This window comes from Zhongshania aliphaticivorans (genome assembly GCF_902705855.1).
GTDB lineage: Bacteria > Pseudomonadota > Gammaproteobacteria > Pseudomonadales > Spongiibacteraceae > Spongiibacter > Spongiibacter aliphaticivorans_B.
This window is the reverse complement of the sequence record NZ_CACSIJ010000011.1, coordinates 173,015-230,685: the sequence shown is the minus strand read 5'-3', so window position 1 is coordinate 230,685 and position 57,671 is coordinate 173,015. Positions and strand designations below refer to the sequence as shown.

The 57,671-nt window shown below is 49.9% G+C and carries 55 protein-coding genes (2 of these 55 running past the window's edge); 25 read left to right on the top strand and 30 right to left on the bottom strand.

Features of this window, described 5'->3' with window-relative positions:
* From lnt to holA, 4 genes are all read left to right on the top strand, one after another.
* Positions 1–77, top strand: partial view of an apolipoprotein N-acyltransferase gene (lnt, locus tag GVJ32_RS05505; RefSeq protein WP_235035054.1) — the end only. The gene continues 1,408 nt to the left of window position 1, outside the view; 77 of the gene's 1,485 nt are visible here — the last part of the coding sequence; its start codon lies beyond the left edge, outside the window; the stop codon is at positions 75–77.
* Positions 78–1,639: 1,562 nt separating this feature from the next.
* Positions 1,640–4,099 (top strand): leucine--tRNA ligase, encoded by a 2,460-nt coding sequence (leuS, locus tag GVJ32_RS05495; RefSeq protein ID WP_159239048.1) that lies wholly within the window; start codon positions 1,640–1,642, stop codon positions 4,097–4,099.
* Positions 4,089–4,607 (top strand): LPS assembly lipoprotein LptE, encoded by a 519-nt coding sequence (lptE, locus tag GVJ32_RS05490; RefSeq protein ID WP_159239047.1) that lies wholly within the window; start codon positions 4,089–4,091, stop codon positions 4,605–4,607. The genes leuS and lptE overlap by 11 nt, the downstream gene beginning before the upstream one ends.
* Positions 4,607–5,629: a DNA polymerase III subunit delta gene (gene holA, locus GVJ32_RS05485; protein ID WP_159239046.1), complete on the top strand. Its 1,023-nt coding sequence runs from the start codon at positions 4,607–4,609 to the stop codon at positions 5,627–5,629. The genes lptE and holA overlap by 1 nt, the downstream gene beginning before the upstream one ends.
* A gap of 68 nt (positions 5,630–5,697) precedes the next feature.
* On the opposite strand, the gene GVJ32_RS05480 is transcribed toward holA, so the two are convergent.
* Positions 5,698–7,836, bottom strand: coding sequence for a metallophosphoesterase (locus GVJ32_RS05480; RefSeq protein ID WP_159239045.1), 2,139 nt, complete (start codon positions 7,834–7,836; stop codon positions 5,698–5,700).
* Positions 7,837–7,905: 69 nt separating this feature from the next.
* A complete protein-coding gene (locus GVJ32_RS05475) occupies positions 7,906–9,540 on the bottom strand; it encodes an alkaline phosphatase D family protein (protein WP_235035053.1) in 1,635 nt (544 codons plus the stop codon).
* 114 nt (positions 9,541–9,654) lie between these two features.
* On the opposite strand from GVJ32_RS05475, the gene GVJ32_RS05470 reads away from it, so the two are divergent.
* Entirely contained in the window at positions 9,655–10,095 is a 441-nt protein-coding gene (locus GVJ32_RS05470; protein WP_159239044.1) for a hypothetical protein, read from the top strand.
* Between the two features lie 14 nt (positions 10,096–10,109).
* On the opposite strand, the gene GVJ32_RS05465 is transcribed toward GVJ32_RS05470, so the two are convergent.
* The 3 genes from GVJ32_RS05465 to cobU are packed head-to-tail and all read right to left on the bottom strand — an operon-like array spanning position 10,110 to position 12,309.
* A complete protein-coding gene (locus tag GVJ32_RS05465) occupies positions 10,110–10,721 on the bottom strand; it encodes a histidine phosphatase family protein (protein WP_159239043.1) in 612 nt (203 codons plus the stop codon).
* A gap of 15 nt (positions 10,722–10,736) precedes the next feature.
* Positions 10,737–11,783 (bottom strand): nicotinate-nucleotide--dimethylbenzimidazole phosphoribosyltransferase, encoded by a 1,047-nt coding sequence (gene cobT / locus GVJ32_RS05460; RefSeq protein ID WP_159239042.1) that lies wholly within the window; start codon positions 11,781–11,783, stop codon positions 10,737–10,739.
* A gap of 4 nt (positions 11,784–11,787) precedes the next feature.
* Complete coding sequence (gene cobU / locus GVJ32_RS05455; protein ID WP_200841343.1) at positions 11,788–12,309, bottom strand: bifunctional adenosylcobinamide kinase/adenosylcobinamide-phosphate guanylyltransferase; 522 nt, start codon at positions 12,307–12,309, stop codon at positions 11,788–11,790.
* A gap of 101 nt (positions 12,310–12,410) precedes the next feature.
* On the opposite strand from cobU, the gene GVJ32_RS05450 reads away from it, so the two are divergent.
* Entirely contained in the window at positions 12,411–12,965 is a 555-nt protein-coding gene (locus tag GVJ32_RS05450) for a cob(I)yrinic acid a,c-diamide adenosyltransferase (RefSeq protein ID WP_159239040.1), read from the top strand.
* 35 nt (positions 12,966–13,000) lie between these two features.
* Here GVJ32_RS05450 and GVJ32_RS05445 read toward each other — a convergent pair whose 3' ends face one another.
* The 4 genes from GVJ32_RS05445 to GVJ32_RS05430 all read right to left on the bottom strand — a co-directional run bounded on the left by GVJ32_RS05445 (position 13,001) and on the right by GVJ32_RS05430 (position 16,334).
* A complete protein-coding gene (locus tag GVJ32_RS05445; RefSeq protein WP_235035051.1) occupies positions 13,001–13,948 on the bottom strand; it encodes an ROK family protein in 948 nt (315 codons plus the stop codon).
* Positions 13,918–14,772 carry a regulatory signaling modulator protein AmpE gene (ampE, locus tag GVJ32_RS05440; RefSeq protein WP_159239039.1) on the bottom strand — a complete coding sequence of 285 codons (855 nt, stop codon included), beginning with the start codon at positions 14,770–14,772 and terminating at the stop codon, positions 13,918–13,920. The genes GVJ32_RS05445 and ampE overlap by 31 nt, the downstream gene beginning before the upstream one ends.
* 3 nt (positions 14,773–14,775) lie before the next feature.
* The gene (gene ampD, locus GVJ32_RS05435; RefSeq protein WP_159239038.1) at positions 14,776–15,324 is read right to left on the bottom strand and encodes a 1,6-anhydro-N-acetylmuramyl-L-alanine amidase AmpD; all 549 of its coding nucleotides are present in this window, start codon (positions 15,322–15,324) and stop codon (positions 14,776–14,778) included.
* A gap of 119 nt (positions 15,325–15,443) precedes the next feature.
* Positions 15,444–16,334, bottom strand: a complete 891-nt coding sequence (locus GVJ32_RS05430; RefSeq protein WP_159239037.1) for an acyl-CoA thioesterase — start codon at positions 16,332–16,334, stop codon at positions 15,444–15,446.
* A 166-nt stretch (positions 16,335–16,500) separates the two neighbouring features.
* Between GVJ32_RS05430 and GVJ32_RS05425 the strand changes: the two genes are divergently transcribed.
* The gene (locus GVJ32_RS05425) at positions 16,501–17,502 is read left to right on the top strand and encodes a zinc-dependent alcohol dehydrogenase family protein (protein WP_159239036.1); all 1,002 of its coding nucleotides are present in this window, start codon (positions 16,501–16,503) and stop codon (positions 17,500–17,502) included.
* Here the strand turns inward: GVJ32_RS05425 and GVJ32_RS05420 are convergent.
* The 4 genes from GVJ32_RS05420 to GVJ32_RS05405 form a co-directional block, all read right to left on the bottom strand.
* Positions 17,499–18,089, bottom strand: a complete 591-nt coding sequence (locus tag GVJ32_RS05420) for an HAD family hydrolase (RefSeq protein ID WP_159239035.1) — start codon at positions 18,087–18,089, stop codon at positions 17,499–17,501. The genes GVJ32_RS05425 and GVJ32_RS05420 overlap by 4 nt on opposite strands.
* Before the next feature lie 5 nt (positions 18,090–18,094).
* On the bottom strand, positions 18,095–18,856 hold the full coding sequence (locus GVJ32_RS05415; protein WP_159239034.1) for an ABC transporter permease: 762 nt from the start codon (positions 18,854–18,856) through the stop codon (positions 18,095–18,097).
* Entirely contained in the window at positions 18,853–19,803 is a 951-nt protein-coding gene (locus GVJ32_RS05410; protein ID WP_159239033.1) for an ABC transporter ATP-binding protein, read from the bottom strand. The genes GVJ32_RS05415 and GVJ32_RS05410 overlap by 4 nt, the downstream gene beginning before the upstream one ends.
* Positions 19,804–19,948: 145 nt before the next feature.
* Positions 19,949–20,587: a TetR/AcrR family transcriptional regulator gene (locus GVJ32_RS05405; protein WP_159239032.1), complete on the bottom strand. Its 639-nt coding sequence runs from the start codon at positions 20,585–20,587 to the stop codon at positions 19,949–19,951.
* 148 nt (positions 20,588–20,735) lie between these two features.
* On the opposite strand from GVJ32_RS05405, the gene GVJ32_RS05400 reads away from it, so the two are divergent.
* Together GVJ32_RS05400 and GVJ32_RS05395 are read left to right on the top strand one after the other, a co-directional pair.
* On the top strand, positions 20,736–22,751 hold the full coding sequence (locus GVJ32_RS05400; protein WP_159239031.1) for an FAD-dependent oxidoreductase: 2,016 nt from the start codon (positions 20,736–20,738) through the stop codon (positions 22,749–22,751).
* A gap of 336 nt (positions 22,752–23,087) precedes the next feature.
* Positions 23,088–24,023, top strand: a complete 936-nt coding sequence (locus GVJ32_RS05395) for a hypothetical protein (protein ID WP_159239030.1) — start codon at positions 23,088–23,090, stop codon at positions 24,021–24,023.
* A gap of 36 nt (positions 24,024–24,059) precedes the next feature.
* Here GVJ32_RS05395 and GVJ32_RS05390 read toward each other — a convergent pair whose 3' ends face one another.
* Positions 24,060–24,455 carry an MAPEG family protein gene (locus GVJ32_RS05390; protein ID WP_159239029.1) on the bottom strand — a complete coding sequence of 132 codons (396 nt, stop codon included), beginning with the start codon at positions 24,453–24,455 and terminating at the stop codon, positions 24,060–24,062.
* A gap of 140 nt (positions 24,456–24,595) precedes the next feature.
* On the bottom strand, positions 24,596–25,318 hold the full coding sequence (locus GVJ32_RS05385) for an acyltransferase (RefSeq protein ID WP_159239028.1): 723 nt from the start codon (positions 25,316–25,318) through the stop codon (positions 24,596–24,598).
* A gap of 78 nt (positions 25,319–25,396) precedes the next feature.
* Here GVJ32_RS05385 and trmB point away from each other — a divergent pair, with 78 nt between their 5' ends.
* Positions 25,397–26,083 carry a tRNA (guanine(46)-N(7))-methyltransferase TrmB gene (trmB, locus tag GVJ32_RS05380; protein ID WP_159239027.1) on the top strand — a complete coding sequence of 229 codons (687 nt, stop codon included), beginning with the start codon at positions 25,397–25,399 and terminating at the stop codon, positions 26,081–26,083.
* 79 nt (positions 26,084–26,162) lie between these two features.
* Positions 26,163–26,975 carry a serine O-acetyltransferase gene (gene cysE, locus GVJ32_RS05375; protein WP_159239026.1) on the top strand — a complete coding sequence of 271 codons (813 nt, stop codon included), beginning with the start codon at positions 26,163–26,165 and terminating at the stop codon, positions 26,973–26,975.
* 29 nt (positions 26,976–27,004) lie between these two features.
* Here the strand turns inward: cysE and GVJ32_RS05370 are convergent, their stop codons facing one another.
* On the bottom strand, positions 27,005–27,799 hold the full coding sequence (locus GVJ32_RS05370) for a M48 family metallopeptidase (protein ID WP_235035050.1): 795 nt from the start codon (positions 27,797–27,799) through the stop codon (positions 27,005–27,007).
* A 101-nt stretch (positions 27,800–27,900) separates the two neighbouring features.
* Between GVJ32_RS05370 and GVJ32_RS05365 the strand changes: the two genes are divergently transcribed.
* Together GVJ32_RS05365 and GVJ32_RS05360 are read left to right on the top strand one after the other, a co-directional pair.
* On the top strand, positions 27,901–28,497 hold the full coding sequence (locus GVJ32_RS05365) for a DNA-3-methyladenine glycosylase I (protein WP_159239025.1): 597 nt from the start codon (positions 27,901–27,903) through the stop codon (positions 28,495–28,497).
* Positions 28,498–28,517: 20 nt separating this feature from the next.
* Positions 28,518–29,066, top strand: coding sequence for a DUF4136 domain-containing protein (locus GVJ32_RS05360; protein ID WP_159239024.1), 549 nt, complete (start codon positions 28,518–28,520; stop codon positions 29,064–29,066).
* Positions 29,067–29,090: 24 nt separating this feature from the next.
* Here GVJ32_RS05360 and GVJ32_RS05355 read toward each other — a convergent pair whose 3' ends face one another.
* Positions 29,091–29,645, bottom strand: a complete 555-nt coding sequence (locus tag GVJ32_RS05355; RefSeq protein WP_159239023.1) for a DUF1415 domain-containing protein — start codon at positions 29,643–29,645, stop codon at positions 29,091–29,093.
* A 233-nt stretch (positions 29,646–29,878) separates the two neighbouring features.
* On the opposite strand from GVJ32_RS05355, the gene GVJ32_RS05350 reads away from it, so the two are divergent.
* Positions 29,879–30,433, top strand: coding sequence for an NAD/FAD-utilizing enzyme (locus GVJ32_RS05350; RefSeq protein WP_159239022.1), 555 nt, complete (start codon positions 29,879–29,881; stop codon positions 30,431–30,433).
* Between the two features lie 106 nt (positions 30,434–30,539).
* On the opposite strand, the gene hemE is transcribed toward GVJ32_RS05350, so the two are convergent.
* From hemE to GVJ32_RS05300, 10 genes are all read right to left on the bottom strand, one after another.
* The gene (hemE, locus tag GVJ32_RS05345) at positions 30,540–31,607 is read right to left on the bottom strand and encodes a uroporphyrinogen decarboxylase (RefSeq protein WP_159239021.1); all 1,068 of its coding nucleotides are present in this window, start codon (positions 31,605–31,607) and stop codon (positions 30,540–30,542) included.
* A gap of 64 nt (positions 31,608–31,671) precedes the next feature.
* Entirely contained in the window at positions 31,672–33,090 is a 1,419-nt protein-coding gene (locus GVJ32_RS05340) for an FAD-dependent oxidoreductase (protein WP_159239020.1), read from the bottom strand.
* A 31-nt stretch (positions 33,091–33,121) separates the two neighbouring features.
* Complete coding sequence (gene gltB / locus GVJ32_RS05335; RefSeq protein ID WP_159239019.1) at positions 33,122–37,570, bottom strand: glutamate synthase large subunit; 4,449 nt, start codon at positions 37,568–37,570, stop codon at positions 33,122–33,124.
* A gap of 163 nt (positions 37,571–37,733) precedes the next feature.
* Positions 37,734–38,819, bottom strand: a complete 1,086-nt coding sequence (gene aroB / locus GVJ32_RS05330; protein WP_159239018.1) for a 3-dehydroquinate synthase — start codon at positions 38,817–38,819, stop codon at positions 37,734–37,736.
* A gap of 51 nt (positions 38,820–38,870) precedes the next feature.
* On the bottom strand, positions 38,871–39,404 hold the full coding sequence (aroK, locus tag GVJ32_RS05325) for a shikimate kinase AroK (protein ID WP_159239333.1): 534 nt from the start codon (positions 39,402–39,404) through the stop codon (positions 38,871–38,873).
* 10 nt (positions 39,405–39,414) lie between these two features.
* Positions 39,415–41,577: a type IV pilus secretin PilQ family protein gene (gene pilQ, locus GVJ32_RS05320; protein ID WP_159239017.1), complete on the bottom strand. Its 2,163-nt coding sequence runs from the start codon at positions 41,575–41,577 to the stop codon at positions 39,415–39,417.
* A gap of 23 nt (positions 41,578–41,600) precedes the next feature.
* Positions 41,601–42,131: a pilus assembly protein PilP gene (locus tag GVJ32_RS05315; RefSeq protein WP_159239016.1), complete on the bottom strand. Its 531-nt coding sequence runs from the start codon at positions 42,129–42,131 to the stop codon at positions 41,601–41,603.
* On the bottom strand, positions 42,128–42,754 hold the full coding sequence (locus tag GVJ32_RS05310; protein WP_159239015.1) for a type 4a pilus biogenesis protein PilO: 627 nt from the start codon (positions 42,752–42,754) through the stop codon (positions 42,128–42,130). Before GVJ32_RS05310 ends, GVJ32_RS05315 begins: the two co-directional genes overlap by 4 nt.
* A gap of 6 nt (positions 42,755–42,760) precedes the next feature.
* Entirely contained in the window at positions 42,761–43,321 is a 561-nt protein-coding gene (locus GVJ32_RS05305) for a PilN domain-containing protein (RefSeq protein ID WP_159239014.1), read from the bottom strand.
* Positions 43,321–44,388 (bottom strand): pilus assembly protein PilM, encoded by a 1,068-nt coding sequence (locus GVJ32_RS05300; protein WP_200841342.1) that lies wholly within the window; start codon positions 44,386–44,388, stop codon positions 43,321–43,323. The genes GVJ32_RS05305 and GVJ32_RS05300 overlap by 1 nt, the downstream gene beginning before the upstream one ends.
* Before the next feature lie 171 nt (positions 44,389–44,559).
* Here GVJ32_RS05300 and GVJ32_RS05295 point away from each other — a divergent pair, with 171 nt between their 5' ends.
* Positions 44,560–47,016, top strand: coding sequence for a penicillin-binding protein 1A (locus tag GVJ32_RS05295; protein WP_159239013.1), 2,457 nt, complete (start codon positions 44,560–44,562; stop codon positions 47,014–47,016).
* A gap of 43 nt (positions 47,017–47,059) precedes the next feature.
* Here the strand turns inward: GVJ32_RS05295 and radA are convergent, their stop codons facing one another.
* Positions 47,060–48,424, bottom strand: coding sequence for a DNA repair protein RadA (radA, locus tag GVJ32_RS05290; RefSeq protein ID WP_159239012.1), 1,365 nt, complete (start codon positions 48,422–48,424; stop codon positions 47,060–47,062).
* Between the two features lie 308 nt (positions 48,425–48,732).
* Between radA and GVJ32_RS05285 the strand changes: the two genes are divergently transcribed.
* The 10 genes from GVJ32_RS05285 to tatC all read left to right on the top strand — a co-directional run bounded on the left by GVJ32_RS05285 (position 48,733) and on the right by tatC (position 55,840).
* On the top strand, positions 48,733–49,914 hold the full coding sequence (locus GVJ32_RS05285) for a DnaT-like ssDNA-binding domain-containing protein (RefSeq protein ID WP_159239011.1): 1,182 nt from the start codon (positions 48,733–48,735) through the stop codon (positions 49,912–49,914).
* Positions 49,823–50,491 carry a replication protein P gene (locus GVJ32_RS05280; protein WP_235035048.1) on the top strand — a complete coding sequence of 223 codons (669 nt, stop codon included), beginning with the start codon at positions 49,823–49,825 and terminating at the stop codon, positions 50,489–50,491. Before GVJ32_RS05285 ends, GVJ32_RS05280 begins: the two co-directional genes overlap by 92 nt.
* Positions 50,492–50,613: 122 nt before the next feature.
* Positions 50,614–51,363, top strand: a complete 750-nt coding sequence (gene ubiE, locus GVJ32_RS05275; RefSeq protein ID WP_159239010.1) for a bifunctional demethylmenaquinone methyltransferase/2-methoxy-6-polyprenyl-1,4-benzoquinol methylase UbiE — start codon at positions 50,614–50,616, stop codon at positions 51,361–51,363.
* Complete coding sequence (locus GVJ32_RS05270) at positions 51,360–51,998, top strand: ubiquinone biosynthesis accessory factor UbiJ (RefSeq protein ID WP_159239009.1); 639 nt, start codon at positions 51,360–51,362, stop codon at positions 51,996–51,998. Before ubiE ends, GVJ32_RS05270 begins: the two co-directional genes overlap by 4 nt.
* Before the next feature lie 10 nt (positions 51,999–52,008).
* The gene (ubiB, locus tag GVJ32_RS05265; RefSeq protein WP_159239008.1) at positions 52,009–53,640 is read left to right on the top strand and encodes a ubiquinone biosynthesis regulatory protein kinase UbiB; all 1,632 of its coding nucleotides are present in this window, start codon (positions 52,009–52,011) and stop codon (positions 53,638–53,640) included.
* Between the two features lie 43 nt (positions 53,641–53,683).
* Positions 53,684–54,085 carry a phosphoribosyl-AMP cyclohydrolase gene (hisI, locus tag GVJ32_RS05260; protein ID WP_159239007.1) on the top strand — a complete coding sequence of 134 codons (402 nt, stop codon included), beginning with the start codon at positions 53,684–53,686 and terminating at the stop codon, positions 54,083–54,085.
* Complete coding sequence (locus GVJ32_RS05255) at positions 54,082–54,420, top strand: phosphoribosyl-ATP diphosphatase (RefSeq protein ID WP_159239006.1); 339 nt, start codon at positions 54,082–54,084, stop codon at positions 54,418–54,420. Before hisI ends, GVJ32_RS05255 begins: the two co-directional genes overlap by 4 nt.
* A 41-nt stretch (positions 54,421–54,461) precedes the next feature.
* The gene (gene tatA / locus GVJ32_RS05250; RefSeq protein WP_159239005.1) at positions 54,462–54,692 is read left to right on the top strand and encodes a Sec-independent protein translocase subunit TatA; all 231 of its coding nucleotides are present in this window, start codon (positions 54,462–54,464) and stop codon (positions 54,690–54,692) included.
* Positions 54,693–55,082 carry a Sec-independent protein translocase protein TatB gene (tatB, locus tag GVJ32_RS18435; protein ID WP_159239004.1) on the top strand — a complete coding sequence of 130 codons (390 nt, stop codon included), beginning with the start codon at positions 54,693–54,695 and terminating at the stop codon, positions 55,080–55,082.
* Entirely contained in the window at positions 55,079–55,840 is a 762-nt protein-coding gene (gene tatC / locus GVJ32_RS05240; protein WP_159239003.1) for a twin-arginine translocase subunit TatC, read from the top strand. The genes tatB and tatC overlap by 4 nt, the downstream gene beginning before the upstream one ends.
* Positions 55,841–55,855: 15 nt before the next feature.
* Here tatC and dnaB read toward each other — a convergent pair whose 3' ends face one another.
* On the bottom strand, positions 55,856–57,286 hold the full coding sequence (dnaB, locus tag GVJ32_RS05235) for a replicative DNA helicase (RefSeq protein ID WP_235035047.1): 1,431 nt from the start codon (positions 57,284–57,286) through the stop codon (positions 55,856–55,858).
* Between the two features lie 147 nt (positions 57,287–57,433).
* Positions 57,434–57,671 carry the 3' portion of a 50S ribosomal protein L9 gene (rplI, locus tag GVJ32_RS05230; RefSeq protein WP_159239001.1) on the bottom strand. Its footprint extends 209 nt past the window's final position, so only the last 238 of its 447 coding nucleotides appear in the window; its start codon lies off the right edge, out of view; the stop codon is at positions 57,434–57,436.

Sequence of the window (57,671 nt, the reverse complement as noted above, 5' to 3'; positions counted from 1 at the left end):
GCTCTATGCCGATTATTGTTTTGTGTGTGGGGCTGGCGCTATGCGCTAGATTTGGGCGGCCGTCTAAAGCTGTGTGATCAAAGTGAATAGTTAAATCCTTCAGAAAGCCTGATAAGAATAATAGACTTGTTAGTACATTCGAAAAAATTTTCCGCAAGCGTCAACCAGTACATATTGAGTTGCGCAATCGGACCAAAGTGCTGGCATTAGGTACTCAATAATGCATTACAAAGAAATTGACTTTCGATCCACTCCACTGAGGACGCTGTGTACAGCATCAACAAATGCAGTTTCCGAACTTATTCTGCTTTCTAAAAATGGTGTAATGGGNGGTATTACTGCAATGGAATATGCAGAATATTTTCATGGTGCAGTTTTGGTTGCTTGTCAGGCGTACGCTGTGGGCACGGTTAGTGATATAAACGAAATAGAAACTGCTAACCACAAGAAAATTAATTTATACAAATACAAGGAGAGCAACTACCACGAGTATACCTACGTTGAACTAATCAATGCTCTTGCTAACTTCTTTAAGCATAACGAAGAGTGGTCCATTTGGCCCGTCAACGAAACAACCAAAACTCTTCGCTACTACCGCATAGACGAAAACACTGAATTTCCGCTATATCAGGGAATTAAAATGATTATTGGTGAATCATCTGATCTTCGTGGATTATGTGAAATATTAGAAGATTGGCGATTTTCTTTGTTAAACACGCGACACAAAAATACCTAATAGAAGATTGATTTCGTGTGTCATTTTTATAGTATTTAACTAGATCTTATTTCGCCCCCGCTGGGCGACTTACTTCTTTTGCGAAAAAAGAAGTAAGCAAGAAATTCGCCCGCTATCACTCACCCTTTGGGTACCCTGCGCTCGCAAAAATCCAATGGGATCGCTGCGGAACTCGCCTTCGGCTCAGACAGTCCTCGCTGAAAACATCCCATTGAATTTCTGCGATGCTCGGTGAGTTCAAAAGCGGGATCAAGGGCGGTGCAGTATTCTGGCATTAGACAAGCAGTGCCGCTTTAACAACGTTACTCGCAGCTTACGCCAATTTCCCTTCAGCACCGCTAAGCACTGGAGCAAGTAACAAACTAAGCAAAAAACTGTTTGAGCCGCAGGCGAGTTTTTCCCGCGCCGTTACTTGTGAAGCGCGCAAGGCATCGATGGCGTTTTTTGCCATCGACGGTGATGTAGGGAGCCCTTTTTCTTTGCTTACTTTCTTTTTGGGCCAAGCAAAAAGAAAGTAAGTCGTCCAGGAGGACGAAAAAGTTGCTATCAGTTAAACGCCAAAATTGAGCAATGCCTGTGGCATTCGGGGTCAGACAGTCCTCGCTGAAAGCATCCCATTGAATTTCTGCGATGCTCGGTGAGTTCAAAAGCGGGATCAAATACCATGCCGGACGTCTGACGACAGATGCTTAAAAGCATTCGCTACCCGCTCACCTGGATACCCGATCGGAGTCGGGTATGACGAGATACTAAAGAGCCCTGCCCCACGCGAAGGTTGGCTCTTACCATCCCCCCACACCTCGCACTGAAAGCGCGAAAATAGACCCTTATTCACAGGCCGCTTAGCTGCTAGAATAGGCGCCCTTAAATTATTCGCCGCTGTACAGAGACCTGACACCGCCAATGGACCAACAATACACTCCCCGCGACATCGAAACCTGCGCCCAACAATTTTGGCAGGATCAAAACAGTTTCGCCGCCGTCGAAGACGCCAACCGCGAAAAATACTATTGCTTGGCGATGTTCCCCTACCCCAGCGGTAAATTACATATGGGGCATGTTCGCAACTACAGCATCGCCGATGTGATCTCGCGCTATCAGCGCATGTTAGGTAAAAACGTCTTACAGCCTATGGGGTGGGATGCGTTTGGTTTACCTGCAGAAAATGCCGCCGTTAAAAACAAAACGGCACCGGCAAAGTGGACGGTTGAAAATATCGCCTATATGCGCGATCAGCTTAAGCAATTAGGTTTTGCCTACGACTGGAATCGCGAATTCGCTACCTGCAAGCCAGATTATTATCGCTGGGAGCAATGGTTCTTCACCCGTTTATACGAAAAAGGCATGGTCTATAAAAAAACCTCGGCGGTGAACTGGTGCCCCGTCGATGAAACCGTACTCGCCAATGAACAGGTTATCGATGGCTGCTGCTGGCGCTGCGACACCCAAGTTCAGCGCAAAGAAATTCCCCAGTGGTTTATTAAGATCACTAGCTATGCCGATCAACTGCTCAACGATTTAGACCAGCTAGACGGCTGGCCTGAGCAAGTTAAGACCATGCAGCGCAACTGGATTGGTCGCTCACAGGGCGTACAAATGCGCTTTGATTTAGACACCCCCATTGCTGGCATGAACAATTTTGAGGTTTACACCACCCGTCCCGACACGCTCATGGGCGTCACTTATGTCAGCTTGGCGGCAGAACACCCTATCAGCCTGGAGTTAGCAAAAACTCATGCAGAACTCGCTGAGTTTATCGACGGATGCCGCAACAGCTCCGTGGCCGAAGCCGATATGGCGACTATGGAAAAGAAAGGCATGGCCACCGGCATTAATGCCCGTCACCCCATTACTGGCGAACCAGTGCAAGTGTGGATCGCCAATTACGTATTAATGGATTACGGCACCGGCGCCGTAATGGCTGTGCCCGCCCACGACCAACGCGACTACGAGTTTGCTAAAAAATATGATCTAGCGATCAATCAAGTTATCGCCCCTGAAAATGGCGACACTGTAAATTTAGACGACGGTGCCTTCATCGACAAAGGCGTATTGATAAATTCCGCCGCATTTGACGGTTTAAACTTTGACGCGGCTTTCAAAGCTATATCCGACGAGTTAGTCGCCCAAGGTAAAGGCAAGGTCACCACCAACTATCGTCTTCGTGACTGGGGTGTTTCTCGCCAGCGTTACTGGGGCGCGCCGATCCCTATTTTCAATCTACCTGATGGCGGCGAGATTGCCGTTCCTGCCCACAAACTTCCAATCCTACTGCCGGAAGATGTAGAAATGGATGGCGTGCAGTCACCCATTAAAGCGGATACTGAATGGCGTAAAGACGAGCTCGACGGCGTGGCTGTGGAGCGTGAAACCGACACCTTCGATACCTTTATGGAATCGAGCTGGTACTACGCGCGTTTTACCTGCCCAGACTTTGAAGACGGCATGCTCGACCCTGACCGCGCCAATTACTGGTTGCCGGTAGACCAATATGTGGGCGGTATTGAGCACGCGATTCTTCATCTTTTATACGCGCGCTTCTTTCACAAATTAATGCGTGATGAAGGCCTGCTGGATTCTGACGAACCGTTTCAGCAGTTGCTCTGCCAAGGCATGGTATTAAAAGACGGCAGCAAGATGTCCAAGTCCAAGGGCAATACCGTCGACCCGCAGTCATTAATTGAACAATATGGCGCAGACACTGTGCGATTGTTCATTATGTTTGCTGCGCCGCCAGAACAAAGTTTAGAGTGGTCTGACAGCGCCGTAGAAGGCTCGCACCGCTTTTTAAAGCGGCTGTGGAAATTAGCAGCAACGCATCTTGAAGCCGGAGCAGCACCAGCGCTAACGCCAGAGAACTTAACTGGCCCGCAACAAGATTTGCGTCGCAAAACCCACGAAACCATCGCCAAAGTCAGCGACGATTATGGCCGCCGGCTCACATTCAACACCGCCATCGCGGCGGTGATGGAATTGGTTAACGATATTAGCCGCTTCCAACGCCAGAGTGAGCAGTGCCTAGCCGTTGAGCGTGAAGCCATAGAAGCTAGCGTGCGCTTACTGGCGCCCATCGTGCCGCATATTAGCCACCAGCTTTGGATCAACCTTGGCCACAGCGACGCCGTCATTGACGCACCGTGGCCACAAACCGATGAAAGCGCCTTGGTTCGCAGCACCATTGAAATGGCTGTACAGGTCAATGGTAAACTGCGAGCAACCATTCAAGTGGCCGCCGACGCCGACGCAGAAAGCATTAAGCAGATGGCACGGGACAACGAAAACGTGCAACGCTTTCTTGCCGACGTCACGATACGCAAAGAAATTTTAGTTCCTAAAAAACTGGTGAATATCGTTGCTAACTAAACTAGCTGCTAACACACTCATCGCAACAGCCTGCTTGATACTTGCAGGCTGTGGTTTCGCCCTGCGCGGCGACACCAGTATTGACGCGTCCTTGCAGCCAATTTATGTTGTTAGTGACCGTGCCAGCCAAGAGCTGAGCCTCTCCTTAAAACGCCAATTTGCGATTAACGATGTTATCGTTAGCAAGAGTCGCAAAAATGCCAAACTCATTGTTATCGTAAAATTACTGGATGAAGACAAACGCAGTGTCGCCTTGGATCGTGAAGCTCGCGATGCCGAATATGCGCTATTTGAATCTGCCAGCATCGAGCTGCAAAGCCCCGACGGCAAAAACCTGCGCGGACCGCATACCATTCAGCAACGTCGCCTAATCGTAAACGACCCTGACAATCCCGTTGGTGAAGAAACCGAATCGACCATTGTTCGCGCTGAAATGCGTGAACAACTGAGTATTCGTCTCGCCCGCCAAGTCGAATTCTGGTCACATCAAATTCAAGAAGCGCCCTAATGCGGGTGCGCTCAGAGCAACTCGCCGGTCATTTAAGCAAGCAATTGTTACCAGCATATTTGGTCTGTGGCGAAGAGCTGCTCATTACCCAAGAATGCTGCGACAACATCCGCCAGCATTGCCGGACACAAGGTATTAGTGAACGCGAAGTGCTCAATGTTGACCGTAGCTTTGACTGGGGCCAGCTGCTAGATGCAGGCCAGTCCATGTCATTATTCGGCGAGCGCAAGCTCATTGAATTACGACTTGGCGACAGCAAGATGGATCAAAAAAGCTCCGCCGCATTACAGGAATATCTGCAACATGCTGACGGCAGTAATATTCTCTTAGTGAGCTGCGGCAAACTCGACAGCCGCAGCATGAACAGCAAGTGGGTAAAAGCGATAGACGGCGCAGGCGCTGTTATTCAAGTGTGGCCAATAGACCGTCAACATCTAAACAATTGGATTATGCAGCGCATGCGCAATATTGGCTTAAGCGCCGACAGCGACGCCGTGCAATTACTTGCCGATCGCGTTGAAGGGAACCTACTTGCCGCCGACCAAGAAATTTCTAAACTTAAAATTCTCGCGGGCGATCAAACTATTACCGCCGATGTGGTAGCCAATGCCGTTGCCAGCAGCGCGCGTTATGATGTGTTCAAACTAATTGACACCGCATTAACCGGCAACGCAGGCAATGCCCTGCAAATGTTAAACAGCTTACTGGCAGAGGGCGGCGAAGACATCGCCATGCTTGGCGCAGTTACCCGAGAAATTCGCAACCTATACCAATGCGCCCAGCAATTAGAGCAAGGCGGCGGTATAGATCGCGTATTAGATAACGCCCGCGTGTGGGATAAACGCAAAGCACTTTATAAAAGTACTTTACGGCGTTTAAAAAGTGCGCAGCTCGGTAAACTTCTGTTGTTAGCAAGCCGCGTTGACGCTGCACAAAAAGGTCAGAGCAAAGAAAACAGCACGATACTGTTTGCTAATTTAGTCTCGCTACTGGCCGGTCAAAAACTGAACGAATTAATCTAAGTACAAAATGCTCTACTAAATTCTTTCATCACCGAAGCCTTACAAGTAAGACTTCGGCTAGCTAAGAATTACCCACCAAGTCCAGACAAGCCATCAAACAACCCACCTAAGCCAGGCAGTGGCAGCCCACCCAAGCCCTGTAGCAATGATTGCAACACCGTAGTATCAAGGGTGTAGGTCACTTCGCGCACCACAAGAAGCAGGCCACTGCTTATAAAGTCTGGGCCAAGCCCGATCGCACTGCTGACTTCTGCCGGTGCGAACTCCTCGATAGGTACAACTTTCAACAATAAATTAGAAAGCAAATCATCAGTCGTCGATACCAGCACCTGCCCTAATTCGCTACTACTAACATTACCCACCGCATCGATAACGCGGGTCACATCAAACAGCAGTTCAGACAGTAAACTCAGAGCGCCGCCAGCCACCGGCACGCTGCCACCTTCTTCCTCAATACTGTCGACAATGCCCTGAATATTGGCTGCTAAATTATTGAGCGGATCGGTAAGGCTACGAAGATCAGCACTCGTAACATCATCTCCGTTACCCGCCTCACCAGTAAATTGCTCCATTGCCGCCGCAAGTTGATCGAAGGGCGCAGGCAGACCCTCTGCACTAGGTGCTGGTATTGCGCTCTGCAAATTCTGCAACGCGTATAACAAGGCCTGACTGGCGCGCTCGCCACCGGCCAGCACCAATTCGGGGTTTTGTTCGGTGGCTGCGCCTTGCAATCCGCTTAACAGTGAATCCACGACTTCCAATAGGGCATTGCCAGACTCACCCACTGCAGCGACCACACCGGCCAAATTCTCTTCTGGAATGGCGCCTGCCAAAGTCGCAAAACCGGCTGCGAATTGGGTTTGTACCGGATCGAGGTTTCCCTCTTGATCGGTCACATCGAAATTCGACTCACCCTCTAAAGGGTTTGTGAAGCCATCCGACTCGGGTAAACCAACAGCAGCCATCTGCGTTTGTTCTCGACGAAATGCCGGTTGTGGCGCACTAAATGAACCCAGGCCTAGCGCAGCATCATCGGGGTCGACTTGGTAGACTTCGCCAAGCATTTTGTCGCCCTTGATCTCTACCCAAACAAAGCCGTAGCTATCGCCTTTTTCGTAGTACACCGCATTGTCGTCACGATTTTCCAAACTGCGGGTTTTACTCGCTGCACCAGAAACCACAAATCCCGTTTTACCACATGACGCTACCGGCATTAGCCATTGCAGATCATGGTCATGGCCGGCAAAAAAGAAATCAGCTTTATCACAAATCGTTTCTTCCAAAAATGCTTTATAGCGACTGCCCGCCAACACCGGCGCCACAAAGCCCGGCACGCCATCGTAATTACCGGCATTACCGTGGGAGCCATTTGAAACATAAGGATGATGGGCGAAGGCGATTTTCCATTTCGCTTTGCTATTTGCCATGGCATCTTTCAGCCATTGAGCCTGCGCCAAGCCATAAGAGTTATAAGAAAAATTTTCGTCACTGTCCGGGAATCCACCAGCGACTTGATTGGAATCCACCGCAAATAGTTCGATCAAAGGTGCCGCCGCGTCGCCGCCCTTGGCTACGCGATAGTAACGGGCTGGCATATTCCAACGCTGGGTTTGACGAGGCTGATCTGGGTGCAAGGCATCGCGGTAATGGTAGTCAACCTGATAGTCGCCATTCGAGTTGTTTGCACCGTCACCGCCGAAGAAACCACTATTGTCGTGGTTACCTAAAACCATATAGAAGGGCAGGTCGATAGGCGCAAATGGTAATTCAAACTTTTCTTCAAATTGCGGATCAAGTTCAGAGCTAACGCCAGACTCATAAATATTGTCGCCAAGCCCTAAGACTAGATCACACCCTTTTGCGGCACAGACTTTAGCAACGGCCTCACCCACTGCATACGCACCAGCGCTACCGCTGCCGCCGTCGCCGATCAAGATCATTCTTACCGCAACCGGCTCAGTGACTTCGTCTGGAGTCTCACCGCCTGGGGTTTCCCCTACTGGAGTTCCGCCGTCAGGCGTTTCACCCGTGGGAGTTTCACCGTCTGGAGTTTCATCTGTGGGCGTCCCACCTGAGGGGGTTTCATCGACAATATCGCCACCCACTGGCCCAGCATTATTTGAAGAAGAGCCTTTAGAAGACGAACCACCGCAGGCCGCCAAGCTCATCATGACAACAAGGAGAATTGAGCTATTAATATATTTCATCACATTTCTCTCACATTCTTTCGCAACACGAAAATACCGTTAGAATGACTCTAAAATCTACAGAGACGATCACACTTTAGGATAAGACACCGGAGTATCTTCAATAATCCTGCTACTTCCGCTATTTACAGCCAGTGTTTTTACCTTGGTGGATTCCACCCCCGACTGCTCTGCCGAATCAATACTCGCGGCGTAGTAAAATTCAGCTTGGACGCGTTGATGATTGACATCTATAAGTATAAACCCGTGATTTTTTAAATCTGTGTACTTCATATGCGGATTCACCACCGGCAATACCGCAGACACTAACTCAGCCGCACCATCTGGAAAGCCCGGTGACGTCACGCTAGGGGCAACAAATTCAACACCCAGCGGCTCTTCAAATACACCACCGGTGACTACTGCGCTGCTTTTATATAATTCGCTGGCCCAACTAGTGTGAATATCACCAGTTAGTACAACCATATTCTTAATGCTGTTTTCGTCGACAAAATCGAGTATTTCTTCACGCTCGACTGGATAACCATCCCACTGATCCATATTAATCGCCACTAGCGGGCTAAACTCATTGGTCGGCACACCCGGTAACAAACGTTGAATCTCTAGCAATTGCAATTGGGCAAACATCACCTGCTGACCAACAAACTTCCACTGACCTTGGGCCGTTGCCAGCTTATTTTTAAACCACTCCTTTTGAGTTTGGCCGAGCAAGTCGCGGGCATCACCACGAGCGGGATCTACCGGATTATCCAACTGTTTAGCCCGCCCCTCTAAGCGCGTATCCAGCATCATAAAATCAGCTAAATCACCATAGCGAAAGGCGCGGTAAATACTGTCTTCACTCTCAGTCGGCGGGCGAATTGGCATCCACTCGAAGTAAGCTTGTATCGCTTGCGCTTTGCGCTCACTCCACTCTCCCTCGCCCTCATTATGATTTTCTGCACCGTCTTTGTAGGAGTCGTTAGCAGACTCATGGTCATCCCACACGGTTATAAAAGGATGGATTTGATGTACCGCCTGCAGATCGAGATCTTTACGATAATGTGCATAACGGCGGCGATAATCGTCTAGTACTAAAATTTCGTGCGGCGGATCGAGCAAGCGCTGGGCATTGTCGCCATATTGGCTATCGCCATACTCATAAATGTAGTCACCCAAATGCAGCACAAAGTCTAGATCTGTGCGGTTGGCGATCATTCGGTAAACCGAGAAATAGCCGTGTGGGTAGCTACTGCAAGAACATACTGCATAACGCAAGCGTTCGGCATACTGACCCGGCATAGGTAGCGTCTGCGCACGGCCCACCGGCGACAGCTGTTCACCCACAGAGAAGCGATACCAGTAATGCTGCTCTGACAATAAACCAGCCGCATCAAATTTAACCGTGTAATCTCGCTCGACGTTAGTGGTAAAGACTTCGGCCAATACAATGCTATTAAACTCTGGATCTTCTGCTACCTCGCATAAGACATTAATTGCTCTGACTGTCTCGTCCTCGGGTGTCACCCGTGTCCACAAGATGATGCGGTCATCCAACGGATCACCACTAGCGACACCATGAACAAATGAAATTTTAAGGTCTGAAACCGGCGGATTCGGCGGAGACGACCTCGAACCGGAATTGCTGTTACCGCCACAGGCTGTCAATATTGGCACCGCAATAGACGCCGTGGTCATTGCGCGGAGGAAATGTCGTCGCTTCACGGAAAACTCACTCGTGCTGTCATCAAAAAGTAACAGAATGATAACTTCACGGTGTTACAAATAGATTTCAGTGTTAGTTTTGTCACTAAAAAGTCACGGAGACACCGTCGTCATATGAAAAAGTTAGTAATTTTTGCGGCCTGTATTTTTCTCATATCCTGTAGCAGCAAACCAATTCCGTTCACCGACTATCTGGTTAAAAATTTGCTGCGTGACAATCTTGAAAGCTTAGCCTCGCCACCGATTTTCACCGTAGAAGACATAACGGTGAGAACCATCGAGAGTGGCGAAACCACCGGTATGGCAACCGTCGACGTCAGAATGCGCTTTCCAGAAGATTTCGATACAGTAGTCAGTCTGCGCAGGCTAGAGCCGTTCAACGTCGCGTATCTGCAATATAAAAGCAGCTTCGGGAAATTCTCGGCGGGTGAAAGTCAGGTTCACCACGCGGAATATCAATTCGAACGCCGTGACGGCAAGTGGTTTATTGTTGGCAGCCGCGCAATTTCAGCGCCCGAAATCTTCCATGCTTCGGGTAGCCTAGAGAACCAGTAACCAATTTTTTTAAACTAGTAATGGCTTGCTAACTGCACCCACGGCGCCTTGCCATCTTGGTGATATACCGTAAAGCGCGTGAGCCCTGCATAGGGCACGCCCAAGCGGGTCATCGCTCCCATTGGCATGCCCAGCCAATGACAGATCATCACGCGGATCACCGCGCCGTGCACTACCAGTAATACCGACTGGCCTTTATGCTCGTCAGCAACCGTGTCTAATTCAGTGGTGATGCGCTGGCAGAAATCCGGCATCGCTTCGCCGTTTGGCGGACTAGCTTCAGCGGGGGATTCCCAAAAATCCGCCCACTCCTGAGGAAAGCGTTGACGCGCAACATCGTGGGCTAAACCTTCCCACTCACCAAAGTGCATCTCTCGTAGATCTTCACGCACTGCTAGGGGCGTTTTGCGCTCCGCTGCCAGCATTTCTGCAAAACGCTGACAGCGCTGCAGCGGTGAGCTGACAATATTGTCCCAGCCACCGTCACCCATAGTCGCGACCTTGTCGCGCATTTGCTGCCAACCAAGCTCACTAAGCGCCACATCGGTACTGCCACGAAAGATCTCACCACCCTCGCAGGCGCCGTGGCGCAATAAATCGATATGAGTTGTGGTCACTTTAGCCATAGCGAAAGCCCTGCTTTAATTACTTCCACGACTTACGCCAGCTTGTTCAAAGCTCGCCATTTCTTTTTGCAATCGGCAGGCCGCCTGCATAATCGGCAGTGCCAGTGCGGCACCACTGCCCTCGCCCAAGCGCATATCCAATTGCAATAATGGCTCTGCTTCCATTTTATTAAGCAAACGGCTGTGACCAGGCTCTGCCGAGCAGTGGGAGAAAAATAACCACGGCCGAATTGAGGGGTTTATTCTTACCGCTGACATGGCTGCCGCCGTGCAAATATAACCGTCTACCAATACCGCTACGCCCTTCTGTGCCGCGCGAATATAGGCGCCCACCAAGGCATTAATTTCGTACCCACCAATGCGACGTATGACTTCCATACCATTTTTCATATGGGGCAGATGCCGCGACATAGCGCGGGTAACTACCGCTGATTTTTTCGCCAGCATCTGGTCACTAATACCCGTGCCCCGCCCGACCATCGCCGTTGCAGATAGGCGTGTATGTGCCACAGCCAATGCCGCTGCCGAGGTGCTATTACCTATACCCATCTCACCACCGATAAACACGTCAATGTCACCGGCTTGGTCAATAATATCTCTTCCTACGGCCATGGCTTCTTCGCACTGCTCCATGGTCATGGCTTCGGTCACGCACATATTCTGAGTGCCAGCACTCACGCGCATATCAAAAACATTGGGCAAGTCTTCCAGTGCGTACACAGTGCCTACATTAATCACTTTAAAATCGACACCCATCGCCTTGGCCAAAACGCTAATCGCCGCGCCGCCATTGGCGAAGTTGCGCACCATTTCAGATGTCACCGACTGCGGGTAGGCAGATACATCCTCGGTAGTCACACCGTGGTCGCCCGCAAACACCGCAATTAATGCTTTATCGACGTGGGGCTCTAAGGTGCGCTGCACCGCAGACAATTGAATAGCAACATCTTCTAACCTACCCAAAGCACCCAGCGGCTTAGTCAAACTAGCCTGTCGCGCCTGCGCAGCCGCGCGGAATTCTTCGTCAGCTTCTGGCGCCGACTCCTCATACCAATGTGACATACCGTTACCCTTTCAGAACTTGCTCTAAACCCGCCGTTACCAGCACGACCCGATCTGCCATGGCAGCGAGGTCCTGATGCAAGCGTCCCGATTCGTCAACAAACTGCCGACTTAATGTTCCCAGTGGCACAATTCCCTGCCCCACCTCATTACTTACTAAAACAATATGACCTTCGGCGCGCTGTAAAACTTGGTAAAACTCAGCACGCACCGTGTGCCAACATGGCAAATCGTCTTTCATCAGCCAATTACTTAACCACAGTGTTAGGCAATCTACCAAAATTGCGGTATTCGCGGTCGCGCTATTGCGAATTGCCGCTGCGAGTTCTTCCGGCGCTTCCACGGTTTGCCAGCCATCATCGCGGCGCTGGTGTTGATGATGGGCAATCCGCGCCGTCATTTCTTCGTCACCGGCAGTGGCCGTCGCGATGTATATGCGTTGAACGTCGCTTGCAGCAGTGCAAATACGCTGCTCCGCTAGGCGACTTTTACCTGACCGCGCACCACCAAGATACAGTTCCAGCACCGCAATACTCCCCATACATAGCCGCCAATACTGCCACCCTGAAGTGATCTGACGTATAGTAAACCGCTTATTCTACTAGACCGGCTGCAACTGAGGGAAATATGGGACATCGATTATCGAAGATTTATACTCGCACCGGCGATGACGGCACCACGGGACTCGGCGATGGCTCGCGTATCGATAAGGATCACCATCGCATGGAGAGCATTGGCAACGTCGATGAACTCAATTCCGTTGTCGGTTTACTCATGGCCGAACTGCCTTCTGACGACGCCTATACGCCGCTGCTCGCGCGCATTCAACATGATTTATTTGATCTTGGCGGCGAACTCGCAGTGCCGGGTTATATCATGATCAGTGCCGAACGCATTGGCGAATTAGAAAATAGCTTAGATGAACTAAACGAAGACCTACCGCCACTTAAAAACTTTATTCTTCCCGGTGGTAGCAAACCCGCCGCTTTATGCCATATGGCCAGATCAGTATGTCGCCGCGCTGAACGCAGCTTAGTTGCACTCAACAAAACCGATGAAGTAAATGCGACCGGCCGCCAATATTTAAACCGCTTATCAGACTTTTTGTTTGTAATGGCAAGGTTGCTAGCACGCCGCAATGGCGGTCAAGAAGTACTGTGGGTGCAGGCTGATAAACGATAAAACCGATGGCCCTGTTTCCACTCAAACAGGGCCGCTCACCACAACCACGCCGCACCGCGAACACCACTGCTGTCGCCATACTTAGCTTTCACTAAGGCTGTTACGCAGCTGTCGCTAAACACATAGTCCGCCCAATACTGGGGGACTATTTCATAAATAATATCGATATTAGACACACCGCCGCCCAGCACAATCGCAGCCGGGTCTAGTAGATTAATAACCCCTGCCAATGCCCGCGCCAACTGCCGGCAATAGGTATCTAATACGGTTTCAGCCAAAGCTTCTCCCGCCGCAGCTCGCGCCGCTATCTCTGGCGCCTTGATCGCTTCGCCACCCGCCTCAAGGTATGTCGTCGCCAAGCCAGCGCCGCACAAATAAGTTTCAATGCAGTTTATTCGTCCACAGTAACAAGTCCGTTCTTCAGTCGCGCCAGGCATGGGGTTGTGGCCCCACTCGCCGCCAATACCGTTTACACCGGTGAGCACTTTTTTATCAATAACGACACCACCACCGGTGCCGGTGCCGATAATCACGCCAAACACCGTCGGGTAATCTGCACCGGCACCGTCTACCGCCTCCGATAAGGCAAAACAATTGGCGTCGTTGCTAAAACGAACTTGGCAGCCCAGCCGCTTAGCCAAATCCTCGGGAAGCGCACGACCACTAATAGCCAAGGTATTACTATTTTTAATTAAACCCGTCACCGCCGACACCGCGCCGGGGCCACCTAAGCCCACCGTGGCGCCACCACCGGCTTTAGCCTGCAAACCCTCTACCAAACCAGCGATGGCCTCAACCACCGCCTCGTAGCTATGAGCAGGTGTGGCAATACGCTCACGCGCGATTTGCTCGCCGCTCTCGGCCAGCAAAATTCCTTCAATTTTTGTGCCGCCAAGATCAACACCAATTCGCAAAGCAGGCCCCTTCAAATATTCTTTAAAAAATGACGCACTTATATCAATTGCAGCACTGCCACCGCGCACACCCACACCAATAAACTACGGGACAATAAATGCTGCACTGCCAGTAACTCCTCGGCCGCCAATTTTACAAATTGTTCACCGTCTACCTGCCCATCAGGTAAATAGACGGGCAAGGCCTTCATGCCGACGTCGTCTAATATATCGGCAGATGGCAATTCGCTATTAAAATGTTCGCGCCATGCTTTGATGCAGGTATCGAAATTACCGACTATGGCAAACGCGAAGCCCAACATGCGCACCGGCAGCCATTCTAGATAAAACAGGGCGATGGCTGAACGATCGCGATCCTCCTGCTTTAACTGATCGTCATTGGCCAATAAAAACAATAAGCGATACGCCAAGGCCGCTGCTGGGCCGGCCACCACAAACCAAAACACCACCGCAAACCAGCGCTCAAAGCCTTGGTAAAACACCGCCTTACGAACACTTAAATGCAGCTGAAGTGCATTTCCGGCGCCGGTTTCGCACAGCTCTGCGCTAAAACCGAGACCGTGCTGGTAGGCACCCTCTAAATCTGCACGCTGCCAACTGTTAAGATAAAGCTTAAGCAAGATTTGAAAGTCGCCGCGACCCAAACTGTAAAGCAATAAAGCGACACTGAGTAAAAACACCGGCAGGCCAAACAATATCGGCGCTAACAGCCACAACACGGCAAATACACCGAGTACGGGCAGGGCAACCAGCAATAACAAACGCAGGGTAGTACTGCCAATTCCTGCGGTCATTTCCCGGTAGCGCACAAACCAATTATCTTCTTGGATAACGCCGCCGCTACCCCAAAATTGCACCGCTGCCCAAGCGATTAGAATGGCAAAAAATTCCATGATCTATCCCAATGCGTTTTTATAATAGGTCCAGTCAAAGGCCAAGCCGGGATCAGTTTTACGTCCAGGCGCTATGTCACAGTGGCCAACTATACGTGCTGCGCTGATGGCCGGGTAGTAGCTCTGCAGGCTTTCTGTTACGGCGATTAACTCTCGGTACTGGGCGTCGGTGTAACTAACATCATCAGCCCCCTCAAGCTCAATGCCAATACTAAAATCATTGCAGTTGTCGCGTCCGTCAAACTGCGACACACCGGCATGCCATGCGCGGTCGTTAAACGAGACAAATTGATGAAGTACGCCCTCGCGATCGATAAATAAATGCGCAGAGACATTCAGCCCTCGCAAATCATCAAAACTGCTATGCGACTCGCAGTCTAAGCAATTGGTAAATAACTGATGAACATACGGCCCGCCAAACTGACCCGCAGGTAGGCTGATATTGTGAATAACGAGCAAGCTAATATCGGCGGCGTTTGGACGCTGATTATAATTGGGCGAGGGCTGCTTATTCGCATTGGCCATCCAGCCAGATAGCTCGATCAGGTACATACGCCCTCGCTGTAGATAGTGGTGTTGCTCATGTCTCTGCGCCAACTCGATGTTAATAGTACTGAGAGTACATCGACGACCTTCAATCTGTAAAACCTCGCCGATAAATATGGCAAATATCAGGCGTTTTCACTGAACGAGGCAAGCTCTCCATCGTCAAGCAAACGCAGCATGCCCTCCTGCACCATGGTGGCGACTAACTCCCCAGTTTGGGCGTACATATGGCCTATCACCAAGGCGCGATCGCCAAAGGCATTTGCGCTATGTACATCGTATAAATGCCAGTTATTGAGATCTACTGGCCGATGAATCCACATTGAGTGGTTCAACGTTGCCATTTGCGACGGCCGCGACGAGACCTGATCACGGTAAGGCAATGATGCAGTGCGAATAAAGTTATGATCGCTAATGAATCCTAATATTGCCCGCTGCAAGGCAGGATCATTAGGCACGGCATGCTTAGCCCTTAGCCACATTCTTTGCACAGCGGGGCGATTATTCGTTTCTAAATACGAAGGCAATTCTAAACAACGAAAATCAATCACGCTCTGGGTCACTAAAAAATCGTAGAGTCTAAGCAAGCCAAGCTCTTCGAAATTATCTCGATAGGATTCCATAGCGCGGAAGGACTCCGGCCCCATCACCGCTGGCATGGTCGGCTGCTGATCATAGCCTTGCGCCTCTATATGGAATGAAGCGTCTAAGGTTAACAGCTCTCGGCCAGCCTGTTCTGCGGATACTCGCCGAACACTGAAATTGCGACCATCACGGAGATTAGCAACTTTAAAATGAATCGGCCCAGCCAAGTTTCCCGCTCGCAAGAATTGCGCACTTAGGGAGTGGCATAGCCGCCCCTCAACCGTCTGATTTGCCGCCGATAAAGCTTGGCCCAACACCTGCCCACCATAAACATGATTTTCCGCCGCTGAGTATCGGCTGTAACCGACAAATTCACTCTCGGTCATGCGCTCTAAATTTAAATGCGCGATAAAGTCTTCCACTAAACTCATAAACACCTCTAGATCTCCTGGCGCTAGGATACAGCAGCGCGGGCGGAAATTTACGTATTGCTGGCCACTAAGAAGATTTTAATACGCATACGTACAGCAGTGACGCAAATTTGTTATGATCTTCGCCGTACTCGCTAATAGACAAAATTTAACCGTGGAGACCATCATGCGCGCTATAACCGTTAACAAACCTGCAACTCTCGACAAGCTCGCCGTGACTGACATGGCCGCCCCCACACCGGGCGCTGGCGAAATACTGGTGCAATGGCGTGCAAGCTCATTGAACTACCATGATTACTTAGTCGCCGTTGGTGGTATTCGTGTTGAAGATGGCCGCATTCCACTTTCAGACGGTGCGGGGGATGTTATTGCCATTGGCGAAGGTGTTACGCAATGGCAAGTTGGCGACAAAGTCATGTCCGCCTTTTTCCCCAACTGGGTTGAAGGCAAGGTCAACAAAGCGAAAACGGCTGCCCTACTTGGCGACACGGTAAACGGCTGCGCCGCAGAGCAAACCTGCCTACCTGAAAATTCCGTTACCGCCATGCCCGACGGCTATAGCTACGCCGAAGCAGCCACTCTGCCCTGCGCCGCATTAACCGCTTGGCGCGCGCTTATCGTCGAAGGCAATCTGCAAGCTGGTGATACGGTATTGGTAGAAGGTACTGGTGGAATGTCAGTATTTGCACTACAAATTGCCAAAGCAGCTGGCGCTTACGTTTATGCCACCACCTCATCGGACGACAAAATTGATCAGCTCAAAAAGCTCGGTGCAGACACCGTTATCAATTACAAAACCGATCCCAAGTGGGGGCCAACAATTAACAAGCTCTCTGGCGGCGGTGTAGATCACGTATTAGATATAGGCGGCAGCGCCACTCTAGCCAACTCTATTGATGCAGCCCGTGTCGGCGGCCACATTTCACTCATCGGTATTCTTGGCGGTTTCACCGCAGAACTGATGCTGCCAAAAATGTTCGGCAAGCAATTGCGCATGACCGGACTTTCGGTGGGCAGTGTTGAAATGCAAAATGCCATGGTGAAAGCGATTAACACCTCAGGTCTACGCCCTGTCATTGACCGCAGCTTTAGCCTAGAAGAACTTGGCGCCGCATTCAGCTACCAAGAAACCGGCAAGCACTTTGGCAAAATTGTTATTGAGTATTAATAACTAGGTTTCAGCGCCTTAGCTAGCTCTTCAAAATGGCGGATAGTCATATCCGCCTGATCTGCAAAGCTCGCAGTGCCACTCGGGTCGTATAAGCAGCTTTGCATGCCCGCCGCGGTCGCGGCCTGCAAATCATAAATATAATCCCCCACGTAAATCGCATTCTCAGGCAACACCGAAAATTTTGCAGCTAAGTTCAGCAAGCCAGTTGGGTCTGGCTTGGCAGGCGCATCTTCACGGGTGATAACATCAATGGGTGGAATAGATAAACGCTGGCGACACACATCAAAGGCCGCACGGGTGTTTCTTGTCACAATGCCAGTGGCAATTCCCGCCTCAGCTAGTGCTTCGAGTAATGCCTGAGCGCCGGGCATCCATGTAGATGATGCGGCGCCGGCCATTTCAAAGTCATGGATGGCCCGCTCAGCTTCGGCGCGCTGCTTCGCGCTGGGTAATTCAGCTAAATACGCCAATAAATCGACGCCGGCTGGCCACCCCAATTTACTACGAAGTATTTGAAAATTAAGCCCAGAATCAATCAAGGTGCCGTCTAAATCAAACAGCACCGCAGTGACATTAGTTAACACGACACTCAACTTTTTAAACGATAACCGGTGCGGAATATCCATGCGATGCCGAGTAAGCACAACCCCATAAACAATAAAATCATCGCCACACTCACCCCCACATTCACGTCGGCTACACCGTAAAAACTCCAGCGGAAGGCGCTAATCAAATACACCACTGGGTTCGCCAAGGTGATGGTCTGCCACAGTGGCGGCAACATACTAATGGAATAAAAACTGCCGCCCAAAAACGTGAGCGGCGTCACGATGAGCATGGGCACCACCTGTAGTTTCTCAAATCCGTCAGCCCAAATACCGATAATAAAACCGAACAAACTAAACGTCGCCGCAGTTAACACTAAGAACGCCACCATCCAGAAAGGGTGGGCAACGTGATAATCCACAAATAAATTCGCGGTCAGTAAAATAATACTGCCGACAATAACCGACTTGGTGGTTGCCGCGCCGACATAGCCCAGTAAGATTTCTCGCATAGAAATAGGCGCCGACAAAATCTCATAAATGGTGCCATTGTATTTAGGGAAATAAATACCGAAGGAGGCATTGGAAATACTCTCTGTCAGTAGCGCCAACATCACCAAACCGGGAATAATAAATGCTGCATAGCTCACACCATCAATCTCGACCATACGCGAACCAATAGCCGAGCCAAATACCACAAAATACAAAGACGTTGATATTACTGGCGACGCAATACTCTGCATAATCGTGCGCCACGTACGGTGTAATTCAAATTTATAAATGGCCTTAATCGCATGAAAATTCATTCTGCGGCCTCCGTCTCGGTGGTCGCTCTTTCTGTCACTAAACTCACAAAAATTTCCTCTAGGGAGCGCTGCTTAGAATGGATATCCTTATAGTCGATACCGTGTTCATCCAGCCGTCGGAATAAATTGGCAATACCGGTTTGATCGCCCTGCGTGTCAAAGTGGTAAATTAATTCTAGGCCGTCTTCGGTAAGCGACAGTGGGTAGCTTTGCAACTCTAGCGGTAACTCAAGCAATGGTTTTTGCAATTGGAGGCGCAGCTGTTTCTGCCCTAGCTTTTCCATCAGCACGTCTTTTTCTTCTACTAGAATAAGCTCGCCCCGACTAATCACCCCAATGCGGTCGGCCATTTCTTCGGCTTCTTCAATGTAGTGGGTGGTTAAAATAATGGTCACGCCGCGTTCGCGAAGACCGCGCACCATTTCCCACATATCGCGGCGCAGCTCAACGTCGACTCCCGCGGTGGGTTCATCAAGAAATAAAATTTCTGGCTCATGGGATAAAGCCTTGGCGATCATCACCCGCCGTTTCATACCGCCAGATAATTCCATAATACGAGAATCGCGTTTATCCCACAGTGATAACTGCCGCAAGATTTGCTCGATATACGCCTTATTTGGCGGACGCCCGAATAAACCGCGACTAAAATTTACTGTTGAAATCACGCTTTCAAAACCATCGGTACACAGCTCCTGCGGCACCAAACCGATCTTGCTGCGCGCTGCGCGAAAATCCCGAATGATGTCGTGACCATCCGCCGTAATCACCCCCGAACTCGGATTCACAATGCCGCAGATAATGCTAATCATGGTGGTTTTGCCAGCGCCGTTGGGGCCTAGCAGAGCAAAGATTTCACCGCGCCGAATATCCAAAGAAACGTCGCGTAGCGCCTGAAATCCGGAATCGTAAACTTTGCTTAAATTTTGAACGCTGATAATAGCTGACACGAACACCTCTCACTGACAGCGGTAAGATGGAAAACCGCAATTGAAATAAATCGCCAAAGAGTGTCGGCGATGTACGTAGGCTTGGCAAGTGCCAGCACGGTAAAACTAAGAGGACAAATAAAACGAGGGGCAAACGCGTTACTTGCTACGCTGGCAGATACAACTGCTGCCAAAACATCTTCGCTGCGGTATCACTCATGACATTAATCGCGCTTACGTCAAGGTAAATACCATCAATCAATAAGCGGCTCATGCCATGTAGGGTAGACCAGCTCACCTGCGCAAAACGCAGCGCGTCGATATTGCTATTGCTAATAGATTGCTGCCACGCTCGAATCTGTTCGATATAGACTTTAAAAGCATCGTGAGCCTCAGTTTTAAGCGAATCGCTTAGCTGCTGAGACTTCCACAGACGCGCGCCAAACATCAACTCATAATATTCTGCATTGTCGATTGAGAATTGCACATAACGGCGCACAAACACTCGCACTGACGCTTCGCTAATTTCCGCCCCTTTCACATAGGGCGGCGTGCGCACAACCTCACGTAAACGGCGAAAGCCCTCCTCCGCAACACCGCACAACAATGCCTGCTTGTCCGTGAAATGATGATAAGGCGCGGTGCGAGATACACCCAGATTTTGCGCTAACTTGCGCATCGACAGCCCCGCCTCCCCCTCTTCTTTTAATAAGCGAGCAGCCTCGTCCAAAATTTGACGGCGTAAATCGCCGTGATGATAAGGCTTATCACTCGATTGGCAGGGTTCGGGGGAAGTATTTGTCATGATGACAATTTACCAAGCAATCTTGACACTGTCTATATTGATCGGTAATCTCAGCAAACTTGACACCGTCTAGTTACTATTTTGACCATCGACAACGGCGCTGCCCGCAGGGCAATCAAAACCAAAAAACACACCGGAGAGCATACCCATGAGCCAATACCCCACTATGTTAAAGCCGCTGGATCTTGGCTTCACCGTGTTAAAGAACCGCGTCATTATGGGTTCTATGCACACGGGTTTAGAAGAAGCCGAAAATGGCTTTGAACGCATGGCGGCTTTTTTTGCAGAGCGTGCCCGCGGCGGTGTATCGCTCATTGTTACCGGTGGCTTTGGCCCCAATAAGCGCGCAGCAACCCATGAGCACACCAAAATGCTACGCAGCGAAGAGGACTGTGTAGGCCACCGTATTGTTACCGATGCCGTGCACGCAGAAGATGGCAAAATCTGCATGCAAATTCTGCACACCGGCCGCTATGCCTTTAATGAAAATCCTATCGCACCCTCTGCGATACGCGCACCGATAAACGCCTTCACGCCAGAAGCCGCCACCGTCGATCAAATTGAAGAACAAATTCAAGATTTTGTCCGCACCGCAGTGCTTGCCCAAAAAGCGGGTTATGACGGCGTGGAAATCATGGGCTCAGAAGGCTATTTCATAAATCAGTTTTTGGCCAAGCGTACCAATCACCGCGATGACGAATGGGGTGGCGATTATGAAAATCGTATGCGCCTGCCAGTAGACATTGTTCGTCGAGTACGCGAAGCCACCGGCGAAAACTTCATTATTATTTACCGTCTGTCCATGCTCGATCTCGTTGAAGGCGGCAGTAGCTTCGACGAAATTCTAACCTTAGGACAAGCCGTTGAAAAAGCCGGTGCGACCTTAATCAATACCGGTATTGGCTGGCATGAAGCGCGTGTTCCTACCATTGCCACCAAAGTCCCCCGCGCTGCGTTCACCTGGGTAACCGCAAAATTCCGCGCTGGCCTGAGCGTGCCGGTTATCACCTCAAACCGTATTAACACCCCAGAAGTAGCTGAGGAAGTCTTGGCCCGGGGCGATGCCGACATGGTGTCTATGGCGAGACCATTCCTCGCGGACTCTGATTTCATTGTTAAAGCAGCGGCTGGACGCAGCGATGAAATCAACACCTGTATCGGCTGTAACCAAGCGTGCTTGGATCATGTATTCAGCGGCCAATTAACCAGCTGCCTTGTAAACCCCCGCGCCTGCCACGAAACTGAATTGAACATTAGCGCAACACGCGATCGCAAAAATATCGCCGTTGTCGGTGCTGGCCCCGCCGGATTAGCGTTTGCCACCACCGCAGCAGAACGCGGTCACACCGTCACTTTATTCGACGGTGCCACGGCCATTGGCGGCCAGTTCAATATCGCCAAAAAAGTGCCCGGCAAAGAAGAATTTAATGAAACTATTCGCTATTTTGCTCGCCGCTTAGAGGTCACTGGCGTACAAACCAAACTCGGCACTACTGTTAATCAGCAAGCATTGAATGACGGCGGCTTCGACGAAGTGGTATTGGCAACAGGTATAAAACCGCGCACACCACCGATTGAGGGCATCGATCACCCCAAAGTAATGAGCTATCTAGATGTTATTCGCGACGGCAAAGCCGTGGGTAAAAAGGTCGCTATTATTGGCGCGGGCGGGATTGGCTTTGACGTTGCCGAATTCCTTACTCATAACAGTGACGCTAGCACTAGCATCCCTACCTTTATGCGCGAATGGGGTGTAGACATGAACCTGCAAGCGCGCGGCGGCATCGAAGGTATAAAGGCAGAGCTGCCAGAATCGCCACGCGCAGTATATTTATTGCAGCGCAAGGCATCTAAAGTCGGCAACGGCTTAGGCAAAACCACGGGCTGGATTCACCGCACAGGCTTGCAGAAGAAAGGCGTGAATATGGTCCCGGGCTGCGAGTATGTAAAAATCGATGATGCCGGTCTGCACATTCGTATTGGCAATGAAGAGCGTATTCTCGACGTCGATAATGTCATTATTTGCGCCGGTCAAGAGTCGCTCACCGAGCTTAGCGAAGGATTGAACGCACCCGTTCACCTAATTGGCGGCGCTCATTTAGCCACCGAGCTGGACGCTAAAAGAGCGATTGACCAAGGTACACGTTTGGCCGCCAAAATTTAACAAGCAGTAAACGGCGCGGGGGAAATACCAGACTAATCCCCGCGCCCAATCTTCACATTTACCACGCCCCGCTTTCGATAAAGCCCTCACCCGACAAACTCCGCTGGGTAATCAATGACTGAACGCTATAATTTCTTGCGCTTAGCTATTGGTCTGCAACTCCAATTCCCATAGTATTTGGCACATTCAACAGCTCATAATGATCAATAGGGATAAACCCCAACGGGCTACTTGGAACCAAAGTACTAAGCTAGACATCCAAGCACTATCTACTCTTTACCAGCAGCGCTCTGACTTTTGGTCGCTAACACCTGTGACGCAAACACAAGGATCTTAATGCCCTCATCACAGCTCCTACTACGCACCGTCGCACTACTCCTATTGCCATTTTTATTTGCAACGACCGCTGCGACCGCAGACTCTAACCCACAGCAACGTCAACGCATTGAGGTGCACAACACATGGCTGACGGAAATGAGTGGCATCGCCACTAGCCACGTTAATGCAGATCATTATTGGGCACATAATGACAGCGGTGATCGTGGCCGTTTATTTTCCTTCGACAACAAAGGCAAAATGCAAACCGAGTTACGCATAGACGGTAGCAGCGCCTTTGACTGGGAGGATATGACAAGTTTTAAAGACAGCAGCGGAGCCTACTTACTGATTGGTGATATCGGCGACAATATGATGTTGCGCCCCTTCGCTGATGTTTATCTTATAAAAGAACCAGAAGATGTAAGTAAACCAATAAGCCACGCCAAAGTACGCCGTCATTATTCACTAATTTATGAAGATGGCCCCCATGACGCAGAAGCCATTGCTATTGATGTCGCCGAGCGCTTCGTTTATATCCTCACAAAACGCGACAGCCATCCTCGGCTATACCGCTTTTCACTCGATGCAATTGAAGGTAAGGCTATCCCGCTGAACTACCTCGGCGAAATTCGCAGTATTCCTAGTGTCGAAAAACACAAGGCCCAGCGCCAAGGTAGCATCAGTGGCGGTTCGCCAACCGCAATGGAATTTAATGAAAACGGCGATATGGCGATGGTTGTTACGCTGCGAAACACCTATTATTTTAAACGCGAAAAAAATCAAAGCTGGCTACAGGCACTAAATAAAACCCCCTTTGCACGCACAGCTAACCGTCTGCGCCAAGTTGAGTCAGGCACATTTACAAAAGACGGCAAACAAGTATTAATTGGATCGGAAGGACGACCTGCGGTACTAGAATTTATGGATATTCCAGCGCAAGCTAAAGAAAAATAATACTGCCGACACAAGATCTGTGCCGGCAAATTCAGCTTAAACTGCGATAGCCGGCGTGATACACAACAGCGTTAAAATCACGCCAACACCAGCAAACCACACCAAGCTGCGCAAGGTCGCCCAATTTTGCAAATAGCAGACCGTAAAAAGAACGCGAACCCCAATATACGACATCGCCAGCAGATTCACGCAAGCCTGCTCTGCGCCACCAAACTGCGCAATAATCACCGCCGCTGCAAACAGCGGAAAACCTTCAAACCCGTTTTGCATTGCCGCCACTGCGCGAGCACGTCGACCATCTAATCGCGCCATCCACTCCCGCGGATGATTATTATCAAAACGTCCAATCTCCGGATTACCCAACTTCGCAATTAATGCGGTAAAACCCGGCATAAGACCCGCAACAAATACACACCAAAACGCGATACTCATATTACTTCCCCTAAATACTCGTTATTAAGATTATTTTTCTTTTTACCACTTACAACGGCATTCACTATTGCTTAGCCGCCTACAAAGCCCCTCAGTTTCTGCTAACTGAAGCGCAATATTCTTTTGTAAATCTATAGCAATTAATCTAATCGACTTGGCTTAATTAAGGTTCGCAGCCAATTTAAAAATCCATTTTCCTGCAACACCATTTTATCGACACCATCAAAAAACGTCGCCAGCTGTTCAGGCTTAGCAAAATAATCTGCCCGAGTTTTCATTTCTATATTTGGGTCAAGTGTTTTAACCACGACGGCTGGATTTCCCGCCACAATCACATTTTCTGGCACGTCTTTGGTGACGACCGCACAGGCGGCAACGACACTATTTTCACCAATCGACACGCCCTTTAAAATCGTGCAGCGATCACCTAACCACACGTTGTTTGCGATATGCACCGGCGTAAGTGATTCACTGCGCCGACTGCGATCATAAAGATCATGCCAATCACTATCGGTAATATAAACACCGTTCGCCATCATCACGCTGTCACCAATAATAATTTCATGAGCGGCAGAAATACGCGTGCCAGGACTAATCAGCACGTAATCGCCTATTTTAATGCGGCCGCTTTTTTCATCCGCACCCCATACGCCTATCTTTACGCGATTATCAGGCTCACCAATTATCGTGGCACACGCCCCAATCTCTATATTTGGTCCAGAGATGGAGATATACCACGGCTTCATAAAAGTGGGATAATCACCGAGATAGTCGCAAGCAGGCTTCAGAAAATGCTGCGTGTACCAAGCACGAAAGCGCAAATAATTTTTTTTAACCCAGTAAGGTCTTCTGTCCTGCCGCATTAGCTATCCATCGTTATTATGACGGGCTAGTGTCGCAAGGGAGGCCGCGCAGGGCAATCGATTCAACGTTACCAATTCATGAAAAAACGCAGCGACAATACGCCCCCAAGACCAGTGACGAGCAATCAAACTGGCATTCACCCCAACTTAGTAACAACGGTGACCAAGCATCTGCGCCACCGTTTTCAAAAGCCCTATGCGGATCACAATATCGACGCATTTAAAAAAGCGTGCACGTGGATCGCTGAGCGGCCAAACCCAATCATCCTTGATTCCTTTTGCGGCACCGGTGAAAGCAGCCGCCAGCTCGCTCGACAATTCCCCAATGCGGTGGTCATCGGTGTCGACAAATCTGCAGCACGCTTACAGCGTCACCAAGTGGCGCATGACGAAATCATCGATAATTACTTACTCGTTCGCGCCGACGTCGACGACTTCTGGCGTTTAGCCGCAGAAGCCAGCTGGCAATTACAACAACACTATTTGCTCTACCCCAACCCCTGGCCCAAAAGCGCGCAATTGCAATATCGCGTGCATGGCTCTGCGGTCTTCCCTGCATTACTTCAACTGGGCGGCACGGTGACTCTGCGCAGCAACTGGAAGTTGTATGTTGATGAATTTACCGCGGCACTCAATCTTGCTGGGCACAGCGCACATACCGCTGCGTATTTACCTACAATCACCATCACTGCATTTGAGCGCAAATATCACCTCGCAGAACAAGCACTGTGGGAGTGTCGCTACTCAATAAGATCATCCACTTAAAGCCTAACGTTTAGCCCTCTGTTATCTAGCCCACCGGCAGCGTTATACTAGGGGCACATTTACCGATATTGCATGAACAATGAATACTCCCGCAAAACACAGCGCTATTAGTCAGGACCCCGTTTGGCAGACCATTCGCAAGGAAACCGCTTGCGAGGTTGAGCGCGAGCCTGTACTCGCCAGTTTCTTACACGCAACTATCCTGAATCACGACAGCCTTGAAACTGCCTTAAGTTTTCACCTAGCGCATATTCTAAACAGCCCCGCTGCTTCGGCTCTATTAGTGCGTGAAGTGATTGAAAAGGCCTTTGCCGCCGACGCCAGCATTGGCCGCGCAATACGTGCGGATATCTGCGCTGTATTTGAGCGCGACTCGGCCTGCTCTAGCCTCTCGGTGCCTTTTTTGTACTTTAAAGGCTTTCACGCCCTGCAGTCCTACCGCATCGCCCACTGGCTGTGGGAACAGGGTAGAACCTCGCTGGCTTTGTTTTTTCAGAACCGTATTTCCTGCGAATTCGGTGTTGATATTCACCCCGCCGCGAAAATTGGCCGTGGTATTTTGATGGATCACGCAACGGGTATTGTGATTGGTGAAACCGCCGTGGTCGGCAACAATGTGTCGATAATGCAATCCGTCACCTTGGGCGGAACCGGCAAAGAAGAAGGCGACCGCCATCCCAAAGTCGCCGACGGCGTATTACTCAGCGCTGGCGCAAAAATACTCGGCAATATACATATTGGGGAAGGTGCACAGGTTGTAGCGGGGAGTGTTGTACTACGAGACGTTCCCGCCCATACCGTCGTCGCTGGCGTTCCAGCAAAAGTAATCGGCAAGCCAGATTGCGCTGCGCCGGCACTATCTATGAACCACCGCGCCTGCTGCGACGAGTGAACTCGTCGCGCGGACAAATCATCTAAAAACTAACGTTTACAAGACGGCCGAATACCGCTTGCCTTAGCCTTTTCATATAGTGGTTTCGCCGTCACCATTTGCTTTTGCAAATCTTTAATACGCGATGCGTGAGATGGGTGAGTAGACATAAACTCAGGCGGTTGCCCTTCGCTCAAGGCGCTCATATTCTGCCAAAGCGCCACGCTAGCCTCTGGATTAAAGCCTGATTTAGCCATTAGGTCTAAACCGACAATATCGGCCTCAGACTCTTGCGCGCGACCATAAGGCAGGACTAAGCCATACTGAGTACCTAAACCTAGCAAGCCCATTACTGATTCTTTTCCAGCACCCTCGCCCAACAGTACGCCAATAAGCTGAGTGCCAGTACCAGCAACACTCTGCATAGACATACGTTCAGCACTGTGATGCGCCAAGACGTGACCAACCTCATGGCCCAATACGGTAGCTAGCTGATCGGCGTTTTTAGCTACTTGGAATATGCCCGTGTGTACGCCAATTTTTTTACCTGGCAATGCAAAAGCATTAGCCGATTTTTCTTCAAATACCACCACTTCCCAACTACCACGCCATTCAGCAGACAAAGAGGCCGTTATCGCATCAGCAATACAACTCACATAACGATTAGTTGCGCTGTCTTTGTTGATGGTCATTTTCTTTTTCATTTCATCAAACGCTGTGCCGCCCATTTGCGACATTTCACCATCTGAAAATAAGAGCACCTGACGCCGCCCCGTTGGCGACTCTGCGCAAGAGGCGAGCAAACCCGCTAAAACTATTGCCAAAACCGGCTTTAACATTGTCATAAAATTCCCCGCGTGGATCTGCTATTTTGCGGCTATTATGGCATAGCCGTTGAATTGATGAACGGTGTAGTCTGCCAGATAACGATAATGGAGTGTATAGCGTGAAAGAACCCTGTCCGTGGTGTAAGGCCACACCGGATTACATTAAATATCACGATGAAGAATGGGGCGTACCCTCTGACGACGATCGCTTGCACTTTGAGTTTCTAGTTTTAGAGTCTGCGCAAGCGGGTCTTAGCTGGCTAACCGTACTGAATAAGCGCGACGGCTACCGCAAAGCCTTTGCAAATTTTGACCCTCGCAAAGTTGCCAAGTTTGACGAGGCTATGGTCGAAACCCTTAAAGCAGACGCCAGTATTGTCCGCAATCGTCTAAAAATCGAAAGCACGATCAGCAATGCTCGGCACTTTTTAACAATTCAGCAAGAATACGGGAGTTTTGCCCGCTATATGTGGTCGTACTTTGACGACAAGCCCATCCAAAACAAATGGAAAACAATGGCAGATGTACCTGCCACCAGTAAAGAATCAGACGCCATTAGCAAGGATCTTAAAAAGCGCGGTTTTAAATTTTTTGGCAGTACTATTTGCTACGCGAATTTACAAGCGCTGGGCTTTGTTAACGATCATTTGCTAAGCTGCCCACGCCACAAGATTTGTGCAGAACTCGGTAAAAACTTTCGGCCACACTGGTTATAACGACAAAAAAGGTGACCACAATGAAATTATTCGCTTTATTCGCCCCACTATTAGTCATTGCGCTATCGGGCTGCAGTAGCACAGATGTTGTGACGGACTATAATCCCCGCGCTGATTTTAGCCGCTACGAGCGCTATACCATTGCCGACGGCAGTGGCGCAGATAAAGCCGTGTCGCCGTTTATCGTGGATAATGTAAAAGAATCATTGCAACGCCAGCTAAAAGCCGGACTTTATAAGCAGGCCGACACTCCGACCAACGCTGATTTTCTTGTCCGCTACTACATTGCTGAAGCGGCGGAAACCGTCGACAGAAGCCCACGTTTAGGTCTGGGATTTGGCAGCTTCGGCGGCAATTTTGGGGTCGGCACCTCGGTTGGCGTCCCCCTCGGCAAAGACAAAATTAACCGCAATATTCAAATCATTATCGATTTGTTAAACCCCGCCGACAAAAAACTCACTTGGCGTGGCTCACTCGTGATTGAGTTAGATGATCGCGACCCTAAGGTAAACGCCAACACCATCGAACGTGCCGTCACCGAAATATGGAGTCAATTTCCACCGGCCTAAATAGCGTTTAGCCGCTCCGGCGGCTTACTTAAAACAGTAGGGGAATAAGGCCTTAATGGCCTCGCTACCCATACCCTGCAGCAGTGTGATATTTCGCTCAGGAATCCCATCAGGATCGGGATGCGAGGCAATCGCCTGCTCTAGGCTATCTTCTCTGAGCAAATGAAATATCGGATACGGCGCGCGGTTACTAAAGTTTTCATGATCGCTCTTTTCTGTACCGGCAAATTGGTAATCTGGGTGGAAGCTCGCAATTTGAATATCGCCCTCCCAGCCACCTTCCTGCAATACCGCATCGGCTATATCGAGAAAATCATTGTAGTCATAAAAATCCTGAAGCATATCAGGCACCACCAATATGCTAGTTTCCAGCGTATTAAGACCCGTTTCTTCTAAACGGCACAACGCCTGATGTAAGTCGTTCACCAAATCTTCTGCATTGCTTGCGCGGCTAATATCAATAGCCACACGCTTTTCCTGTAGGGGTTTCGCCGCAAAGGGACACAAACCCAAGCCCACTACTGCCTGCTCTAACCAGCGCTGAACTTCCTGCTTAACCGTGTCATTTGCTACCGTCATTTCAACATTCTTCTATTAAGTTTTACAAACCAATCGGCGCTAAACCACCGCCGTTCCTTAGATTTTTCTGGAATCACAACTAAGCCGCTTAGGAATAAATACAATAATACAATATCAATCATGCCGAGGCAGCGCATCCGGACACTGCTACACTAAAGATGTGAATTAGGTTGGAGCCCGCCTTTACTGAGGCTAACAATTCTACCTAAGCCTGACATAGTTAGGAGCAAAATATGAAACGTTATTATTTTCTGTCCGACAATCTCGACAAGCTCGCTGACGTCGAACACGACCTTGCCGACAACGGTATTTCTAAGCCCCAGATCCACGTCCTCAGCCGCGATGATTCCGGTGTCAGCAAGCGCAAATTAAATGATATTGAAGCGGTACTGCGCAAAGATGTCGTTCACGCAATGGAACGCGGTGCCCTGATAGGCTTCGCCGCAGCAGCCTTAGTATTAGCGGTAGGTCACTATTCCGGTGCAACCAGCAGCGTAGGCTGGATGCCCTTTATCTTTTTATCCATTGTCATGCTCGGCTTTTTCACTTGGGAGGGCGGCCTATTTGGCATACAAGAGCCACACCATGACTTCAAACGCTTCGACCAGGCCTTAGCCTCTGGCCGCCACCTGCTATTGATCGATATTAATGAGAAAGACCATAGCATCCTTAACAAAGTAACCGCGCACTACCCCGAACTGGAGTTTTCTGGCACAGGTAACGGCTCGCCACAATGGTTCATTGGCATGCAAAATAAATGGCGCCATTTCGTTGAGGTCATGCCCTGAGCATTAAATATTTTCTCGATACACTCTACTCATAAAAAAATACCGGTGACTAATGCACCGGTATTTTTTTATCTGAACAATCATTGTTCAAGCAAGCGACATCACACTATGCCTGATGATACTGCGAAGACAACTCACGCACACACTCTATAAATGCGCCAGCGTGAACCGGATCTACTTCGGGTGTAATACCGTGACCTAGGTTAAAAATATGTCCGGGGCCACTGCCAAAACGAGCGAGAATAGTGGCTACTTCTTCGCGGATTCGCTTAGGCGAAGCACGCAACATCGAGGGGTCCATATTGCCCTGCAAAGCCACCCGATCACCAACCCGCGCCTTCGCCACACCAATATCGGTAGTCCAATCTAGGCCTAGCGCACTAGCGCCAGTATCAGCCATTAGCTCTAACCACTGACCACCATTCTTAGTAAAGAGAATGACCGGCACAACCCGACCATCATTTTCTTTAATCAAGCCATCAACAATGCGCTTCATGTAACGCAGGCTAAATTCTTGGTAGGCGTTATGACTTAAGGCGCCGCCCCAGGTATCAAAAATCTGCACCGCTTGTGCACCGGCGCGAATCTGATCATTTAAATAAGCAGTTACACTCTGTGCCAGCTTATCTAATAAGGCATGCATTAATTCAGGCTGATCAAACGCCAAGGCTTTGGCCCGCGCGTGATCCTTAGAACCACCACCTTCAACCATATAGGTCGCCAAAGTCCACGGGCTTCCGGAAAAGCCGATCAATGGAACGCTGCCGTTTAATTCGCGGCGAATGGTGCGTACGGCATCACAAACATAGGTGAGGTCGTTTTCGCCATCAACAATCGGCAAGGCATCTACGTCGGCCATTGTGCGAACTGTTTTCTTAAAGCGCGGCCCTTCGCCGGTTTCAAAATACAGGCCCAAACCCATGGCATCAGGAATCGTTAAAATATCGGAGAATAAGATTGCCGCATCGAGAGGGTAGCGAGCCAAAGGTTGCAGCGTAACCTCACAGGCAAGTTCTGGATTCATGCATAGCGACATAAAATCGCCAGCTACCGCGCGTGTTGCGCGGTATTCGGGAAGATACCGACCCGCTTGGCGCATCATCCACACTGGCGTGTAATCTACCGGTTGACGCTGAAGCGCGCGAAGGAAAGTGTCGTTTTTTAGTTCAGTCATAGTAAACCTTAAGTCGGGCGTCGGAAGTCAGATGTCTGACGCGGCCTGCGTCCGACCTCCGACGTCAGACTTGTAAGTAGTCCAATATTCCTTCTGCCGCCTGACGGCCTTCCCATACAGCGGTAACCACCAAGTCAGAGCCGCGCACCATATCGCCACCAGCAAATACTTTCGGGTTGGTGGTTTGGAATTTGCAGTCCTGCTCTTCCGGTGCAACAACGCCGCCCCAGCTATTAATATCAACGCCTGCATCACTTAACCACGACGGTGGATTCGGCTGAAAACCAAACGCAACCAACACCACGTCGGCAGGAATAACTTCTTCGCTACCTGCAATTGGCTCGGGACGACGGCGGCCATTTTCGTCTGGCTCGCCAAGCTGAGTTGTTACAACTTTAATCCCTTCTACTTTTCCGTCACCAACAATCGCTATCGGCTGGCGATTAAAGAAGAATTGAACTCCTTCTTCACCGGCATTTTGTACTTCTTTACGCGAACCGGGCATATTTTCTTGGTCACGACGGTAAGCGCATATAACGCTCTCTGCACCTTGCCGAATAGATGTGCGGTTGCAGTCCATTGCGGTATCGCCACCGCCCAAAACAACGACGCGCTTGCCTTTCACATCAATAAAGTCGGCTGCGTTCTCTTCCCAGCCCATGTTTCGGTTTACATTTGAAACCAAGAACGGCAAGGCGTCATAAACCCCAGGAAGATCTTCGCCTGGGAAGCCGCCCTTCATATATTTGTAAGTACCCATACCAAGGAATACTGCATCGTACTCCTCAAGCAATGAGTCCATGGTGACATCGACACCAACATCAACGTTACAGCGGAATTCAACACCCATTTCTTCCAAGACTTTGCGGCGGCGCTGAATAACAGATTTTTCTAATTTAAACTCGGGAATACCAAAGGTTAGCAAACCGCCGATCTCTGGATAACGATCAAATACCACCGGCTTAACACCCGCACGCACAAGTACGTCGGCACAGCCTATACCGGCAGGCCCAGAGCCAATCACCGCTACTTTCTTGTCTGTCCACACACGCTTAGACATGTCTGGGCGCCAGCCCATAGCTAAGGCTGTATCGGTAATATATTTTTCAGTCGACCCTATTGTGACCGCACCAAAACCGTCGTTTAGGGTACACGCACCTTCGCACAGGCGATCCTGTGGGCACACACGGCCACATACTTCAGGAAGGCTATTGGTTTGATGACTCAGCTCTGCTGCCTCAAACAAATTCCCATCGGTAACCAGCTTCAGCCAGTTAGGAATATAGTTGTGCACCGGACATTTCCACTCACAATACGGGTTACCACAACCCAAGCAACGGTGTGACTGGTGCTTCACTTCCTCTTCTTTGTACGGCTCGTAAATCTCTACGAAGGCGGTACGACGCTGGACAATATCTTTTTTGCCGGGATCTTGACGACCCACGTCGAGAAACTGGAATGAATTCTGTAAACGCTCTGCCATTTTCAAATTACCTCATTGCTACTCGGCGGGCTTATTCCGGACGTCTTCTGGTGGAGTCAAGCAAACGGCTGAGGCTCGCCGCCTTTGGCTTGATCATCCAGAATTTACCGATGTAGTCGTCAAAATTATCGAGGATATGCTGCCCCCACGCGGAGCTTGTTTCTGCCACATACTCAACAATATTGCCGCGCAAGTGTGCTCGGTAGGCCTCCATCGACTCGGAGTTTATCCGGCACATTTCGACGAGCTCACTGTTATATCGATCAACAAAGCGATTTGCCTCATCTAAGACATAGGCAAAACCACCCGTCATACCTGCACCAAAGTTGACCCCAGTAGGCCCCAAAACGGTGACAATACCGCCGGTCATATATTCGCAGCAATGATCACCCGCGCCTTCAACAACAGCGTGGGCACCAGAGTTACGAACACCAAAGCGCTCACCGGCAATACCTGCGGCAAAGAGCTTGCCGCCAGTCGCACCGTAAAGACAGGTATTACCGATAATTGCCGTATCTTGGCTCTTAAACACGCTACCTTTTGGCGGATAAATTACCAACTTACCACCGGCCATGCCCTTGCCGACGTAATCGTTAGCGTCGCCTTCAAGATACATATTCAGACCACCCGCATTCCACACGCCAAAACTCTGGCCTGCGGTGCCCTTCATACGAAGTGTCACTGGCGCATCGTCCATACCAAGATTGCCGTGACGCTTAGCGATCTCACCGGACAAACGTGCACCAATAGAGCGATCGCAGTTGGTTACCTTAAATTCCAGATCGGCGCCGGATTTCGCTTCAATTGCAGGTAATGCCGCAGCAACCATCGCCTCGGCTTTCTCGCCTTTATCAAATGGCGCATTTAAGTCGACCTGACAAAACTCTGGCTGATCTTTCGCAGCAGGATCTTTGAATAGAATGGGCGACAAATCTAGCAATTCTTGCTTCTCAGTCTCACCCTCTTTCTGCACCAATAAATCGGTGCGACCAATCAGCTCTTCCATCGTGCGAACGCCAATACTCGCCATCCACTCACGGGTTTCGGTCGCGATAAAGGTGAAGAAGTTCATCACCATTTCAACCGTGCCAATAAAATGCTCATCACGCAGACGCTCATCTTGGGTAGCAACACCCGTCGCACAGTTATTAAGATGGCAAATACGCAGATACTTACAGCCCAGCGCAACCATCGGCGTGGTGCCAAAACCAAAACTTTCTGCGCCAAGCATTGCTGCTTTAACAACATCTAACCCGGTTTTTAGACCGCCGTCAGTTTGTACCCGAACCTTGCCGCGCAAGCCATTGCCCCGCAGTGTTTGCTGGGCTTCAGATAGACCTAGCTCCCACGGCGAGCCCGCATAGCGGATCGATGTAATAGGACTCGCAGCCGTACCGCCGTCATAACCAGAAATCGTAATCAGGTCAGCGTAAGCCTTAGCCACACCAGCGGCAATCGTGCCAACACCTGGCTCAGACACCAATTTTACCGAAACCAGCGCCGAAGGATTAACCTGTTTAAGATCGAAAATTAGCTGAGCTAAATCTTCTATCGAATAAATATCATGATGCGGCGGCGGCGAGATCAGTGTCACACCTGGCACCGAATAACGCAGTCTCGCGATCAATGCGTTAACTTTACCGCCAGGTAGCTGGCCACCTTCGCCTGGCTTAGCACCCTGCGCTACTTTGATCTGTAGTACTTCTGCATTCACCAAGTAATGCGGCGTCACACCAAAACGACCTGAAGCCACCTGCTTAATTTTTGACACCCGCTCGGTACCGAAACGAGCAGGATCTTCACCACCCTCACCAGAGTTAGAGCGACCACCAAGACGGTTCATGGCGGTTGCCAGCGCCTCGTGTGCCTCAGGGCTTAATGCCCCCAGTGACATACCCGCAGAGTCAAAGCGACGCAATAAGCTTTCTATCGGCTCAACTTCATCAAGCGGAATTGGCTTAATATCGCCTTTAAAACCAAGTAAATCACGGATAGTCGCAACCGGACGGTTATTAACCAGTGCCGCGTATTTCTTCCACTGTGCGTAATCGCCACTTTTCACTGCGTCTTGCAGAGTCATAACCACATCGGGGTTAAACGCGTGGTATTCCTTGCCATGCACGTATTTCAGCAAACCACCTTGATCAATGGTTTTGCGCGGTAACCACGCCACCGTAGCCAAAGCTTCTTGGTCGCGCTGCAGCTCGGCAAATCCCGCACCGGCAATACGACTAGCAACACCTTTGAAACAGGTGTCGACAACCTCGGTTGCCAAGCCAATAGCTTCAAATAATTGCGCGCCGCGATAAGAGGCAATAGTCGATATGCCCATTTTAGACATGATCTTCAGAAGGCCTTTGTTAATGCCTTTTACGTAATTGGTCTGGGCCGTTTGCTCATCTCCGAGAATTTCACCGCAACCCAACATATCGCTAATAACGGCATAGGCCATATACGGATAGACAGCCGTCGCACCAAAGCCAAACAAACACGCCATCTGATGCGAGTCACGGGCACTGCCGCTCTCTACAACAATGTTCGCATCACAGCGCAGGCCTTGCTTAATAAGGTGGTGATGAACAGCGCCGGTTGCCAGCAAGCTATGTACCGCCAGCAAGCCAGGCTCGATAGCTCGATCACTCAGCAATAAAATGACTTTACCGTCACGCACAGCGCTTTCCGCCGCCGATGCCACCCCAGCCACTGCCTCTTTTAAAGACATCAGCGCAGGATCGTAGGCCAAATTTATATGCGCTAAAGGATAGCGCGGAGAATCAACATGCATTAAGCGGTCAAATTTGTCTGGCGACAAAACTGGGCTTGTTAGTATTAAGCGATCAGCGTGATCCGCCGTTTGCTCAAATACATTTTGTTCAGCGCCCAATAACGTTTCCAAACTCATGACGATAGTTTCACGTAGCGGATCTATCGGCGGATTGGTTACCTGCGCAAATTTCTGGCGGAAAAAATCATATAGCGAACGCGTCTGCCGCGACAGCACCGCCATTGGGGTGTCATCACCCATTGAACCGACTGCTTCGTTGCCACTGTCAGCTAACGCCGACAACACCTGCTCACGCTCTTCAAAGCTAACTTGAAAATATTTTTGGAATGCCGCCAAGGTATCAGCCTCAGGTAGCGCTGGGCGATTACCCTGCCCAAGCTGATCTTGAAGGCGATTTCCATTTTCACGCAACCATTGCTTGTAAGGATGTGCTGACTTCAGGCGATTATCAACCTCTTCAGTGTGCAGCACCTCACCATTTTCAGTATCAACAACGAGAATTTGCCCCGGACCAACACGACCTTTGGAGACCACATCTTCAGGTGTATAGCCGTAAGTGCCAATTTCTGAGGCGACGGTGATGAAGCCATCTTTAGTGATCACCCAACGCGACGGACGCAAACCGTTGCGATCCAGCATACATACCGCGTAACGACCATCGGTTAAAACCAAGCCAGCGGGGCCATCCCACGGCTCCATATGCATGGAGTTATATTCGTAAAACGCCTTTAAATCAGCGTCCATGTGCTCAATGTTTTGCCATGCCGGTGGTACCAGCATCCGCACGGCACGGAACAAATCCATGCCACCAGCAACTAACAGCTCAAGCATATTATCTAAACTTGAGGAGTCAGAGCCAGTGCGATTAACCAACGGCGCAAGCTCAGCTACATTTGGCAATAGTGGACTGCTAAAATTACCCGTACGCGCTTCCGCCCAATTGCGGTTACCTTCAATGGTATTAATTTCACCGTTGTGGGCCAACATCCGGAAAGGCTGAGCCAAGGGCCAACGAGGCATCGTATTGGTAGAAAAGCGCTGATGGAATACGCAAATAGCGGTTTCTAACCCAGGATTAGCGAGGTCTAAGTAAAAGCGCGGTAAATCAACCGGCATCACCAAACCTTTATAAGCAATAACGTCTGCAGACAAGCTCGATATGTAAAAATCTGGATCGCCAGCCAAAGCCATCTCGGCCTGACGTCGAACCACAAACAAACAAGTACGCAGCTGCTGCGTGTCCATGCCGTCGACATTGATAAAGACTTGCTCAATTCGCGGCAGACTTGAAAGTGCAATTTCGCCACAAACGGATTCGTCTACAGGCACGACTCGCCAGCCCGCAGGTTGAAGACCATTTTTACGCAACACGGCTTCGAATCCGGCACGCGCAGAGGCGGCAAGCGCCTCGTCGCGGCTGAGGAAAATCTGCCCGACTCCGTAATTTTCGCTCAGCTCGCTACCGCAGGACTCTTTCGCCACCGCGCGTAAAAAGCCATCGGGCTTTTTGAGCAATAAGCCACAGCCGTCACCTGTTTTACCGTCGGCGGCTATTCCGCCACGGTGTGTCATGCAGGTCAGCGATTCGATGGCAGTCTGCAACAATTTATGACTCGGTTCACCCTGCATATGGGCTATTAGGCCGAATCCACAGTTGTCGCGCACATCTTCAGGTCTGTACAGGCCTGTACTCATAAAACGACTCTCGCAAAATTACTAAGAAAAACAAAAAGATAGTCGGAAAGAATGTTCGGGGACTTTACACATACCCGAAAAAAGGAGTGACATTCTACACGGACAGAGCAAAAGCAACAAACGTCACCGCGTAAGCGATCATTTTTTAAACAACACCTCGTAACTAAGCACGAACTCCCGCAGCGCGCAACACCTTAGCAATTGTCGCTTCAGGAGCATCACTACTCACCACTGCCTCACCCAAGCCTTTCAACAGCACTAGGCGCAAACGACCGTCTAGCACCTTTTTATCACGCCCCATTAACTGCAAAAATTGATCCACATCCATATTTTCTGGCGGAACAATGGGTAGCCCCGCTAATTCAAGCAGATTTTTTCCCCGCTTAACAACGTCGGCGTCCAGCCAGCCGAGCTCAAGCGACAGCGCCATGGCCAATACCGTCCCCGCCGACACCGCCTCACCATGCAACCAATTTCCATAACCTTCAGCCGTTTCAATCGCATGACCAAAGGTGTGACCAAGATTTAAAATTGCCCGACGACCGCCTTCGCGCTCATCCTCTGCCACAACCTCAGCCTTGTTCACACAGGAGCGATAGACAGCTTCTTCGAGTAAATCTGTATCTCGACTCATTAGTCCCGCGATATTTCTTTCTAACCACTCAAAAAATGGTGCATCGCAAATTAAGCCGTACTTAATCACTTCGGCCATACCCGCGGAATACTCGCGTTCAGGTAAGGTATCTAACAAACTCAAATCCGCAAGCACACAATTTGGCTGATGGAAGGCGCCAATCATATTCTTGCCCATCGGGTGGTTTACGCCTGTTTTGCCTCCTACAGAGGAATCAACCATCGATAATAACGTACTGGGAATTTGAATAAACTGCACGCCGCGCTGATAGCAGGCCGCCGCAAACCCGCACATATCACCGACCACGCCACCACCAAGGGCAATCAAAGTCGTACCCCGGTTATGATTTTTTTCTAGTAATGTGTCAAAAATCTGCTCTAGCGTTGCCAGCGTCTTATACGCTTCGCCATCGGGTAAAATCACCTCACACACAGATTTATCACCAAGCTGAGCCTTCAGCTTTGCAAGATACAAAGGTGCAATAGTGTCGTTCGTTACAATACAAACTTGTCTACCGGCAATATATTTAGTCCACAGATCCGGCTCGCCAAGGAGGTCGCGCGCTATAAAAATGGGATAGCTACGCTCTCCCAAATCGAGTTCGAGGTTTTTCATCAATGGTGTATCCGAGAAATGATTAATATACCGACCAAGTTGGCCAGTATATCAATATTGAGCACTCAGGTCGTCAGCACCGAGCTGAGAACATAATTCTTGCACAACAGACTTAGGGGTTCTGTTATCGGTTAAAACCGTGTAATCAGCGATTTCTTCATAAAGAGGCTCTCGCAAAGCCATTAAATTACGCAAGGTTGTACCGGGATCACCTGTTTGTAAAAGGGGCCGCTTACGATCTCGAGCGGTACGACGAATTTGTTCATCCACCGAGGTTTTTAAATAAATTACGGTGCCCTTGGCAACCATCAATTTTCGGCTATCTCCGCGTAACACCGCCCCGCCGCCAGTTGAAATAACCACCTGCGCGGCGTCACTTAATTCAGCGAGCATGGCTTCTTCGCGGTCTCGAAAACCTTCTTCGCCCTCCATATCAAAGATCCATGGAATATCGACACCACTACGCTCTTCTATTTCGCGATCAACATCACGAAAATCGAAGCGTAAAGTATCTGCGAGTAAACGACCTATCGTACTTTTACCTGCCCCCATTGGGCCTACCAAAAATACCGCACCAGACTTCATAATCACAATATTAATCTACCAAACTGTCGGCCAGAATCCGTGGCGTAATAAATATCAACGTCTCCTGCTTTTCACGTGACACGGTCGTACTCTTAAATAAACGCCCGATGAAGGGGAGGTCACCTAGAAATGGCACCTTAGTTTCAGAGGAAATATCTAGCTGATCATAGACCCCACCTAACACTACCGTTTCACCATTACTTACTAATACTCGCGTTTTCAGCTCAGTGGTATCAATAGTAGGCACCTGACCACCTAAGCCTGTGGCAATAACTAATGAGCCAATCGTATCTTGATTGATGGTTAAATCCATAATAATACGGTCGTCCGGCGTAATGATTGGCGTCACGTCCAACTTCAAAACAGCCTCTTTAAACGCAATTGTTGTTTCGCCGTTAGCTGACGATTCTGGGTAAGGGATTTCCGTACCGGATTTAATAATAGCGGGCTCTTTGTCGCCGGTAACAACACGCGGTTGCGATACGATCTCACCGCGCCCCTTAGATTCCAGCGCAGATAATTCTAGATTAAGCAGTACGTCCGAACTAATAAAACCAAGTGCAAAGGAGCCCGCCGCACCAGACACACCCAAATCAGTTACCAAACCTTGCTTTGGGGTGTAGGTAGGAGAGCCAGATGCAAGCGCAGACAAGTAACGGTCTTGCGTAGCTTGATTGTTCTCCAAGTCACCGTTGGCAGAGTACACTTTATCGCCATCCGCTTTTACATAGGCTCCGCCCCACCGCACCCCGAGCGAACGGTCAAAGTCTGAGCTAGCGCGGACAATCCGCGCCTCAATTTGAACCTGACGAACCGGCACGTCAATAAGAGAAATCAGGCGTCTAAATTCATCTAAGCGCTCGGCCGTCTCCGTTATCAATAAGGAATTGGTACGCTCATCTACGATCACTTTGCCGCGTGGTGACAAAATACTGCCGGTAGAATTCTCATCATTTTCACCGTTGCGCTCAGGGCGAAACAGCTTAAATAGCTCCGCCGCATCGGCATAGCGCACTCGAATAAATTCGCTTTGCAATGGCGCAAGCTCTTCCACTTGTTTTTGAGCTTCAATTTCCTGACGCTCGCGCTCGGCGATTTCGGCGGCGGGCGCAACCATCAAAACATTACCGACTTGGCGCTTATCTAAACCTTTGGTTTTTAACACCAGCTCCAAAGCTTGATCCCAAGGCACATTTTGTAGGCGCAAGGTGATATTTCCGCTGACGGTATCGCTAGCCACCAGGTTTAATTCGGTAAAGTCTGCAATAAGCTGTAATACTGAGCGAACTTCAATGTCTTGGAAGTTCAAGGACAGTTTTTCACCCACATAGGCGAATTCACGCCGACGATCTTCAACTTCTTTCTTGGTGAGCGGCTTCACACTAACCACATATTCGGTATCCGTTTGGTAGGCCAGGTAATCGTACTCACCGCTCGCCTCCAATGACAATTTCGCGCCTTTTTCACCCATGCGCGCATCAATGCTTTTCACCGGCGTTGCAAAATCACCAACATCAAAACGGCGCTGCAGATTCTGCGGCAAACTTACGCCACCAAAATCGACTTTTATTTTTGAACCTTCAACAAACACATTCACATCAGCTTTGGCGTCCGCCAGCTGAATCACTAGACGGCCTTCACCTTTTTCGCCGCGACGGAAATCTAAATCGGTAATACTATTACTCGTACTCACTACCGGCGCAGACGTGGCCAAAGGACTGTTATATTTCTCTTTTAAATACGCTTGGCTTCCGCCACTACCTACTTCAACGATTAATACATTACCCTCTTGGCGGGTTTCGTAACTCGCCAGCTTAATTAAATTCAACACCACACGGGTACGATCACGCCCCTCCAGTACAACCGCACTGCTAGCATTGTCATAAGCTAAAGGGAATTTCTTCTGACTGAGCATATTGCCAGCACCCACTAGGTCAAGAGCAATCCTAGCTGGCTTCTCAATGGTGTAGCCCTTCACTTCTGGCGCTGGCCCATCAAATGTTAATCGCGCCTCAAAGCTACCACCTTGCAGGGAATTAAATTCGACATTTTTTAAATTAGACGCCGTGGCTGAAAGGGATGCCAAAAGTAAACATAAACCAGTCAGGAGTTGTCGCCCCAGCCCCGCCTTGTGACAAGGTCTTTTGCACTGCATCTGCACTCGGGTATTCATGTACTTCTCCGCCATTCGAATTCTTACTTACGGACTTTCAATTCAAGGGAGCGAGGCCGCTCTACCCAACCATCCCCGCCGGTAGATACAATTTCCACCACTGTCAGGTAATTTTCTGCCACTTCAATGATCCTGCCGAAATTACGGCCTAGATAATTACTTTTTCGCACACGATGCACGCCGCCATCAGGGTCTTTTACCAAAGCCCATAGCACGCCATTAAGACGAACCGTGCCGACGACCGTTATTGAATCCAGAGAGAATTGTTCTAAGAACTCTTTTTCACGCTTCAAATCCGGTTTGACATCGCTCGCCGCTTCCAAGCGAGCTATTTCTTTTACATCGACAGGCCGATTAAATGGCGCCCGTAAACCAGACGCGGTGTAACTAAACGCACGATAAGCCTTTAAGGCGGGAATAGGGGCAATTTGCCCAGACGGCGCAGCACGTTTTTCTGCTACGAACGCATCTAAATCTGCATATTGGTTGCCGCCGCTACACGCAGCTAGCACAGCGACAGAAACGACTACAAGCAGACGAGGGAATAGGATCATTTGCCCCCCTCCTGATCTTTATAGCGATAAGTTTTTGCCGTTATCGACATCGTTTGCTGACTTATATTTTTATCTGAACTGATGGTGTAATCATGCAAAGTAACAATACGAGGCAAGCCAGCAATACCACTCACAAACGCCGCTAGATCGTGGTAACTACCACTGACTTTAATTGCAATTGGCAGCTCAACATAAAACTCTTTGAGTCGCTCGGCCTGAAGCTGAATACTACTAATATCTAGGCCGTTGGAGACCGCCTTTTCAGTCATATCTTCAAGTAAGCCCGGCACCTCAGTATCCGCCGGCAGCTGACTCAAGAGCACGCCAAAGGACTCTTCCATTTCAATCATTTGCTTTTTCAACGGTACCAGTTTCGCCGCTTTAAAGGCTTTCTTTTCAAACTCATCTTTAAGCTTTAGCTCTTGCGCTTCAACACTGGCCAGCTTTACTCGCAAATCGGCGATGACATAAAAATACCCACCAACGAGACACAAAACAAACACCGCGACCCAGGCACCGACACGTACTAATAAAGGCCATGCACCAATATTCTCAACATCCAAATCACTAAGATCGAAACTCTTAAGCTCATCAACCAGTTCTTGCCACGCTGTCACAGCCATCGCCCCCTATTTCTCGTCATCAGGCGCAGGCGCGCTGATTTTGTATGAGAGCTTAAAACTGCTCGCTTGATCACCATAGGCAGACGCCGCACTAACCGCCGTTAAATTGGGGTCGGCAAACCAAGGCGAGGCATCGAGTTTCCTCATCAAACTAGACACTCTGTTATTCGACTCTGCAATCCCCTGAACCTCTATGCGGGCATCTCGGCGACTAACTGAGGTATAAAACAGGCCGTCAGGTAACGTTCTCACCATTTCATCAAATACGCGGACAATCAGTGGTCTTGTACCCTGTAAGTCTTGAATAATGCCCATACGATCTAGTAGCTGTTGGCGACGGGTTTCCAGCTCTTTAATTTCGGCAACTTCTTTATTTATTTTCTTTATATGCCCCTGCAGATATGCATTTCTTCCCTCTTGGTGACTAATCGCACTATTAACTATCGACATTGCCAGTACTATCAGCAATATAGCCAAAACCGCTACGCCACCTAAAACGACTAAAAATTGCTGCTTTATCAGCTGGCGACGTTCTTCGCGCCAAGGCAATAAGTTAATTGTTGCCATTAATCAAAACTCCTAAGCGCCAAACCACAGGCAATTAGCATTGCCGGCGCATCGCTCGTCAGCTTCATGGCGTCGACTCCTGGCGCCACAGCCATAGCCGCAAATGGATTCGCGATTACGGTATTAATTTCAACACGTTCTTCCACCATTTCTGCCAGACCCTGCATAGCAGCGACGCCACCAGCAAGTAGAATAATATCAACACCACTGTACTGACTGGCCGAATAAAAGAACTGCAAGGAACGTGTGACCTGCTGGATAACGGCTTCGCGGAACGGAGCTAAGACTTCGCTGTCATAGTCATCGGAGAGCCCGCCTTGTTTTTTGGCTAAGCCAGCCTCTTCTGCAGTTAAACCATAACGGCGCTGAATTTCTTCTGTCAGTTGACGCCCACCAAACATTTGATCACGGGTGTAAACTGTTTCGCCCGCCACCACCACGGTCAGCGACGTCATACTGGCCCCAACGTCGACAATAGCGACCACGGTATTTTCGTCGCAGCCAATTTGCTTCGCAATCAGTTCAAAGCTACGTTCAACTGCATAAGCCTCGACATCGACAACTTTCGGCTCAATACCTGCCACATCCAGAGCCTCAACACGGGTATCAACATTATCGCGCCGACAGGCAACCAGCATTACCTCCACCTGGTCAGGACTGTCTTCGACTTCACCCAACACTTCAAAATCGAGTGCAACCTCATCCAATGGATAAGGGATGTATTGATCTGCTTCTAGGGAAATTTGCGTTTCCAATGCATTCTCATGCATGCCTGCCGGCATGTGTAAAACCTTGGTGATAACCGCCGACCCAGGCACGGCCACCGCCGCCCGCTTCAACTTGGACTTAGAACGCGCATGGACCGCACGCACTATTTCACCGACGGCCTCGACCTCGGCAATATTTTTTTCGACCACAGAATGGGCTGGCAAAGACATAACCGCGTAACTTTCTACACGATATTTTTCGCCATTTCGACTCAACTCCAACAGCTTTACAGCGCTGGAACTAATGTCTATACCAAGCAAACTGCGGGAACCCTGACCGCCAAACAAGCCATCTAACACTGTAATTTTCCTATTTACATCGTGGACTTAGGGCGTACTCTTACATATAAGATTAAATACCAGTGTATACCAATGCGCAAATAGTTCTGAAAAAAAGACACCGAAAATGCCACACTTTTGGGTATCCTAGCGTTCGAATTGTGATCACCACCTCTAAATTAAAGGAATAATATGTCCAATACGACGCGTTATCTTCGTATTTTGATAGGCCTAAGCATACTTGCCACTTGTGGCGCGGTAATGGTATTCGCCACTGCATTCCTTTATATCAGCCCCAAACTACCATCTGTCGAAGCACTAAAAGACACCCAACTACAAACGCCGCTGCGCATTTACAGCGCCGATGGCAAATTACTGGGCGAATTTGGTGAAAAGCGCCGCTCACCAATCAGCATCCAAGAAGTACCCGAACTCTTTATTGATGCATTCTTAGCCGCCGAAGACGATCATTTTTACAGCCATCACGGCGTCGACGTGAGCGGCTTATTAAGAGCGGCATCACAACTTGTCACCAGCGGCAGCATTCAATCTGGCGGTTCGACCATCACCATGCAGGTAGCAAAAAACTACTTTCTTAGCCAAGAGCGTACATTNACAAGGAAATTTACGGAGATTTTCCTCGCCATTGAAATCGAGCGCGCCCTTAGCAAAGGCGACATATTAGAACTGTATTTAAACAAAATATTTTTGGGTAACCACGCCTATGGTATCGAAGCCGCAGCGCAAGTCTATTACGGAAAACCCATAAAGGAATTAAATCTCGCCCAAATGGCGATGATCGCCGGATTACCTAAGGCGCCATCTGCCTACAACCCCGTCGCCAACCCCTCGCGGGCAAAAGTGCGCCGGAATTGGATACTGGGTCGTATGCTGAGTCTCGGCTATATTGGTGACGACGACTATAAAACTGCCATGCTCGAACCGATTAGCGCTAAAGCCTACGGCACCCAACTCGACGTCGATGCGCCCTACATAGCAGAAATGGTGCGACTGGATATGCTGGCTCGATTCGGCAGAACCGCATACGAGGATGGCTACACCGTCATCACCACTGTTAAAGCTAATCTACAAGAAACCGCCAACAAAGCACTTATCGACGGCGTGATTGAATACGATACTCGTCATGGCTATCGCGGAGCTGAACGCCACTGGACCCTTCCAAGCAATATTGACCCCGACAATCGTCGAGATCTCAGCCAAAAACTAGAGGAAATAGGCAGAATCGGCCCCTGGCATCCTGCCCTAGTGCTAGATGTAAACGAAAGGAGCGCATCTATACTCCTCGCAGGAGAGCTACAAGCCACCCTTGAATGGGAGCATGGGTTAGATAAAACCGTGCGCTACATCAGTGAAGATCGCGTTAGCTACGCCGCCGAAACTGCGTCAGAACTGCTCAAAACCGGAGATGTTATCCGCGTCAAAATGAGCGATTCCACACCGAAATACTGGGAGCTTTCCCAGCTACCCAAAGTACAAGGTGCATTGGTATCTTTAGATGCGGACAGCGGAGCCATCCTGAGCTTAGTCGGAGGTTACAACTACCAAAAAAGCGCCTTTAACCGCGTTACTCAGGCCGAACGCCAGCCAGGCTCAAACTTCAAACCCTTTATTTACACCGCCGCACTAGATAACGGATTTACGCCCGCCACGATCATTAACGACGCACCGATTGTCTTCGACAGCGACGCACAAGGTAATACTTGGCGCCCCAGCAATGACAACGGCCGATTTAATGGCCCCATGCGCCTGCGACAAGCCCTTTACCTATCTCGCAACTTAGTGTCAATTCGAGTTCTACGTGATCTTGGTATTAGCAAGGCAATCAATTACGTTAGCCGCTTCGGGTTTGACGCAAGCAAACTTCCTCACGACCTGTCATTAGCACTGGGAAGTCACTCGCTCACACCACTCGATGTCGTCACCGGCTATGCAGTCTTTGCCAACGGTGGTTACAAAGTTTCGCCCTACTTTATTGACCGTATTATCGACCGCGATGGCAATACCGTTTACCGCGCCGACCCTGAGATCGTATGCCACCGCTGCAACAACAACGCAGATGCCGAACCGATAGTAAACATTGAAGCAGACACTCTCGATGACATCATTTCCGGCGGCGATGATGCCCTACAACCGCGCTACGCCAAGCGGGTATTAGACGAAGAAGTCGCGTTTCTTATCGACAGCATTTTGCAAGATGTCATCACTCGAGGCACGGGGCGCAAAGCACTGGCATTAAACCGCAGCGATGCGGCGGGCAAAACAGGCACCACCAATGGCCCAACAGATGCGTGGTTCTCTGGCTACAGTGGCGGCGTTGTCACATCGACGTGGGCGGGCTTCGACCAAAACTTAAACCTTGGTCGGCGTGAATACGGTGGCTCGGTGGCACTGCCAATATGGATAGACTATATGCGTGAAGCATTAAAAAATCGTCCTGAGCGCCACTTAAAACAACCCGACAGCATTATCTCGGTTCGCATTGATCCCGACACGGGCAACCTCGCCCACCCCGGCCAAGCCAATGCAATATTTGAGTATTTCCGAACAGACAACGCCCCGAGCGAAGACTTCAATCAACCTTCAAGCCCCTACGGGCCCGGTAGCGACGACCCCATCGAAATATTCTAAAACTTGCCATACCCGCCAAAAACCATTTGGCGGGTATGGTTACCTAAATCGCCTCCAGCGCTTCCGCCAAGGTTTTCACCCCAATTACTGTCATACCCAAATCACCACGGGGGGCATTTCCGTGAGGCACAATCGCACGCCTAAAACCGTGCTTCCGCGCTTCTTGCAAGCGCTCCTGCCCGCTGGGTACAGGCCTAATTTCACCAGACAAACCCACTTCGCCAAAAACCACCAAGTCCTCTGGCAGCGGCCGGTCTCGAAAGCTGGACACAATTGCAAATAGCAGCGCCAAGTCAGAACCAGTCTCAAGTACCTTCACACCGCCAACTACGTTAACAAACACATCCTGATCACCAACCTGTAAACCGCCATGGCGATGCAGTACAGCCAACAACATTGCCAGTCGATTCTGCTCCAAGCCCACGGCCACCCTACGCGGATTACCAAAGCCAGAGCTATCTACCAAGGCTTGAATTTCCACCAAAAGCGGGCGCGTGCCCTCCCAGACCACCATTACCGTGCTACCAGACGTTACCACGTCTCCGCGATTCAAGAATATTGCCGATGGGTTTTTTACTTCTTTTAAACCCAGCTCCGTCATCGCAAATACCCCCAATTCGTTTACCGCGCCAAAGCGGTTCTTACTGCCGCGCAAAGTTCGGTAGCGACTATCACTACTCCCCTCTAACATAATCGAGCAATCGATTATGTGCTCTAAAACCTTTGGCCCCGCCAAGCCGCCGTCCTTCGTCACATGCCCAACCATCAACAACACAGTGCCCGTTTCTTTAGCGAAGCGCGTCAAAGCGGCCGCACACTCCCGCACCTGCGACACACTACCCGGCGCCGAACTCACATCGTCGCTATGCAATACCTGTATCGAATCAACTACCAGCACCTTAGGCTTAATTTTCGCCGCCTGCCCCAGCAGTAACTCAAGACTGGTTTCTGCGCACAATTTCAGCGTATCTGCCTGCAAACCCAAGCGCTTCGCCCGCATAGCAATCTGCGGCAACGACTCTTCACCCGTTGCGTACAAACATTCACATTGCGCCGCCAACCGGCATAGCACCTGCAGTAGCAAGGTACTTTTACCCGCCCCGGGATGACCACCAATCAATATTGCCGACCCCGGCACTAAGCCACCGCCAAGGACACGATCAAATTCCTCAAAGCCGGTAGAGCGCCGCGGTAAGGCCTCAATACTGACATTCGCCAGCATCTGTACTTCGCCCGCCACAGACCCTGCATACCCCTGACGAGCAGGTGCGGTCTTGTTTGTGCTAGCAGGCCCCAAACGCAATTCTGACAAGGTATTCCATGCCCCGCAGTCTTGGCACTGCCCCTGCCACTTATTGTGTTCAGATCCGCAATCCACACACACAAAGGCTGTTTTTTGTTTCGCCATAAGAATTACCCAACAAGATCCATTATCATTTTAATACGAGACCTCAGCATAACTTCACGAGCGAAGCCAAGACGAGGCAAAAATCAGTGCAAAAACGGCTAGCGCCATCAATGGCGCATATTATGGCAATGCAGGAGAAATTGCCGAGACTACAGTTGTAAAGGAGCATTTTAAGCTGATTTTGAACGCTGTATTGGCAAGCGCAATAGTTATGCTGAGACCTAGCTAAATCAAACTCGACCAGACTCAGGGCTGACAGTCGACCCACCAAGGTCGTACAATGATCCGCTATTATCAGAGTAATTGAGATGTCAGCCGCACTTGTAGAACGCCCATTACTGGTCTCCCCCTCCCTCGCCGCTACCTTAGGGCTAGAGGCCGCGCTGCTATATCAATTACTCGCCGAATGGCTGCCTTTGCTCAATGGGCAAAACAATCAAGGACAGCACTGGTTTCTTATTGACAGAAATCAGCTCTGCAAGCAATTGCCGTTTTGGGATGCAGACAAAATCAATGAGGTCTTACGCACGCTTCACGACCAAGGTCTCATTATTATCGGCGCGGCACTAATGAGCAACGCACAAAATATTCGCGTTGCCTTACCGCAATCACAGCCACCCAAAGAAGTCACCCAGAGCAGTCACTCTGTTCAGCAAACAACAGCCCCAACAGAGCAGATACGTTACGCCGCCAAACCGTTGATTGGAAAATCAATGACCGCGCCACCCAGCCGCCCAGTACCTGGCAACAATATTATTCCTGCTGATTGGCTGCCCGATAAAGCGGGCATTGAATACTTAACTCGCTTCAATCACGTCACCCCAGAATTCATTAACGCCGTGCTTCCCGAGTTCATCGCCCATTATCGTGAAACCGGCGAAACCCGCAGCTCATGGAATAGTGCGTTTAGCCAATATGTCAGCCGACGCTGGAAGAAACAACAATACGCCAAAATAGAAGAGTCTCGCACCCAACCGATTGATGGCAACTGGAAGCCGAGCCTCGACGCCTTAGAAATACTCGAACGCGATCATGTCAGCCGACATTTTATTGAAGACGCTATCCCTGAATTTATTCTGTATTGGCGGGAGCGTGGCACCCCTGACAACAACTGGAATTCGCGGTTTATACAACATATTCGTTTGCAGTGGGCTCGCTATACTAATACTGTCAGCAATGAAAACGAGATTGCACCCATAAAATCGGACTGGCAACCTAATGACGCGGTATTCGACATTTTTCATATGGCTCGTATCGACCCCGAGTTTGCCCGCGCACAAGTTCCAGAATTCATATTATTTTGGCAAGACAGCGGCACCGCCCACCGCTCTTGGAACACAAAATTTCTCCAACATGTAAAATACCGTTGGGCACACAGTCATCAATTGGGACAGAGCAATGCACGACAGCAACAAGCTACTGGAACAAGCCAAGCGGCAACTGGCTTCATCGAAAAACACACCGACCGCAGCTGGGCAGACGAACTCTGAGTCTGCACCCGACAAAAATGCGGTCATCGATGCACTAAACCAAATGTTTGCGGAATTTGAACTGGTCTATCACAACCAGTACAACAAGGCTTTTTCCAACCCAGAAAAACTCAGCTACGCCAAGAAACTTTGGTTTAGCAACCTGCGGCATATTCAGCCTGATACGATAATCGCCGCCACTCACCGCGCCATTCGTGAGTCGGAGTTTCTGCCTACCATCAAAGGCATTCTTAAATATTGCGAGCCTGACAATCGAGAGCTTGGCCTGCCAGACAGTCACAGCGCTTATTTAGAAGCCTGCCGCGCGCCGCAACCTAAAGCAGAATACAACTGGTCACACCCTGCGGTTTATCATGCCGGCCGCGCCAGCGATTGGTTCTACCTAGCTAGCACAGTCGAGCACAGCGCCTACCCAGTTTTTCGTCGGCATTATGATGATATTTGCCAGCGCATAAAAAATGGCGAAAACCTGGCCATGCCCTCACAAAAGGCCATACCCGAAACCATTAGCAAACCACTGTCACAGGCCGAACAGCGCGAGCGTATGCAAAAAATGCGCGATGAATTAGATATTTAGAGTAGTAAAACTACCTTACATTTAAACAACATAAAGCAATCGTGCAGGGTGCCTCAGCAAACGCTACAATAGCGCCCTCTCAAACCAGTCTTAGCGGCTGACGACACAGAACAGGCAAGTTTATGGCAGACGATAAAACCACCCACTTTGGCTACAAAACAGTAGAAACTCAGGACAAGGTCAAAATGGTTGCCGGCGTGTTTCATTCGGTTGCCGCCAAATACGATCTCATGAACGACCTGATGTCTGGTGGTGTTCATCGCCTGTGGAAACGTTTCACCATTGAGCTTTCAGGTGTGCGCACCGGCAACGCCGTGCTCGACATCGCCGGTGGCACGGGTGATCTCGCCGCAAAATTTAGCCGTCTAGTTGGCCCCACTGGCCGCGTTGTTCTTGCCGACATTAATGATTCAATGCTCACCGTTGGCCGTGAAAAACTTACCAACAAAGGCATCGTCGGCAATATTGAATACGTACAGGCCAACGCCGAATGCCTGCCTTTTCCAGACAACAGTTTTGACTGTATTACCATTGCCTTTGGCCTGCGTAATGTCACCGACAAAGATGCGGCACTGCGCTCAATGAACCGCGTACTTAAACCCGGCGGCCGGCTGTTGGTATTAGAATTTTCTAAGCCCGTTAACCCGATCATCGGCAAGCTATACGACCGCTACTCCTTCGATATTCTGCCCAAAATGGGGCAACTCGTCGCCAACGACCAAGAAAGCTATCGCTACTTGGCCGAAAGTATTCGCATGCACCCCGACCAAGACACGCTGAAGGGCATGATGAGCGATGCAGGCTTTGTTGATGTTCGCTACCACAATATGACCGCCGGCGTTGTCGCCGTGCACCGAGGCGTGAAACCGTGATTCCACCGGTTCTACAAGGTGCCGCATTATCTGGCTTAGAAAACCTGATCAACAAGGCCTTGCAGCTAGACCCCGCCACCAGCGCAAAATTACAGGCATTGGACGGGCAGCGCTTTTCGCTAGAGTTGAAAGAACCCGACTTAAGTATCGGCATTGGCATTAGCGGTAAACGCCTGCGCATTTTGGGACAACACAGCGACAAAGTGACGACGCGCTTAAGCGGCCGCTGGAGCGAATTCGCAAAAGTCGCTACCGCCACTGACCCAGCCGGCGCACTGATCAACGGCGATATCAATATTCATGGCGACACCGGCCCCTTATTAGAGCTGCGTAAAATTCTTGCCGAATTAGATCTAGATTGGGAACAACCACTGGCCGACGCATTTGGCGATGTCGCCGCCCATCAGCTCGGCAACGGCCTGCGCGCCGGGCAGCGCTGGCTCAGCAGCACCCGCACAAATTTACAGCGCCAATTTAACGAATTCATTGTCGAAGAAAGTCAGCTCGTGCCACACCCCTGTCAGGCCGATGATTTTTACAGTGACGTCGACGAGCTAAAGGCTCGCAGCGAGCGTCTAGAAGCCAAAATTCGCCGCCTGCAACAACGTATGACATCCCCATCCAATAAGAACTAAGGACAACAATATGGGGCTGCGCCGCCTACTCGCTATTTGCTGGATTATTTGTCACTACCGTTTAGACACATTAATTCCCGCAGACAAACTGCCACTGAGAGCACGCTTACTTTTGAGGTTCGGCCCTTGGCGATTATTCCCGCGTCGCCACTATAGCCGCGGTGAACGCTTGCGTTGCGCACTAGAAAACCTCGGCCCCATTTTTATTAAATTTGGCCAAGTATTATCTACCCGTCGCGACCTCTTGCCAGATGATGTCTCTGAAGAGCTAACCAAACTACAAGACCAAGTCCCGCCATTTGCCAGCGAGCTTGCCGTCGCCGCCATCGAGACTGCGCTGGGCAAGCCAATTGCAGAATTATTCGCCGCCTTTGACCGCGAAGCATTGGCTTCGGCATCCATCGCGCAAGTTCACACCGCCACGCTGCACAATAATATCGACGTCGTTGTTAAAGTCGTTAGGCCGGGCATCGAGCGCACCATTGCCGCAGATATTCGTCTTCTGCAAACGATAGCCGTCCTAGTTCAACGCTATGTACCTGACGGGCGCCGCTTACGCCCAGTGGAAGTTGTAGAAGACTATCAGCACACTATTTTCGATGAGCTTGATCTCCAGCGCGAAGGCGCCAACACCTCTCAACTGAAACGTAACTTCAAAGACTCAGAAGTTCTTTACGTTCCCGAGGTCTACTGGGACTACACTCGTCGCAATGTATTAGTGATGGAGCGCATCCACGGCATTCCCGTTACCGACTTACACACCCTGCGCGAACAGGGTACCGACATGAAAAAACTGGCGGAACGCGGTGTAGAAATATTTTTCACCCAAGTATTCCGCGACAGCTTCTTTCATGCCGACATGCACCCCGGCAATATATTCGTTGCCCATGACCGCCCCGCTTCGCCGCAATATATCGCCATCGATTGCGCCATCATCGGCAGCCTGAGCGATTTCGACCAGTATTATTTAGCCCGCAATTTACTCGCTATTTTTCAACGCAATTACCGCGAAGTGGCCGAACTACACGTGGAGTGCGGCTGGGTGCCGCCAGAAACCCGCGTCCACGAATTTGAAGCCGCCATTCGCAGCGTTAGTGAACCGATATTTGAAAAACCACTGGCAGAAATTTCTTTCGGCCAGCTGCTTTTATATTTATTTCAAACCGCGCGACGCTTTGACATGGAAGTACAGCCCTCACTGGTGCTATTACAAAAAACCTTATTAAACATCGAAGGTTTAGGCCGACAGCTCTATCCACAGTTAGATCTATGGTCCACCGCCATGCCGTTTTTAGAACGCTGGGTGCGAGACCGCTACTCGCCACAGAGCATGCTAAAACGCGTGAGTCATCGCCTTCCCGGCTGGTTAGAACAACTTCCTCATCTACCAGAAACCCTGCTGGAACGCGGGGCACCAGGCAAACACAATACTGCCGCTGATGAGCTTCGCCACAAAAATGAAGTGGGCCTTATCATTCGCGAACAAGCAAACCGCGCACGCAATCAGCGCATCGCTATCATCGCCTTGATAAGTGCGGCACTCATCGCTGACCCCGGCATAAGAGACGGTTTACGACACTTACCAGACAGCAGCATTGTGCTATTTGGTGTCGCTTTATATTTCTTTATCCGCAGCCGCTGAGGTAAAGTAATGCCCTCACAAATAAACGATACCGTAGAAACACATGAATACTAATTTCCTCCAGCACATCAAATGGAATGACGACGGCTTAGTCGCCGCCATTGCCCAAGACGCCAGCAGTGGCCGGGTATTGATGATGGCTTGGATGAATGCAGAGTCTCTGCAGATCAGCGCTGAAACCGGCGACGCCGTGTATTGGTCGCGCTCACGCAGCAAACTGTGGCGCAAGGGCGAAAGCTCTGGAAACGTGCAAAAAATTCGCGCAATGGAGCTCGATTGCGATGGTGACGCCCTGCTTCTGCAAGTAGAGCAACTGGGTGGCATCGCCTGCCACACGGGCCGCCAAAGCTGCTTTTACCGCCGCCTAAACACCGGCGACTGGCAAACTACTGAAGCCGTATTAAAAGATCCAGCCACCATGTATCAAAACGTGGACAAATCATGACACAGTCAACGCTAGAACAACTTGACGCGGTATTAGCGTCACGCAAAGGTGCCGACCCAGACAGCTCTTATGTCGCCAGCTTGCACCACAAAGGCTTAAATAAAATTCTTGAAAAAGTCGGCGAAGAGGCAGTAGAAACCGTACTCGCAGCAAAAGACGCAGAGCGTGACGGCGACAACAGCAAACTTATTTATGAAACCGCCGATTTATGGTTCCATAGCTTGGTGATGCTTTCGCATCTAGGTGGTAATCATCAACAAGTGCTCGACGAACTCGCACGCCGTTTTGGGCTTTCTGGCTTAGACGAAAAAGCAGCACGAGACACTCAGTCTTAATTCAATCTACATTTCAATAAATACGTAATAGGGAAAATATTATGGGCTTAGGTGGCATCAGTATTTGGCAACTCTTAATCATTCTCGCCATTGTCGTTCTGCTTTTCGGCACCAAGAAACTCAAGGGCATGGGCAGCGACCTTGGCGGTGCCTTAAAAGGCTTTAAAGACAGTATGCAGAATGACGACGACGCCAAAAATCTAGAGAAGAAAGAGCAAGACGAGGCCGACGCGGCACAAAAAACTGAGAAAAAAGACGAGTCAAAACTGTAAATGTTTGATATTGGCTTTGCTGAGCTGCTAGTCATTGCCGTTCTCGGCCTACTTATTCTCGGCCCAGAACGCCTGCCCGGCGCGATTCGAACCACCTCTCTGTGGATCGGGCGACTACGCCGTAGCTTTAACGATATTCGCTCTGAAATTGAGAAAGAAGTTGGGGCCGATGAGATTCGCCGCCAACTCCACAATGAATCGATACTTGCCTCGCTCAAAGAAACAAAAAACTCGGTGAATAAAGAGTTAAACCGTGCCGGCGAGCAAATTTCGGAGATGGAGAACAGCATCCTTTCTAAAGAGAATATTAGCAAGCCTACCGCCGATACAGAAGAAAGCGCAACACCGCCTGAAGCGCCCACAGCTACTGATCAAGATAATAAACCATGAGTGATGCCGAACAGGATCAAAGCCAGCCGCTGATTGCCCATCTGACCGAACTGCGTGACCGGCTGCTACGCATCGTGCTAGCAGTACTTATTTGTACTTTGGGGCTATTCCCCTTCGCCAACACCATCTATAGCTTTGTCGCTGAGCCTATGCAACGCTTGCTGCCAGAAGGTAGCAGCATGATTGCAACCGAGATTGCGTCAACTTTTCTTACACCGTTTAAATTGGTATTGGTATCAGCGTTTTGTCTGGCTATGCCGGTTATTCTGCATCAGATATGGCAGTTCATTTCACCCGGCATGTACCGCCACGAAAAACGCATTGCCGCACCACTTCTGATTTCTAGCGTTGCCCTCTTTTACGCCGGCTTGGCCTTCGCCTATTACGTGGTATTTCCATTGGTATTTGGCTTTTTCAGCGGTATTACCCCTGAAGGCGTAAGCTACACACCAGATATTTCGCGCTTTTTAGACACCGCACTTAAGCTCTTCTTAGCGTTTGGGGTCGCCTTCGAGATTCCCATTGCGACCGTACTCGTCATCGCCTCAGGTGCGATCACGGCGAATGATCTTGCAGAGAAACGCCCTTACGTCATCATCGCCTGCTTTGTCTTTGGGATGCTACTAACACCGCCAGATGTAATCTCACAGATGCTATTAGCCGTGCCTATGTGGCTGCTGTTTGAGGTAGGGATTATATTTGGCAGGCTGGTTAAAAAGAAAAGAGCCGATACCGACGCCAAGGACGAGCAAGAATAGCACCCTAAAAGCACATCAATACTCGTCTGGCGGCGCCTCGTAGCCAAAGGCGAGATTTTCAAAACGGGTGTGCTTACCGATAAAGCTTAAGCGAGCGGTTCCGATGGGGCCGTTACGCTGCTTCCCGATAATGATCTCCGCCATACCCTTATCGGCAGATTCTTCGTTATAGACCTCATCACGATAAATAAACATGATGACATCAGCATCCTGCTCTATCGCACCCGATTCCCGCAAATCTGAGTTAATCGGCCGCTTATTCGGGCGTTGCTCCAAGGCTCGGTTTAGCTGAGACAGAGCCACAACGGGGCATTCAAATTCCTTTGCAATACCTTTCAAAGAACGCGAAATTTCGGAAATTTCTGCCGTACGGCCTTCACTGCCAGTGCCAGCCACTTTCATAAGCTGTAAATAATCGAGCATGATCATGCCGATACCACCGTGCTCACGAACGATTTTACGAGCACGAGAACGCACCTCCGTCGGCGTCAAAGCCGCGGTATCGTCAATAAACAACTGCTTATCTTTCAGCTTAGTTACTGCCGCACTCAGCTTTGGCCAATCTGCCTCTTCTAGCCGACCTGTGCGCACACGAGTTTGATCTATACGGCCAACAGACGACAACATCCGCATCATCAGCTGATTCGCCGGCATCTCCATACTGAACACCAGCATCGGTAAATCGCTGCTTAACAGCGCATTTTCCACCAAGTTCATCGCAAAGGTGGTTTTACCCATCGACGGTCGCGCCGCGACAATAATGAGATCTGATTTCTGCAGACCAGAGGTCATTTCATCGAGCTTTTCAAAACCCGTTGTTAAGCCAGTGATGGCATCATCGCTGTTAAACAGCTCATCAATTTTGTCTACAGCTTGCTTAAGCAAGGGATTAATAGGCGTGAGGCCACCCGTCTTTGGGCGCTCCTCAGAAATCTGCATGATGGCACGCTCGGCCTCATCCAGTATCTCGTCACTGTTACGCCCTTCAGGGTTAAAACTATTATCAGCTATCGCATTGGCGGCGCTAATCAAGGATCGAAACGTCGCTCGCTCTCTCACCGCCTGGGCGTAGGCACGTATATTTGCGACTGAGGGGGTATTACCGGCAATGTCAGCCAGATACGCGGCGCCACCGACGGATTCTAATTCACCAGACTTGGCGAGTGACTCCGCGAGTGTAACCACATCGATAGGCTGTTGAAGCTGAACAAGTCGCGCCATTTGCGCAAAAATCTTGCGATGCTCCGGGCGGAAAAAATCACCCTCACCGACGACGTCGGCAACTGAATCCCAACCTTCGTTGGCGATCATCAAGCCGCCAAGTACTGACTGCTCAGCTTCTACTGAGTGAGGGGGCAATTTCAGCTGGGCAAACTCACGCTCTTCAGCGAAGTCTGGTGGTGATTCTGGGTAAACGTCGGGATGCACTGGACCGCCACTACGCATTATAAGATCGGGCATTGTTGCAAAAAAAAAGCACCACCGCTACAAACAGCGGTCGTGCTTTTTACTCACATAGCTATATACACACCAAGTGCGTTACCCCAGCCTTATTTCGCCGGAGCCAATCTAGCTATTTTTTACGAAGCAGTCTTACTCAGCAACTACAACAATGCTGACAGTCTGTACTACATCGCTATGAAGTTGAATTGACACGTCGTAGCTGCCCAGATCGCGAATAGGACCCTCTGGCATACGTACTTCGCTTTTGTTCACTTCAACGCCAGCAGCAGATACTGCATCAGCAATATCACGAGTACCGATAGAGCCGAACAACTTACCGCCATCACCAGCGTTAGCGCCGATAGTCACAGTTAACTCAGCCAATTTG

Bases quoted from the DNA above. Each gene is read 5' to 3' on its own strand.
- leuS (WP_159239048.1), top strand. From the start codon at position 1,640: ATGGACCAACAATACACTCCCCGCGACATCGAAACCTGCGCCCAACAA.
- holA (WP_159239046.1), top strand. From the start codon at position 4,607: ATGCGGGTGCGCTCAGAGCAACTCGCCGGTCATTTAAGCAAGCAATTG.
- GVJ32_RS05480 (WP_159239045.1), bottom strand. From the start codon at position 7,836: ATGAAATATATTAATAGCTCAATTCTCCTTGTTGTCATGATGAGCTTG.
- GVJ32_RS05470 (WP_159239044.1), top strand. From the start codon at position 9,655: ATGAAAAAGTTAGTAATTTTTGCGGCCTGTATTTTTCTCATATCCTGT.
- GVJ32_RS05465 (WP_159239043.1), bottom strand. From the start codon at position 10,721: ATGGCTAAAGTGACCACAACTCATATCGATTTATTGCGCCACGGCGCC.
- cobT (WP_159239042.1), bottom strand. From the start codon at position 11,783: ATGTCACATTGGTATGAGGAGTCGGCGCCAGAAGCTGACGAAGAATTC.
- GVJ32_RS05450 (WP_159239040.1), top strand. From the start codon at position 12,411: ATGGGACATCGATTATCGAAGATTTATACTCGCACCGGCGATGACGGC.
- ampE (WP_159239039.1), bottom strand. From the start codon at position 14,772: ATGGAATTTTTTGCCATTCTAATCGCTTGGGCAGCGGTGCAATTTTGG.
- ampD (WP_159239038.1), bottom strand. From the start codon at position 15,324: ATGTACCTGATCGAGCTATCTGGCTGGATGGCCAATGCGAATAAGCAG.
- GVJ32_RS05430 (WP_159239037.1), bottom strand. From the start codon at position 16,334: ATGAGTTTAGTGGAAGACTTTATCGCGCATTTAAATTTAGAGCGCATG.
- GVJ32_RS05425 (WP_159239036.1), top strand. From the start codon at position 16,501: ATGCGCGCTATAACCGTTAACAAACCTGCAACTCTCGACAAGCTCGCC.
- GVJ32_RS05415 (WP_159239034.1), bottom strand. From the start codon at position 18,856: ATGAATTTTCATGCGATTAAGGCCATTTATAAATTTGAATTACACCGT.
- GVJ32_RS05405 (WP_159239032.1), bottom strand. From the start codon at position 20,587: ATGACAAATACTTCCCCCGAACCCTGCCAATCGAGTGATAAGCCTTAT.
- GVJ32_RS05400 (WP_159239031.1), top strand. From the start codon at position 20,736: ATGAGCCAATACCCCACTATGTTAAAGCCGCTGGATCTTGGCTTCACC.
- GVJ32_RS05395 (WP_159239030.1), top strand. From the start codon at position 23,088: ATGCCCTCATCACAGCTCCTACTACGCACCGTCGCACTACTCCTATTG.
- GVJ32_RS05390 (WP_159239029.1), bottom strand. From the start codon at position 24,455: ATGAGTATCGCGTTTTGGTGTGTATTTGTTGCGGGTCTTATGCCGGGT.
- GVJ32_RS05385 (WP_159239028.1), bottom strand. From the start codon at position 25,318: ATGCGGCAGGACAGAAGACCTTACTGGGTTAAAAAAAATTATTTGCGC.
- trmB (WP_159239027.1), top strand. From the start codon at position 25,397: ATGAAAAAACGCAGCGACAATACGCCCCCAAGACCAGTGACGAGCAAT.
- cysE (WP_159239026.1), top strand. From the start codon at position 26,163: ATGAATACTCCCGCAAAACACAGCGCTATTAGTCAGGACCCCGTTTGG.
- GVJ32_RS05370 (WP_235035050.1), bottom strand. From the start codon at position 27,799: ATGACAATGTTAAAGCCGGTTTTGGCAATAGTTTTAGCGGGTTTGCTC.
- GVJ32_RS05360 (WP_159239024.1), top strand. From the start codon at position 28,518: ATGAAATTATTCGCTTTATTCGCCCCACTATTAGTCATTGCGCTATCG.
- GVJ32_RS05355 (WP_159239023.1), bottom strand. From the start codon at position 29,645: ATGACGGTAGCAAATGACACGGTTAAGCAGGAAGTTCAGCGCTGGTTA.
- GVJ32_RS05350 (WP_159239022.1), top strand. From the start codon at position 29,879: ATGAAACGTTATTATTTTCTGTCCGACAATCTCGACAAGCTCGCTGAC.
- hemE (WP_159239021.1), bottom strand. From the start codon at position 31,607: ATGACTGAACTAAAAAACGACACTTTCCTTCGCGCGCTTCAGCGTCAA.
- GVJ32_RS05340 (WP_159239020.1), bottom strand. From the start codon at position 33,090: ATGGCAGAGCGTTTACAGAATTCATTCCAGTTTCTCGACGTGGGTCGT.
- gltB (WP_159239019.1), bottom strand. From the start codon at position 37,570: ATGAGTACAGGCCTGTACAGACCTGAAGATGTGCGCGACAACTGTGGA.
- aroB (WP_159239018.1), bottom strand. From the start codon at position 38,819: ATGAAAAACCTCGAACTCGATTTGGGAGAGCGTAGCTATCCCATTTTT.
- aroK (WP_159239333.1), bottom strand. From the start codon at position 39,404: ATGAAGTCTGGTGCGGTATTTTTGGTAGGCCCAATGGGGGCAGGTAAA.
- pilQ (WP_159239017.1), bottom strand. From the start codon at position 41,577: ATGAATACCCGAGTGCAGATGCAGTGCAAAAGACCTTGTCACAAGGCG.
- GVJ32_RS05315 (WP_159239016.1), bottom strand. From the start codon at position 42,131: ATGATCCTATTCCCTCGTCTGCTTGTAGTCGTTTCTGTCGCTGTGCTA.
- GVJ32_RS05310 (WP_159239015.1), bottom strand. From the start codon at position 42,754: ATGGCTGTGACAGCGTGGCAAGAACTGGTTGATGAGCTTAAGAGTTTC.
- GVJ32_RS05305 (WP_159239014.1), bottom strand. From the start codon at position 43,321: ATGGCAACAATTAACTTATTGCCTTGGCGCGAAGAACGTCGCCAGCTG.
- radA (WP_159239012.1), bottom strand. From the start codon at position 48,424: ATGGCGAAACAAAAAACAGCCTTTGTGTGTGTGGATTGCGGATCTGAA.
- GVJ32_RS05285 (WP_159239011.1), top strand. From the start codon at position 48,733: ATGTCAGCCGCACTTGTAGAACGCCCATTACTGGTCTCCCCCTCCCTC.
- GVJ32_RS05280 (WP_235035048.1), top strand. From the start codon at position 49,823: ATGCACGACAGCAACAAGCTACTGGAACAAGCCAAGCGGCAACTGGCT.
- ubiE (WP_159239010.1), top strand. From the start codon at position 50,614: ATGGCAGACGATAAAACCACCCACTTTGGCTACAAAACAGTAGAAACT.
- ubiB (WP_159239008.1), top strand. From the start codon at position 52,009: ATGGGGCTGCGCCGCCTACTCGCTATTTGCTGGATTATTTGTCACTAC.
- hisI (WP_159239007.1), top strand. From the start codon at position 53,684: ATGAATACTAATTTCCTCCAGCACATCAAATGGAATGACGACGGCTTA.
- GVJ32_RS05255 (WP_159239006.1), top strand. From the start codon at position 54,082: ATGACACAGTCAACGCTAGAACAACTTGACGCGGTATTAGCGTCACGC.
- tatA (WP_159239005.1), top strand. From the start codon at position 54,462: ATGGGCTTAGGTGGCATCAGTATTTGGCAACTCTTAATCATTCTCGCC.
- tatB (WP_159239004.1), top strand. From the start codon at position 54,693: ATGTTTGATATTGGCTTTGCTGAGCTGCTAGTCATTGCCGTTCTCGGC.
- tatC (WP_159239003.1), top strand. From the start codon at position 55,079: ATGAGTGATGCCGAACAGGATCAAAGCCAGCCGCTGATTGCCCATCTG.
- dnaB (WP_235035047.1), bottom strand. From the start codon at position 57,286: ATGCGTAGTGGCGGTCCAGTGCATCCCGACGTTTACCCAGAATCACCA.